We start from the raw sequence: 55,860 nt of genomic DNA on the forward strand, positions 1-55,860 counted from the left end.
CCAACGCATGGCAGGATCAAAACCTGCTGCCTTACCGCTTGGCGACGCCCCTGTATCTGTTGCTTTCAAGTGCCGGGCACTTGATTCCTTTAGAGCAGACTTTGCAGCTTGCGATGCAACATCGAAACGTTGCTTCCTTTCGCTACAAACCCTGTAAGGGTCTCTGTCAGAAGGGCCGAGACTTTATCAGCTTCAGCTTTGCTTGGGAAGCCCCCAAACACACAACTTCCAGTTCCGGTGAGCTTTGCTTCGGTAAATTTACCTAACAAATCCAATGCGTTACGTACCTCTGGATAACGCCTTGCTACCACCGGCAAGCAGTCATTTCGACTGTTTCCCTCGGGAACGGGGCGCACTTTAATGGGCGGTGTGTTACGTGTCAACAAAGGATCGGAAAAAATTTCTGCCGTACTAACAGCGACTTGCGGCACGAGCACCAGATACCACGGTTCTTCGGGGTCGACCGGGGTCAGTTTCTCGCCAACGCCCTCGGCAAATGCCGCATGGCCACGGACGAACACCGGTACGTCGGCACCGAGTGACAGGCCCAGTTCCGCCAGGCGATCTTCATCCCAGCCCAGTTGCCACAAATGGTTGAGCCCGAGCAGGGTCGTCGCCGCATTCGAACTGCCGCCACCGATGCCGCCGCCCATGGGCAGGACTTTGTCGATCCAGATGTCGATGCCGAGCGCGCAGCCGGATTGTTGCTGCAACATTTTCGCCGCGCGCACGATCAGGTTGCTGTCGTGGGGCACGCCGGCGAACTCGGTGTGCAGTTGAATCACGCCGTCATCGCGCACGGCGAAAGTGATTTCATCGCCGTAATCGAGGAACTGAAACAGCGTCTGCAATTCGTGATAACCGTCTTCACGGCGACCGAGAATGTGCAGCATCAAGTTGAGTTTGGCCGGCGAGGGCAGGGTCAGGCGTGCAGCGGTCATGCTTTATTGCCCCAACTTGCGCGGTTGCCAGGTCTTGATCACCAGCGTTACGTCAAGGTCGGTGCCGTGCAGCTTGATGCGCTCGGGCAGCCAGTAACCATTCTGTTCGGTGTAGGCGGTGTATTCGACTTTCCAGCCGTCCTGCTCAAGGCTGGCCAGACGACTGTCGGCGTCCAGGTTCAAGCGACTCTTGCTTTCCGGAGCGGGCAGGCCACGAACCCACCAGGCCAGATTCGACACCGGCAATTTCCAGCCCAGTTGCTCTTCGAGCAAGGCTTCAGGAGATTGCGATTCGTAGCGGCCCTGGTTAGCGACTTCCAGTGATACTTTGCCCGGACGCCCCGTCAGCCGTGCCGCACCACGACCCAGCGGGCCGGACAGGCGAATGTCGTAATAATCCTGACGTTGCAGCCAGAACAGCGTGCCGCTGCCGGAATCCTGCGGCGCGCGGATGCCGATCTTGCCGTCGATCTGCCAGCCATCAAGGCCGGTCAGTTGCTGTTTGTTTGCCGCCCACTGTGCCGGGCTGCCGTGGCCCTCGACCGATTCGCGAGTGCCGAAACCCGAGCAGCCGGCGAGCAGGGCGATGAAGCTGAAAACAATAACGTGGCGCAAAAGCATGGTTTAAAGATTCTCGGATCCGGTCAGGCGCTTGATGGTGCTGCGCAGAATGGTGCTGTCGGGCTGATCCTTGAGGAACTTGCCCCACACTTGTTTGGCTTCGCGTTGATTGCCCTTGGCCCAGAGGACTTCGCCAAGGTGCGCGGCGACTTCGTGGTCAGGGAAACGCTCGAGCGCCTGGCGCAGGTATTTCTCCGCGTCGTCCAGATTGCCCAGGCGATAGTTTACCCAGCCGAGGCTGTCGAGTACCGCCGGGTCTTCCGGATTGATCTGGTGCGCCTGCTCGATCAGCGTTTTCGCTTCAGCGTAGCGGGTGGTGCGATCGGACAAGGTGTAGCCCAGTGCATTGAGCGCCATGGCGTTGTCCGGGTCGCGCTTGATGATCAGGCGCAGGTCTTTCTCCATCTGCGCCAGATCATTGCGTTTCTCCGCGAGCATGGCGCGGGTGTAAAGCAGATTGAGATCGTCCGGGTATTTCTGCAGCGCTTGTTGCAGAACCTTCCAGGCCTTGTCGTCCTGTTTATTGGCCGACAGGGTTTCCGATTCGATCAGATACAGCTGGATCGCGTAGTCGGGCTGCTCGTCACGCTCGGCCGCCAGTTTGCTCTGCGCTTCGGCGGTTTTGCCGTTGCTCATCAGGATATCGGCCTGACGCAGCTGTGCCGGCAGATAGTCATTGCCCGGGCCGACCTGGGCATACTCGATGAGCGCGCCTTGCGGGTCGTTGCGCTCTTCGGCAATCCGGCCGAGATTCAGATGCGCTGAATCGACGTGGCTTTCGCGAGCGATCAGGTCTTCCAGATAACCTTTGGCCTCATCCCACGCCTTGGCTTCCAGGCACACCAGCGCCAGCGAATAACGCAGTTCATCGTCTTCCGGGTATTGCTGAACGAGGGTGGAGAATTCGGCCTTGGCGTCGTCCATGCGGTCCTGTTCGACGAGCATGCGCGCGTAAGTCAGGCGCAGGCGCTTGTCTTCCGGGTATTTTCTGATGCTTTTCTGTAACAGCGGCAGCGCTTCGTCGCCACGGTTGAGCAACTGAAGCAGGCGCGCACGCAGCAGGATCGGTGCGATTTCGCCGTCTTCCGGCGGATTGTCTTCAAGCAGAGTAAGCGCACCTTGATTGTCGCCGTCCTGCTGCAACAGCAGGGCCTTGCCGAAAATCAGCTGATTGTTGTTCGGGTGGCGCTCAAGCAAACGGTCGAAGCTTTTCATCAGACCGTTGCGGGTTTCCTGATCGGTGTCGGCCGCCGACAACGCAAGGAAATCGAAATGGGTGTCGCCCTTGCCCTGCAGGACTTTCTCCATGTAGACCATGGAGTCGTCGTAGCGCCCGGCGCGGGCCAGCTGCACGGCGGCGGCGCGTTGCGCTTCGAGATCGTCCGGGGCATTGCGGGCCCAGATCAGCGCGGTGTCGAGGGCCGGTTGATCGGCGCCCAGATATTCGGCGATGCGGAAAGCCCGCTCGGAGACACCCGGATCCTGGGTGTTGATGGCCTGGGTCACGTAATTGTCCAGGGCAATGTCGAAACGATTGCGCTGGCCGGCGAGTTCGGCGCTCAGCAGACTGAACACGGTTTCCTCGCTGAATGAGCCGTAAACCTTGGGCTTTTCAGGTGCGGGCGTGGTGTCTTCGACCGGCGGGGTGCCGTCCGGCGCAACGGGCGCCATGGCCTGGCAGCCGCTGAGGAAGACAAAAGCGAGGAGCAACGCGGAAGATCTATTCATATAGGAAGAGGACGACTAACCTGCGGTCGGATCATCATGACACAAGCCTTCGGCCAAACATAACCGAGACTCAATTGTGGCCATTATAGGGGCTGACGATTGGGACAATAGTCAGCGGTAGTTGTTCTGAATCTTTCGAAGTAGGACAATTGCCGGCTTCACGTCACCACCAGCGACCTTGAATGGCCTTCCTTGCACTCGGTATTAACCACAAGACTGCTTCAGTAGACGTCCGCGAGCGCGTGGCCTTTACCCCTGAGCAGCTGGTGGAGGCCTTGCAGCAGCTCTGCCGACTGACCGACAGCCGCGAAGCCGCGATCCTCTCCACCTGCAATCGCAGTGAGCTTTATATAGAACAGGATCAGCTGTCGGCCGATGTCGTGCTGCGCTGGCTGGCCGATTATCACCATCTGAGCCTCGACGAACTGCGCGCCAGTGCCTATGTGCATGAAGACGATGCGGCTGTTCGTCACATGATGCGCGTCGCCTCCGGGCTCGATTCGCTGGTGTTGGGCGAACCGCAGATTCTCGGTCAGATGAAATCGGCCTACGCCGTGGCCCGCGAGGCCGGCACCATCGGTCCGCTGCTGGGGCGGCTGTTTCAGGCGACGTTCAATGCCGCCAAGCAAGTGCGTACCGATACCGCGATCGGCGAGAACCCGGTGTCGGTGGCGTTTGCTGCGGTGAGCCTGGCGAAACAGATTTTCAGCGATCTGCAACGCAGCCAGGCGCTGCTGATCGGTGCCGGCGAGACGATTACGCTGGTCGCGCGCCATTTGCATGAGCTGGGGGTCAAGCGCATTGTCGTCGCCAACCGCACGCTGGAGCGCGCCAGTCAGTTGGCCGAGCAATTCGGCGCTCACGCGGTACTGCTCTCGGACATTCCGGCGGAGCTGGTGCGCAGCGATATCGTCATCAGTTCGACCGCCAGCCAGTTACCGATTCTTGGCAAGGGTGCGGTGGAAAGTGCGCTGAAGCTGCGCAAGCACAAGCCGATCTTCATGGTCGACATTGCCGTACCGCGCGATATCGAGCCGGAAGTCGGCGAGTTGGACGACGTTTATCTTTATAGCGTCGACGATCTCCACGAAGTGGTCGCCGAGAACCTCAAGAGCCGTCAGGGCGCTGCACAAGCGGCGGAGGAAATGGTCTCGGTCGGCGCCGACGATTTCATGGTGCGCCTGCGCGAACTGGCGGCAGTCGATGTGCTCAAGGCGTATCGTCAACAGAGCGAACGCCTGCGAGACGAAGAATTGCAGAAGGCCCTGCGTCTGCTGGCCAACGGCGGCAACGCCGAAGACGTGCTCGGGCAACTGGCCCGTGGCCTGACCAACAAACTCTTGCATGCGCCCAGCGTGCAGTTGAAAAAGCTGTCTGCCGAAGGCCGCCTCGATGCGCTGGCCATGGCCCAGGAACTCTTTGCCCTTGAGGGCTCACCGGATAGTTTTTCGGATAAAAAACCGCAATGAAAGCGTCACTGCTCAACAAGCTGGACATTCTCCAGGACCGTTTCGAGGAACTGACCGCGCTGCTCGGCGACGGTGAAGTCATTGCCGATCAGGCCAGGTTCCGCGCCTATTCCAAGGAGTACGCCGAACTCGAGCCGGTAGTGGCCGCCTATAAAAAGCTGCTCGGCGTCCAAAGCGATCTTGAAGGCGCGCAGGCGCTGCTCAAGGACAACGACCCGGACATGCGCGAAATGGCCGTGGAAGAAGTTCGCGAAGCCAAGGAGTTGCTGGTCACGCTGGAATCCGATCTGCAGCGCATGCTGCTGCCTAAAGATCCGAATGACGGGCGCAACGTCTTCCTCGAAATTCGCGCCGGCACCGGTGGCGACGAGGCGGCGATCTTCTCCGGCGACTTGTTCCGCATGTACTCGCGTTATGCCGAGCGGCGTGGCTGGCGCGTCGAGATCCTCTCGGAAAACGAAGGCGAACACGGTGGCTATAAAGAAGTCATTGCGCGCATTGAAGGCGACAACGTTTACGGCAAGCTGAAATTCGAGTCCGGCGCACACCGCGTCCAGCGCGTACCCGCCACCGAATCCCAGGGCCGGATCCACACGTCGGCCTGCACCGTGGCGGTATTGCCCGAGCCGGACGAGCGCGAAGCCATCGAGATCAACCCGGCGGATCTGCGCGTCGATACTTACCGTTCCTCTGGCGCCGGTGGTCAGCACGTCAACACCACCGATTCGGCGATCCGCATTACCCACATCCCGACCGGCACCGTCGTCGAGTGTCAGGAAGAGCGTTCCCAGCACAAGAACCGTGCCCGGGCGATGGCGTGGCTGTCGGCGAAACTCAACGATCAGCAGAACGCAGCGGCAGCCAACGCGATTGCCAGTGAGCGCAAGTTGCTGGTCGGTTCCGGCGATCGTTCCGAGCGCATCCGCACCTACAACTACGCCCAGGGCCGGGTCACCGACCATCGCGTCAACCTGACCCTGTATTCCCTGGATGAAATTCTCGCCGGTGGCGTTGAAGCCGTGATCGAGCCATTGCTGGCTGAATATCAGGCTGACCAACTCGCAGCGATAGGTGAATAAATGACCATCATCGCCAGCCTGTTGCGCGCTGCCGAGTTGCCGGACTCGCCGACTGCGCGTCTGGACGCTGAATTGCTCCTGGCCGCCGCATTGGGCAAGTCGCGCAGCTTCCTGCACACCTGGCCCGAGCGCATCGTGCCGAGCGAGGCTGCGCTGACCTTTGCCGAATATTTGCAACGGCGGCGTAGCGGTGAACCGGTGGCCTACATTCTCGGCCAGCAGGGCTTCTGGAAACTCGATCTGGAAGTCGCGCCGCACACGCTGATTCCGCGCCCGGACACTGAACTGCTGGTGGAGGCAGCCCTTGAGTTGCTGCCGGTAACCCCGGCCAAGGTCCTCGACTTGGGCACCGGCAGTGGCGCGATTGCTTTGGCCTTGGCCAGCGAGCGCCCGGCGTGGAAGGTCACCGCTGTGGATCGCGTGCTCGAAGCCGTGGCCCTGGCCGAACGCAATCGCCAGCGTCTGCACCTGAACAACGCTACGGTGCTGAGCAGCCATTGGTTCAGCGCCCTTGAGGGCCAGCGCTTTCAACTGATCATCAGCAACCCGCCGTACATTGCCGCCACCGATCCGCATCTGGTCGAGGGCGATGTACGCTTCGAACCGGCCAGTGCGCTGGTCGCCGGTGAAGATGGTCTCGATGATCTGCGCCTGATTGTTGCGCAGGCGCCGGATCATCTTGAAGCCGGGGGCTGGCTGATGCTCGAACACGGCTATGATCAGGCCGAAGCTGTGCGTGATCTGCTGCTCACTCGTGGCTTTGAAGAAGTCCACAGCCGCACCGATCTGGGCGGCCATCAACGCATCAGTCTGGGGCGCCTGCCGTGCTGAATGATCAGGAGTTGCTGCGCTACAGCCGGCAGATTCTGCTGCAACACATCGACATCGACGGGCAGCTGAAGCTCAAGGCCAGCCGCGTGCTGATCGTCGGCCTTGGCGGTCTCGGCGCGCCGGTGGCGTTGTATCTGGCGGCAGCGGGCGTCGGCGAGTTGCATCTGGCGGATTTCGACACGGTCGATCTGACCAACCTGCAACGGCAGATCATTCACGACACCGACAGTGTCGGCATGTCCAAGGTCGACTCGGCGCTCAAGCGCCTGGGCGCGATCAATCCCGAGATTCAACTGGTCGCCCATCGCCAGGCGCTGGACGCCGATTCCCTCGCCGCAGCGGTGGCGGCGGTGGATCTGGTCCTCGATTGCTCGGACAACTTCTCTACCCGTGAGGCAGTCAACGCCGCCTGTGTTGCCGCGCGCAAGCCCTTGGTCAGCGGTGCGGCAATTCGTCTGGAAGGGCAGTTGTCGGTGTTCGATCCACGGCGTGCCGAAAGCCCTTGCTACCACTGCCTGTACGGACACGGCAGCGAAGCCGAACTGACCTGCAGCGAGGCCGGCGTGGTCGGGCCATTGGTCGGTCTGGTCGGCAGCTTGCAGGCGCTGGAAGCGTTGAAAGTACTGGTCGGCTTTGGCGAACCCTTGGTGGGGCGGTTGTTGCTGATCGACGCTCTGGGTTCGCGCTTCCGTGAGCTGCGGGTCAAGCGCGATCCGGGCTGCAGCGTCTGTGGCGCCCGCCATGCGTGAAGCGCCGATCGGCGTGTTCGATTCCGGGGTCGGCGGCTTGTCGGTCCTCGGCGAAATCCAGCGCTTGCTGCCTAACGAGTCGCTGCTTTATGTCGCCGATTGCGGGCACATTCCTTACGGCGAGAAAACCCCGGAATTCATCCGCCGGCGTTGCAGTGCGATGGCAGGATTTTTTCGCCAGCAGGGTGCCAAGGCTTTGGTGCTGGCGTGCAATACCGCGACCGTGGCCGGTGTTGCCGACTTGCGTCGTGATTTCCCCGACTGGCCGATTGTCGGCATGGAACCGGCGGTCAAACCGGCCGCAGCGGCCACGCGAAGCGGCGTGGTTGGCGTCCTGGCCACGACCGGCACGTTGCAGAGCGCAAAGTTTGCCGCGTTGCTGGATCGTTTCGCGGCTGACATAAAAGTCATCACCCAGCCCTGTCCGGGACTGGTCGAACTGATCGAAACGGGTGATCTGCACAGCGCCGAATTACGCACTTTATTGCAAGGTTACGTCGCTCCATTGCTGGCGCAAAACTGCGACACGATCATTCTTGGCTGCACCCATTATCCCTTCCTCAAGCCGTTACTCAGGTCGATGATCGCCGACGATGTCAGCCTGATCGATACCGGAGCTGCCGTGGCCCGGCAGTTGCAGCGCTTGCTCGCCGAGCGTGATCTGCTGGCGCAACGTCCGAGCCAGCCGGTGAAGTTCTGGACCAGCGGCGATCCGCAATCCCTCAGAAAAATCCTACCGTTGCTGGGCCAAACTGCGTCGAATGTGCAAAACTTCGACTTGTAAAAAAAATGTGAAATAACTAAAAAAACGCTGAACTTCTGACCAAGCGCGGATTTCTATAGCGACAGCAGCAACTAAAAACCAAACGATCGTTCCGGAAAAGGAAGTTTCAAAGTGAAGCGACTATTCTGCTTGGCCGCGATTGCGGCCGCACTGATGGGGCAAAGCATTTCTGCACAAGCCGCTGGCGTTGAATTCGCCGTCGGCGGTACCAGCGATTCGACAATGACGTATCGCTTAGGCATGAATTTCGACTGGGACAAGAGCTGGCTGCAGAGCGACGTTGGTCGCCTGACCGGCTACTGGAGCGGTGCCTACACGTATTGGGAAGGTGACAAGACTTCCAGCAACAACAGCCTGTCGTTCTCGCCTGTATTCGTTTACGAGTTTGCCGGTCAGTCGGTCAAACCGTACGTGGAAGCGGGTATCGGCGCGGCGTTCTTCTCCAACACCGAATATGAGAGCAACAAGCTGGGCGGGTCCTTCCAGTTCGAAGACCGCATCGGTGTCGGCCTGCGCTTCAACGGCGGCCACGAAGTCGGCATCCGCGCCACGCACTACTCCAACGCCGGCCTTTCCAGCGACAACGATGGTGTAGAAAGCTACGCGCTGCATTACACAATGCCGCTGTAACACGCCGCTACGCGGAACCGACGTGGGAGCGAGCCTGCTTGCGAAAGCTGAGTGTCAGTCAATTCAAATGGTGGCTGACACACCGCCTTCGCAAGCAGGCTCGTTCCCACAGTTGTTTCTGCGTTGTCAAAGAAATCAGCGGTAGGCTGTCGCAATACCCCGGCGCTCTTCGATGCACTCCGGCGCGCCCATTTCAAACTCGCGGCAAATCAGCGGGCGTCGTTCATAGATCGTGCACATCATGCTGTCGCGATCCAGTGCCGCGCACCAGCCGTCGTCCAGACGCAGCATCACTTCACCGCCCCATTCATCGGTATCGATAAAGCGATCAGGCACGCCGGTGTCGGTGATCAACATCACTTCGAGCTGGCAGCAGCACGCGGCGCAGGTCGAGCAGGTGACCGCCGGTTCGGCGATTTGGGTGTGGGGGATGGTTTTCATCGTGGCAGTGTAAGGCAGTGATCGCCGTGGGTGTGAAAGCGCTGACGGACGCTCACGGCGCCAGACGCCGCGCCATCAAGTGCAACAACGGAAACAGCGCGGCCCAGAGCAGCCCGATCAAGATCAGCGTGGGGATATCGCCATAGGGAAATTGCACGCCGGCCAGCCGTCCGCCGCCGTAGTACGACAATGCGCCGCCCACCGCGCCAAGTCCGCTGGCCAGCCACCAGGGTCGCGCGCTCCAGGCCAGGCAGTGGCGCAACGTGGTGGCGAGCAGCGCCCAGAGCAGCATCAGCCACAGTGGAATCAGCGGTGAGGCGTCTGCAAAGCGGAACACGTCGAGGTAACGCAAGACGCTGTCCACCGCCGTGCCGACAATCACCACGCACAGAATCAAACGACCTTCCGCCGCCCAACTGCTGATCCAGCGCAGATGAATCACCAGTGCCGCCAGCGCCAGCAACAGCCATAAACTGTTGCCGCCGAGCACGCAGGCCAGCCAGCCGAGCTGAAACAGCACGGCATTGGCGATTCGCTCACGCATCGAAGCGCCCGAGCAGGGGAGCGGTCATCGCCGCCGGTTTGGCCAGCAGCAATTGCGCGGTGCCGATGGTGCGTTCGAGGAATCCGCCCTCGCAGTAGCACAGATAGAACTCCCACAGGCGCAGGAAATAATCGTCGTAGCCCAGTTCGCTCAGGCGACCATGGGCGAGACGAAAGTTCTCGTGCCACAGGCGCAGGGTCTTGGCGTAATGCAGGCCGAAATCCTCCATGTGCAGCAGGTTCATGTCGGTTTCGCGGCTGACCACATCGAGCATCTTGTGCACCGATGGCAGGGCGCCGCCGGGGAAGATGTAGCGCTGGATAAAGTCGACGCTGCGTTTGGCCTGTTCGTAGCGTTGCTCGCGAATGGTGATCGCCTGGAGCAGCATCAGGCCGTTGCTCTTGAGCAAGTGCGCGCATTGCTTGAAGTAGGTGGGCAGGAACCGATGGCCGACCGCTTCGATCATCTCGATCGACACCAGTTTGTCGTACTCGCCGCTGAGGTCGCGGTAGTCCTTGAGCAGCAGGGTGACGCGATCCTGCAAGCCCAGTTGTTCGATGCGCTTGGCAGTGAACGCGAACTGCTCTTTCGACAGCGTCGTAGTGGTCACGCGGCAACCGTAATGCTGCGCTGCGTACAGGGCCATGCTGCCCCAACCGGTGCCGATTTCCAGCAGGTGGTCGCTGGGTTTGAGCGCGAGTTTCTGGCAGATGCGCTCGAGTTTGTTCAGTTGCGCCTGTTCCAGGGTGTCGCTCGGCGAAAGGAACTGGGCGGCGGAATACATCATGGTCGGGTCGAGAAACTGTTCGAACAGTTCATTGCCGAGGTCGTAGTGCGCGGCGATGTTTTTCTGCGATCCCTTGCGCGTGTTGCGGTTGAGCCAGTGCAGCCCTTGCACGAAGGGCCGGCCCAGACGCGCCAGGCCACCTTCCATGGCGTCGAGTACATCGAGATTGCTGACGAATACGCGCACCACAGCAGTCAGGTCCGGCGAACTCCAATAGCCGTGGATGAATGCTTCGCCGGCGCCGATCGAGCCGCTGCTGGCGACCATGCCCCACAGGGCCGGGTCGAGTACATGGACTTCGCCGAGCAGAGCACTGCCCGGGGTGCCGAAAAGCATTTGTTCGCCATCCTCGACGACCATCAATTGTCCGTGTTTGAGCTGGGCCAATTGGCGCAACACGCCACGGCGCAGCAGCGAGCCGGTCAAACCGTTGGTGCTGAAGCGACCGAGCGGCAGGCTAGAGGATTTCATGGTGCGGCTCCTTCGGAGGCACAGTGGCGGTTTTAAAGCTGCCGTCGGCAGCCTGGTGAGGGAAGATCGGCGCGCGCTTGAGCAGCAGTCGCAGTGCTTGCCAATAAATCGCCAGAGCGGTTTTTGCGGTCATCCACGGAAAGCGCCGCAGATAGCGATGCAGGCTGCGACGATCGAGCGGTTCGCGGCGCAGATTCAGTGTGGCGTCGAACAGTTTCTCGCTGCCCTGCCAATCGGCCATGTGCACACCCAGGCTTTGCGCGGCCGGGCTGAAGCTCATGCGGTATTCGAGGTCGCGGGGCAGAAACGGCGAGACGTGAAACGCCTTGGCCACAGCGAAATGCTGATGGAAATCCACCAGGCTGGTCGGCGTCTGCGCCGGCAGCACATAGTGATAACGCTCGCGCCACGGCGTGTTGGTTACTTCACAAACGATCGCCGCGAGTTGCCCGTCGGCTTCATGGCAATAGAAGAAACTCACCGGATTGAACGACAGGCCCCAACTGCGCGGCTGGGTCAGCAGGCATACCGCGCCTTGCGGCTCATGACCGATGGCTGCGCCGACCTGCTGGCGCACCGCGTCGATCAGGCGCATGCCCTTGCCGGTGAAGGCTTTCAGGTAATCGGTTTCGCGAAACGAGAACGGCGCAAAGCGGCTGCGCCCGGCCAGTGGCGACAAGGCCAGCACGGCGTCCTGTTCGCTCAGGTCGAGGTAGAGCAAACCGATGCGGTAGCGGAATTCGTGGCGGCGCGGCGCAAAACGTCGGTGGCCGATGACGCCGCTGTACAGAGCGCTGTTCACAGGGTTTCACCGAACGCGGCGGCTACGCGCAGCCCGCTGACCACGCCATCTTCATGAAAGCCGTTGGCCCAGTAGGCGCCGCAATAATGTGTGTGCTGCTCGCCATCGAGTTCGCCCCAACGGTTTTGCGCGGCCGCTGCGGCGAGGGTGTATTGCGGGTGGGCGTAGGTATAGCGGGCCAGCACTTTATCCGGGCTGATGCCGGCAGTCTGGTTGAGGCTGACGCAGAACGTAGTGTCGCTTTCGATGCCCTGCAGAATGTTCATGTTGTAGGTGACCGCCGCGCGCGTATGGCCGGCGCCGCCAAGGCGATAGTTCCAGCTGGCCCAGGCCAGTTTGCGCGTTGGCAGCAGGCGCGTGTCGGTGTGCAGCACGACATCGTTATCGGCGTAGAGCAGGGCGCCGAGAATCGAGCGCTCGGCGTCGCTCGGGTTGGCCAGCAGGTTCAGCGCCTGATCGCTATGACAGGCGAACACCACTTTGTCGAAATGTTCGAGGCCGGCCGGGCTGTGGATAACTACGCCGTGCTGGTTGCGCTCGACGCGCTTGACTGGGCAGTTCAGGCGGATCCTGTCGCTGAACGAAGCGGTCAGTGGCGCCACATAAGCACTGGAACCGCCTTCAATGACCTGCCACTGCGGACGATCGCTGACTGAGAGCAGGCCATGATTCTTGAAGAAGCGCAGGAAGAATTGCAGCGGGAAATTGAGCATTTCCGCCATCGGCATCGACCAGATCGCCGCGCCCATCGGCACGATGTAGTGCAGGATGAAGCGCTCGCCGTAGCCGCCGGCCTTGAGGTAATCATCGAGGGTGGTGTCGGCGGCGATGCGCAGTTCGATCAGGTCGCGCTGGGCTTCTTTGTTGAAGCGCAGAATGTCGCGCAGCATGCCCCAGAACCCCGGCGACAACAGATTGCTGCGCTGGGCGAACAGGCTGTTGAGATTGTTGCCGTTGTACTCCACGCCAGTGTCCGGGTCGGTTACCGAAAAGCTCATTTCGGTCGGCTTGAACGCCACGCCGAGCTGGTTGAGCAAGCGAATGAAGTTCGGGTAGGTCCAGTCGTTGAACACGATGAAACCGGTATCGATGGCGAACGATTGCCCGGCCACGCTGACCGGTACGGTGTGGGTATGGCCGCCGACCCAGTCACTCGCTTCGAACACGGTGATGTCGTGGCGGCGGTTCAGCAGGTAGGCACAGGTGAGCCCGGCGATACCGCTGCCAATTACGGCGATTTTCATATCGGGTCCCGCTGCGGTGGGTTCTTGCGCACCATGCGTTTGCCGATCGCCAATTGCGCGCGGGCGGGCAGTTTCGATAGCGGCCACAGCGCGGCCATGAACAGCCCCGGGAAGGCAATTTCCAGCGGACGGTCCTTGAGTTTGGCGAAGATGTGCCGCGCCGCTTTATCCGCGGGCCAGCTCAGCGGCATCGGGAAATCGTTCCTCTCGGTCAGCGGCGTTTCGACAAAGCCCGGGCTGATGATGGTGACTTCAATGCCTTCATCCGCCAGATCGATGCGCAGCGATTCGAACAGGTAACGCAGCCCGGCCTTCGATGCGCCGTAGGCTTCGGCCCGTGGCAGCGGCAGGTAAGTCACCGAGCTGGCCATGCCGACCAGATGCGGCGCGGTGCCTTTGCGCAACAGCGGCAGGGCGGCTTCGATGCAATAGCTGCTGGCGAGCAGATTGGTGCGTACCACGTGCTCGATGATCGACGAATCGAACTGGCGCGCGTCGACATATTCACAGGTGCCGGCGTTGAGAATCACGCTGTCCAGCGAACCCCAGGCCTCGGCGATCTGCTCACCGATTTCGCGCACGGTCTGACTGTTGGTCAGATCGCCGGGCACCACCAGCACCTGGCCCGGATAACGCTGAGACAAGACTTTTAGCGGCGCGGCAGAGCGCGAGCTGACCGCCAGGTGCGCGCCGCTTTTCAGAATGTCCTCACACAATGCTGCGCCGATGCCACTGCTGGCGCCGGTCAACCAATACCGCCGTGGAGGTGTACGACTCATCCCATTCTCCTTTTCAGCCAGGCAATCGCCCGGCCCAATATTGGCAAGTGTTCATACAGCAGCGCCCCGGCATCGAAATAATCCCGATGGCGATAAACCTTGTCGCGCCAGAGCAGGTGCGAACAGCCACCGACTCTGATTTCCCGGCCCTTGGCCAGACGCGGATGGCGATAACTCATGACCCAGCGCAGGTAACCCTCACCTTCGCGGATCTGGTCAAAGCCGTGAAAATCGAAACGCAGATCGCTGACGTTGGCGTACAGCTCACTGAAGTAATCCCGCAGTTGTGCCAGGCCCTGAACTTCGTGCAGCGGATCGGTGAAATGAATGTCGTCGCTGTACAGCTCGCCGAGGCGATGCAGGTTGTCCTTGTTCAACCCGGAAAACTCGCGGGCGAAGCTGCGCAGGAATTCACTCATCGCTGCCGCCCACAGGCTGGCGCGACGGCAGGTTCTTGAACGCTGTCAGCGCACGCTCGCGTGAAGTGCTGAGGTTAACGATCGGCGCCGGATAATCGGCCACGCCGAACAGTCCTCCGGCTGCCGCCGGATTGTGCACTTCCTTCTTGTTGAGCCCGGCCAGTTCCGGCAACCAGTGCTTGATGAACACGCCTTCGGCATCGAATTTTTCCGACTGGCTCAACGGGTTGAAGATACGGAAGTACGGTGCCGAGTCGGTGCCGGTCGACGAGCTCCATTGCCAGCCACCGTTGTTGGCCGCCAGATCGCCGTCGATCAGGTGGCGCATGAAAAAGCGTTCGCCCTCGCGCCAGTCGATCAATAGGTTTTTGGTCAGGAACATCGCCACGACCATGCGCAGGCGATTGTGCATCCAGCCGGTTTCGAGCAATTGGCGCATCGCCGCGTCGATGATCGGCAGTCCAGTCCGAGCCTCCTGCCAGGCCTTGAGTTCTTCCGGCGCATCGCGCCAGGCCAGCGCCTCGGTTTCCGGGCGGAAGGCGCGATGCCGGGAGACGCGTGGATAGCCGACCAGAATGTGTTTATAGAACTCGCGCCACAGCAGCTCGTTGATCCAGGTCACTGCGCCGACCTTGCCGCTTTCGAACTCGCCCTGATTGCTTTGCAGTGCAGCGTGCAGGCACTGGCGTGGCGAGATCACGCCCGCGGCAAGATACGCCGACAATTGGCTGGTGCCGGGTTTGGCCGGGAAGTCGCGTTCGCTGCGGTAGTAGTCGATCTGTGCATCGGTGAAGGTGTCGAGGCGGCGCCGCGCCTCTTGCTCGCCGGCCGGCCACAAGGCGCGCAGGGATTCACTCGGTGTGGCGAAGCCTTTGACCGCCTCGGGAATTGCGTCACTTTCGATATCCAGCGCGGCCTGTTTGCCCGGTGCCTTTACAAGTGCAGGCATCGAGCGGTGCAGGCGTTCGTAGCAGACCTTGCGGAACTGACTGAATACCTGGAAATAGGTGCCGGTCTTGGTCAGGATCGTGCCGGGTTTGAACAGCAACTGATCCAGATAGCTGTGAAATTCGATGCCCTCGGCTCGCAACGTTTCGGCCACGGCTTCATCGCGGCGGCTTTCGTGGACGCCGTATTCCTCGTTGACGTGCACCACTTCGATCTTCAATTGCCGGCACAGCTTGAGCAGTTCTGCCGGTGCCTGATCCCAGTGCGGTGCGCTGCGAATCAACAACGGGATGTTCAGCGCGCCGAGGCTCTGGCTCAGTTCGCCCAGGTTGCGCAGCCAGAAATCCACTTTGCACGGCGCATCGTCGTGCTCCAGCCATTGCTGCGGACTCAACAGATACGCCGCCACGGTCGGGCCGCGCGCTGCGGCGGCCGCGAGGGCAGTGTTGTCATGTTGGCGCAAGTCGCTGCGCAGCCAGATCAGTTGCATGTGATTAAACCCATCATCAAATCAATCCGCGCTCGAGCAGCGCCTGGTGTGCGGCAAGCGGATCTTCAGCCAGGAACAGATCGGCAGTCTGGGCGGTGCGTGCGGACAACTCGGTGTGGTGGATATGCACCGTGGGGCCAGCAATCAAGGTCGGGCAATTGACGTTCGCCAACAGCTTGGGCAACTGCGCCAGTTGCATGGCTTTGCTCGAATACAGCAGCACGCCACGGGCTTGCAGATGCTCGACGGTCAGCGCCAGTTCACCGGCCGGCAGTGGCCAGTCGAACACTTGCACCGGGCAATCGGCACTGCTGATCAGCCATGCGCACAGCCACAGATGTGGCTCCAGCGGCAGGTCGGAATGATTGATCAACAACAGCGGCGCCGAATGCAGCTGACGGTTGTTATGGTAGATGCGCGCACCGAATTTGCTGCGCAACCAGGAAAAGAAAAACGTCCGTTCCATCTGTGCGCCGAACTGGCCCTGCCAGCGCTGTTCGAGCTCGGCCAGCAGCGGCATCAGCAATTGCTCGCACAACGTCCGTGGCGGATACAAGGCGATGGCCTGATTGACGCTGTCATCCAGCGCGCGCTCATTGAGCGAGGTGACCGCCGACAGCAACGTCTGATGCAGACGCTGCCAATCGTTTTCCACGGTTTCCGTGAAGGCCTGCGGCGCATCGAGCAGTGGCTTGACCTGGCTGACCGCAACGCCACGGTTGAGCCAGGTGAGGATGGCCATGATCCGCTGCACATGTTCAGCGCTATACAGTCGATGGCCCTTGGGCGTGCGCTGGGGCACCACCAACCCATAGCGACGTTCCCACGCGCGCAGGGTGATGGCGTTGACGCCGGTCTGCCGCGCTACTTCGCGAATCGGCAACCAGCCCTCGTCGAGGGCTTTCTTGAAGTCGGCGCCGAGGTCTTCCCGGGCGCTGCTGTCGGTTTTATCGTTCATTAGATCGCGTTTCGCAGACTGAGGTTTTCCGGGTGCGGCTGCAGGTAAACCTGCTGCGCGATGTACGGGTCCGGATGGAGTCGAAAATGGTGTTTGAGCAGCGTCAACGGCACCACCAGCGGCACGATGCCCTGGCGGTACTGGCCGATGATCTGCTGCATTTCCTGTTTGTCTTCGGCGCTCAGCGATTGTTTCAAATAACCGCTGAGGTGCAGCAGCACGTTGCAATGGGTGCCGCGAGTGGCGCATTTCTTCAGCGCGGCCATCAGCTCGCTGAAATAGCGCGGGCCGAGTTCGGCGGGATCGCTGTCGGCCATGTTGCCGAGCATCTTGCCGAGGTTTTTGTATTGCAGCGGGTTGTGCGCCATCAGCAGATACTTGTAGCGCGAATGGAATTCGGTGAGGGCGCGACGGCTCAGGCCCTCGGCGAGCACTTGCTGCCAGGCGCTGTAGGCCAGCACGCGGGTGATGAAGTTTTCCCGCAGCACCGGATCGTTGAGGCGCCCGGCTTCTTCCACCGGCAGATCCGGATGTTGGGCACAGAATGCCTGCGCATAGATGCCACGTCCGCCACCATTCACTGGCGCGCCGTTGTCGTGATAGACCTTGACCCGTTCCAGCCCGCAGGAGGGCGACTGCTGCATGAAGATGTAGCCGGACAGGTCCTGCAACTCGGCGGCCATTTTCTCGCCGTATTCGGCCAGCGGCCTGGTGACGTTGATGGTCCGGTCGACGGTGCCGACGGCCTCGGGTTGTTCAGGGTCGCCGACCAGCCGGATCGGCTCACGGGGAATGCCCATGCCGATGGCGACTTCCGGGCACAGCGGGACGAAGTCGAAATATTCGGTGAGGGTACGGCTGCACAGCCGCGATTCCTTGTGCCCACCGTTGTAGCGCACTTCTTCGCCCAACAGGCAGGCGCTGATGGCGATCTTCGGCTTGGACAGGGAAGCAGTAGACATGAGCACCTCGAATCTATACCTGTACAGAGAGTTATCGCTGTACAACTTTTCCTCAGCATAGATCGATGGATGTACAAGTCAAATGATTTGTATAAGATTTTTGTACGGAGCTGAATCTGTGGGAGCGAGCCGGCTCGCGAAAGCGGTGGGTCAGTAAAGAAATTCGCATCTGATACAGCGCTATCGCGAGCAGGCTCGCTCCCACAAGGGAAATCTATTTCCAACCGAGTAACCAGAGCTTGCTGTCTTTGAGCACCTGCCAATCCAGCCGCTCGCTACGCTGGGTCAGCACCGCCTGCAATTCAACTTCCAGCACCGTACCTTCCTCGTCGCGGATCAGTTCGGTGACCAGAAAATGTTTTTCGCGATTTTGCGGATGGGCTGCTGTCCACTTCGACAGCAGCAATTTGCGCGGATTGATGCGATTCATTGCAGGTGTTCGTGCAAGCGACGTGCAGCCTCCTGACCACTGAGCCAGGCGCCTTCAACGCGGCCCGACAGGCACCAGTCGCCACAGGCGTACAGGCCCAGATCGACATCAGCCAGTGTGGTCCATTCATGGCCGGTAGCGGGGCGGGCGTAGAGCCAGCGGTGGGCGAGGCTGAAGGTCGGCGCAGGCATGGCGCTGTGCAGCAGTTCGGCGAACGCACCGTGCAGATGCTCGATCACGGCTTCCTTGGACAGATCGATATGTTGCCGGCTCCAGGCGCTGGTTGCATGCAGCACCCACGTGTCGAGAGTGCTGTCGCGCCCGGGTTTGCTGCGGTTGCGCGCCAGCCAGTCGAGTGGGCTGTCCTGTACGAAGCAGCCTTCGATCGGCGTATCGAGTGGGGTTTCGAAGGCAAGGGCGACCGCCCAGGTCGGTTCCATTTTCACCCCGGCCGCGACGCCGGCAAGTTTCGGTGCGGCGGCCAGCAACGCGGTGGCTTGCGGTGCCGGTGTGGCGATCACCACATGGCTGAAGGGGCCGTGGGTGCAGCCATCGGCGTCCTGCAGATGCCAGTGTTCTTCACCGCGATAGACCTCGGTGATGCGGCAGGCAAACTGCACGTCCAGGCCATCGAGCAGGCCGCGGGTGATGGCGCTCATGCGCGGCGTGCCGACCCAGCGGGTCTGCTCGTCCGGCGACATGTTCAGTTGGCCGCCCTGGAAGGTGTACAGCTGCGGCGTCCACTCGGCGGCCCAGCCCCGGCTCTGCCAGCGCTGCACTTCGGTGACGAAGCGCCGGTCGCGCGCGGTGAAGTATTGAGCGCCCAAGTCCAGCGAGCCGGCGTCGCTGCGCTTGCTCGACATGCGCCCCCCGCTGCCGCGGCTTTTATCGAACAGTTGAACGGTATGCCCGGTCTCTGTCAGAGCCTGAGCGGCGGAGAGCCCGGCGATGCCGGTGCCGATGATTGCGATAGGTACAGTCATAGGGGCCTCGTTTACCTTTCTGTACAGACTACGCCGTCGATGAAACCTGTACAATTATGTTTTTTGGTATAACTTCTAGCGTTCTCGTTCTGACAGCTTGGCCTATTGTTAAACCATAGAGCCTGCCCGATCGAAAAGATCCCTGCCTATAAAAATAGACTAGTGATCCGGGTTAAACGCCACGCGAGGAAGATGTCATGCACATATTGCTGACCGGCGGTACTGGTTTGATCGGACGTCAGCTCTGCCGGCACTGGCTGGAGCAGGGTCATCGGCTGACGGTGTGGAGTCGCCGCGCGGAAAAAGTCGCGCAGATCTGCGGCTCGCAGGTGCGCGGGATTGCCCGTCTGGAGGACCTCGGCGAAGAGCCGCTGGACGCGATCGTCAATCTCGCCGGCGCGCCGATTGCCGACCGCCCCTGGACCCATCGTCGCAAGGCGTTGCTGTGGAGCAGCCGCATCACCCTGACGGAAACGCTGCTGGCGTGGCTGGAAACTCGCGCGCAGAAACCGTCGCTGCTGATTTCCGGCTCGGCGATCGGCTGGTACGGCGACGGTGGCGAACGCGAGTTAACTGAAGAATCACCGCCCGGCATCGACGATTTCGCCAGTCAGTTGTGCATCGCCTGGGAAGAAACCGCGCTGCGTGCCGAGAATCTCGGCATCCGCGTGGTACTGGTGCGAACCGGTCTGGTGCTGTCGGCTGAGGGCGGCTTTTTGTCGCGGCTGTTGCTGCCGTTCAAGCTCGGGCTGGGCGGGCCTTTGGGCAATGGTCGGCAGTGGATGCCGTGGATTCACATCGACGATCAAATCGCCCTGATTGATTTTCTTCTGCACCGGAATCAGGCCAGCGGTCCTTATAATGCCTGCGCGCCGAAACCTGTGCGCAACCGCGAATTTGCCAAGACCCTGGGCAGTGTATTGCACCGCCCGGCGTTCATGCCGATGCCGACCCTGGCGCTGAAAGTCATGCTCGGCGAGCTGTCTCTGTTATTGCTTGGCGGCCAGCGCGCGACGCCGGCACGCTTGCTCGAAGCGGGGTTCGCTTTCCGCTTTACGGATTTACGCGCGGCTCTGGATGATCTCTCCAGCCGCCTCTGAAATAGGACGTTGCATGACCGATCACGCTTTGCTTCTGGTCAACCTGGGCTCTCCGGCCTCCACCTCGGTGGCCGATGTGCGCAGCTACCTCAATCAATTTCTGATGGACCCCTACGTGATCGACCTGCCATGGCCGCTGCGGCGGTTGCTGGTGTCGCTGATCCTGATCAAGCGTCCCGAACAATCGGCACACGCCTATGCCTCGATCTGGTGGGAAGAGGGCTCGCCGCTGGTGGTGCTCAGCCGCCGCTTGCAGGAGCAGATGACCCGGACGTGGAAACACGGCCCGGTGGATCTGGCGATGCGTTATGGCGAGCCGTCGATCGAAACCTGTCTGCTGCGTCTGGTCAAAGCGGGACATAAGAAGATCACGCTGGCGCCGCTGTACCCACAGTTCGCCGACAGCACCACGACCACCGTGATCGAAGAAGCCCGGCGCGTGCTGCGTGAGAAGAAACTCGACGTGCAGTTGTCGATCCTGCAACCGTTCTATGATCAGCCGGAATACATCGAAGCACTGGCCGCCAGCGCGCGTCCGCATCTGCAGCAGGACTACGATCATCTGCTGCTGAGCTTTCACGGCTTGCCTGAGCGCCATCTGAGCAAACTCGACCCGACGGGCAATCACTGCCTCAAGGGCGCCGATTGCTGCCAGACCGCCTCGCCGGAGGTATTGGCGACCTGTTATCGCGCGCAGTGTTTCCGTACCGCCGCCGCCTTCGCCAAAACCATGGGGCTGGCGGACGGCAAATGGTCGGTGTCGTTTCAGTCACGCCTGGGCCGGGCGAAATGGATCGAGCCGTATACCGAAGCGCGGCTGGATGAACTGGCCAAAAGCGGGGTGAAAAAGATTCTGGTGATGTGCCCGGCGTTCGTCGCCGATTGCATCGAGACGCTGGAAGAGATCGGCGATCGCGGCAAGGAACAGTTCCGCGAAGCGGGGGGCGATGAGTTGGTGCTGGTGCCGTGCCTGAACGACGACCCGCAATGGGCCAAGGCGCTGGCGACCCTCTGCGAAAGAGCGCCGCTGGCCCTCTGAGCAAGCCCGCTCACACAGTGATCATTCCCACGCTCTGCGTGGGAATGCAGCCCGTGACGCTCCGCGTCACTGGACGCGGAGCGTCCCTTGAGGCATCCCCACGCGGAGCGTGGGAACGATCATTGCGGGGGGTTAAATCAGCGGCTCATCCGCCTTCTTCTGCTTCCAGCCATCATTGCCCGGCAGGATCAGGTTCAGCGCAATCGCCACCACCGCGCACAGCGCGATGCCTTTGAGGCCGAAGTCATCAGGACCGGTGCCGGTGCCGACCAGCACACCGCCAATGCCGAACACCAGCGTCACCGAAACAATCACCAGGTTGCGCGCTTCGCCCAGGTCGATCTTGTGGCGGATCAGGGTGTTCATGCCCACTGCCGCGATCGAACCGAACAGCAAGCACAGAATCCCGCCCATTACCGGCACCGGAATGCTTTGCAGCAGTGCGCCGAACTTGCCGATGAACGCCAGGGTGATGGCGAAGATCGCCGCCCAGGTCATGATTTTCGGGTTGTAGTTCTTGGTCAGCATCACCGCGCCGGTCACTTCGGCGTACGTGGTGTTGGGCGGGCCGCCGAACAGGCCGGCAGCAGTGGTGGCGATGCCGTCACCGAGCAGGGTGCGATGCAGGCCTGGCTTCTTCAGGTAATCGCGACCGGTCACGCTACCCACGGCAATCACGCCGCCAATGTGCTCGATCGCCGGGGCCAGTGCCACTGGAACGATGAACAGAATCGCCTGCCAGTTGAACTCCGGCGCGGTGAAGTGCGGCAGAGCGAACCATGGCGCTGCAGCAATTTTCGCTGTGTCGACCACGCCGAAATAGAACGACATGGCAAAACCCACCAGCACGCCGGAAATGATCGGCACCAGACGGAAGATGCCTTTGCCGAAGACCGCCACGATCAACGTGGTCAGCAGCGCCGGCATGGAAATCATCATCGCCGTCTGATAGTGGATCAGTTCAGTGCCGTCACCGGCCTTGCCCATCGCCATGTTCGCGGCAATCGGCGCCATGGCCAGACCGATGGAGATGATCACCGGACCAATCACCACCGGTGGCAGCAAACGGTCAATGAAGCCGGTGCCTTTGATCTTCACGGCCAGGCCGAGGAAGGTGTAGACGAAACCGGCCGCCATCACGCCGCCCATGGTCGCGGCGAGGCCGAACTGGCCCTTGGCGAGAATGATCGGCGTGATGAAAGCGAAGCTCGACGCGAGGAACACCGGCACCTGACGGCCGGTGACGATCTGGAACAGGATCGTCCCCAGACCTGCGGTGAACAGTGCCACGTTCGGGTCCAGGCCGGTGATCAGCGGCATCAGCACCAAGGCGCCGAAGGCCACGAACAGCATCTGCGCGCCGGACAGCACCGTGCGCCAGAGCGGATCGTTGAACTCTTGCTGCATGGTCACGCGTCCTTCTGCTTGGTGCCGAAGATCTTGTCACCGGCGTCGCCAAGCCCAGGAATGATGTAGCCGTGCTCGTTCAAACGTTCATCGATGGACGCGGTGTAGATGGTCACGTCCGGGTGCGCCTGTTCGACGGCAGCAATGCCTTCCGGCGCGGCGACCAGGACCATGGCGCGGATGTCGCGGCAACCGGCCTTTTTCAGCAGGTCGATGGTGGCAACCATGGAGCTGCCGGTGGCGAGCATCGGGTCGATGATCATCGCCAGGCGCTCGTCGATTTCCGGTACCAGTTTTTCCAGATAGGTGTGCGCTTGCAGGGTTTCTTCGTTGCGGGCAACGCCCACAGCGGAGACCTTGGCGCCCGGGATCAGGCTCAGCACGCCTTCGAGCATGCCGATGCCGGCACGCAGGATCGGCACGACGGTGATCTTCTTGCCGGCGATCTTCTCCACCGACACGGTGCCGCACCAGCCGGCAATGTCGTAGGATTCGAGCGGCAGATCTTTTGTAGCTTCATAGGTCAACAGGGCGCCGACTTCCTGAGCGAGCTCGCGGAAATTCTTGGTGCTGATGTCAGCGCGGCGCATCAGGCCGAGTTTATGACGGATCAGCGGATGGCGGATCTCGAGGATGGGCATGGGAAAGGCTCCGGCGGCGGGCAAAAAAACCGGCCTAGATTAATCTATCCGAGGGTGATGTCCTATAGGACATTCTGTACGTTAGTCCATAAGAGCTTGATTCGACCTCGCGGGATGCGTACCTTTGCCCGCTTTTCCAATTCCGCCAACCCCTGGAGAGCGCCATGTCCGCTGATCTCGAGCATATCCGTCAAATCATGCGAGAGGCTGACTGCCTGTACACCGAATCTGAAGTCGAGGCGGCCATCGCCCGCGTCGGTGCACAAATCAACGAACAACTGGCTGACAGCAATCCGGTGGTGTTCTGCGTGATGAACGGCGGCCTGATCTTCTCCGGCAAACTGCTGACGCATCTGCAATTCCCGCTGGAAGCGTCCTACCTGCACGCGACCCGTTATCGCAACGAAACCAGCGGCGGCGACCTGTTCTGGAAAGCCAAGCCGGAAGTCTCGTTCATCGACCGCGACGTGCTGATCATCGACGACATCCTCGATGAAGGTCATACCCTGGGCGCGATCATCGACTTCTGCAAACACGCCGGCGCACGCAAAGTGCACACCGCCGTGCTGATCGACAAGGACCACGACCGCAAGGCACGTCCTGACCTGAAAGCCGATTTCGTCGGCCTGCCGTGCATCGACCGCTACATCTTCGGTTATGGCATGGACTACAAAGGCTACTGGCGCAACGCCAACGGGATTTACGCCGTTAAAGGCATGTAAGAACCTGCATTGCCCCCTGTGGGAGCGAGCCTGCTCGCGAAGGCGTCGTGTCAGTCAGCATCATTGAAAACTGACACACCGCTTTCGCGAGCAGGCTCGCTCCCACAGTTGTTTTTGTGTGTGCTGATCCTTGCGCGACAGCCATGCTAGAGTGCTCGGCCCCGCCCCCCGGAGCCTGTCATGCGCCTCTTGATCCGCAGTCTCGCCGCCCTGTTGCTGTCTCTCAGCCTGCCGCTGTCCGCCGCGCCGATGCACAGCCAGTTCCTGCCGCCGGACGATCTGACCCTGCGCGACGCTGAACCCGAGCAGCAGCAACTGCTGCAAGTCAGCGAGTATTCGGTGGTGGTCGGTGCGCAGCGCCAGTCCAATCAGCAGCCGATTCCGGTCACCTCATCCTTGTTGATCCGCCTCAAAGGCAAATCGCTGAACAAGGGCGCGAGCATTTCTCAGGTGTTGGTGAGTTTCGACGGCGAAAGCAAAAGCCTGAAAAAACCGGCCTACGACGACAAAAGCAAAACCCTGACGCTGTTCTATCCGCTCGCTCAGTACCGCGTGGTGATGGATCTGCTGCGCAACGACACGGTGTATGTGCAGTTCCTCAGTTATGCCAACGGCCATATCTGGGCCGATTTGCACACCGGGGCGATTCGTCCGCGTTGAGCCGGGCGGTCGGGCAGGGGTAAACTGCCCGCCCCGTGTCATGTCTGCGAGCTGGAGTCGGCAATGCGTAAAGATAAGAAACAAGTGATTGGTGACGAGATCGGCGATGAGCAGATCAAGCTGTTCCTCGATTTTGAGCCGGTCGACGCCACTTCGCCGTCGCTGCACAAACTGATCAAGGCCTACCGCGGTTTGCGCATCGATGACTTCGAGCGCTTTCTGGGCTTCTTTGTTGCGGCGGGTTATGACGTCGATGGCAAGGACGCGCAGGGCAAGACTTTTGTCGAGCTGATCAAGGATCAGCGTAACGCCGCTGAGTACATCGAATTGATCGACAAGGCTCGCAGCTGAGGCCATCTCACTACAAAGGTCTGTAAGCCAGGATTATTGGTTCTTGCCTGGCCATAAAAAAACGCCCCGCACTCAACGAGTACGGGGCGTTTTTTATGCCGCAAGATCAAGCGAAGCTTGGTGTCTCGCTGCTTTCTTCAACCAGTTCCAGGGCGATGTTGTTCTGCGTGTTGATCTTGCGATACAGCGCAGCATCGGTTTCCAGAACCTTTTCACGGGCCGGGAAGATTTCCGCCAGTTTGGTGGCCCACTCGCCGGACGCCTTGGCCGGGAAGCACTTCTCGATCAGCTCGAGCATGATCGAAACGGTCACCGACGCACCTGGCGATGCGCCGAGCAGGGCAGCGAGGGAGCCGTCCTTCGCCGCGACCAGTTCGGTACCGAACTGCAGGATGCCGCCCTTTTTCGGGTCCTTCTTGATGATCTGCACCCGTTGGCCGGCCACTTCCAGGCGCCAGTCTTCGGCTTTCGCCTGCGGGTAGAAACGGCGCAGGGATTCCAGACGCTGTTCCATTGACTGCATCACTTCGCTGACCAGGTACTTGGTCAGGTCCATGTTGTTTTTCGCCACCGCCAGCATCGGCCCGATGTTGCCGGCGCGCACCGACATCGGCAGGTCCATGAAGGAGCCATGCTTGAGGAACTTGGTGGTGAAACCGGCGTATGGCCCGAACAGCAGGGATTTCTTGCCGTCGACGACGCGAGTGTCGAGGTGCGGCACCGACATCGGTGGCGAACCCACGGCTGCCTGGCTGTAGACCTTGGCCTGGTGGTGTTTGACCACTTCCGGGTTATCGCAACGCAGCCACTGGCCACTGATCGGGAAGCCGCCGAAGCCTTTGCTTTCTTCGATGCCCGAAGCCTGCAGCAACGGCAGGGCCGCGCCACCGGCACCGAGGAAGACAAACTTTGCGTCGACTTCGCGGGTGTTGCCGTTGTTGACGTCCTTGATGCTGACGGTCCAGCCGGCGCCGTTACGCTTGAGGCCGGTCACGCGCTTGCAGTATTTGACCTGGGTGTCCGGAGCACTGCTCAGGTGCTTGAGCAACTGATTGGTCAGGGCGCCGAAGTTGACGTCGGTGCCGTTCATTACGCGGGTGGCGGCGAGGACTTCGTCGGGCGAGCGCCCCGGCATCATCAGCGGCATCCACTCGGCCATCTTGCCTTTGTCTTCGGTGTACTCCATGTCGGCAAACGCGTGGTGCTTGCTCAGGACATTGAAGCGCTCCTTGAGGAACGACACACCGCTTTCGCCCTGAACGAAACTCAGGTGCGGAACCGGGCTGATGAAGGATTTGCACGAGCCGAACGTGCCCTTTTTGGTCAGGTACGACCAGAACTGCTTCGACACCTCGAACTGGGTGTTGATGTGCACGGCTTTCTTGATGTCGACACTGCCATCGGCAGCCTGCGGGGTGTAGTTCAGCTCGCACAGGCCGGCGTGACCGGTACCGGCGTTGTTCCACGGATTGGAACTCTCGGCGGCGCCGGAATCCATCAGCTCGACGACTTCCAGCTTGATCGCGGGGTCGAGCTCTTTGAGCAGTACGGCCAGGGTGGCACTCATGATGCCGGCCCCTACCAGAACTACGTCGACTGCTTCGTTATGCGCCATTTAACGCGTCTCCCAAATCTGCAGCACCAAATTGTCGGCATGGCTGCCAGGCGTTCCAGGGCAGGTCAGTGGGCCCGGGCTATCCGTGGTCAGGTGGGCCATGTCCGAATCTTCGCAATTTTTCGCAACTTCGACGGATGCGTGCGGCCTGGTTTCAAGCGTTCCATGAACGCATTTTCACGCAGGGCTGGCAATTCGACTTATGGTCGAGTCATCCGTTTTCGTGCAACCAAATCCGTAGCGGACAGGCTTCAGGCTCCGATGTTCGAGGTATACCCGGTCCTGTGTCGTTGGGCTGTTTCAGACGCTAATGGTGCATGTTCAGACGCAAAACTATTCATTTGCTCGCCACACTCTTGTGAAGTTGTGAAAACCCGTTTTTTTCACGCTCTTTTGAAGACGTGAACCTCAAAAAAGGGCTGCCTTGGCCTGGCACCTGCCCGCTAGGGCAAAACAACGCGGTGGCCGAGCGAATGACAGCTCTGCAGATTCGCGAAAAGCGGGTTTTTGCCGGAAGAACAGGCAAGCGCGCCAACTTCACTCGATCTGTGTGGGCGGCTCTCTGTGGGCGATTTTGATGTCGATGCATGCGCATTGACGCTGTTGCGGGGCCCGATCAGGAGACGTCCTTATAATCGGGGGGAGATTGTAGCGAAGAAATGCGCGCAGTTGCTCGTGTTTAATGACTTTTATTAGGCATCCGGTCAGATGCTCAACTGCACCTGACCCCGTGCGCGCATTTGTCGCGGTACCACCCGGGCGCTGGCGGGCAGCGGCTGGTTCAGCCAGGTCAGGCGGATTTCTTCGATTTCCACCCAGCCGTCGCCCATCGGTTGCAGGCTGCACTGCTTGAAAGCCTGGCAACGGCCGTTGCGGTCGAGCAGGGCGAAGCTGCGATGCAGCGGGCGTGGGGCGAACAGCGAGATCAGATAACGCATGGCAGAGTTCCTTGAAGGAGGACTGCTTTGAAGCTTGTAGGCAAGCCATGACGCCAGGGTGTATGGACGGTGAAGAATGTGTGACAGGAACCGCTTTCGGCGGGGTTTGTCTGACATTGCAGTATTCACTGTGCGACGCTGGTTACGTGCAGTGGCCCACCGCTATACTGCCGGCCTGTTTGTGCCTGATTCTGGAGAGAAGAGCATGTTGCAACGCCTGTTGTTCGGTTTGATCACTGTCGCCGGTTTGACCCTCGCCGGCTGCGCCCACAGCCCGCAACAACTGAATCCGGAGCCGAAGCTGACCACGCAACTGCCAGCGGTCGGTCGCGGCCAGCCTGTCATCGTGCGTGTGGTCGACGGTCGTCCGTCGCCAACCCTCGGTACCCGTGGCGGTCTGTACCCTGAAACCAGCGCCATCACCGTGCAGCGTGAGCAGATCCTGCCCAAGCTGCAGGCCCAGGCCGAAGCCGCCGTACGCCTGCTCGGCTTCACCCCGACCACCAACGCACCCAACGCGCCACAGCTGACCGTGACCCTGGCCGAGCTGAAATACCAGTCGCCGAAAGAAGGCATGTACGTGACCGAAGCGACCATCGGCGCGACCTTCCGCTCCGACGTGCAGAACGCCAACCGCCGCTACAGCGGCCGTTACGGTGCGTCGCTGGACCAGCGCTTCGGCATGGCGCCGAATCAGGAAACCAACACCAAACTGGTCAGCGATGTATTGAGCGATGCACTGACGCGTCTGTTCAAGGACCCGACCGTGGGTCAGGTGCTCGCTGAGTAAGTTTGCAGCGAATGTGAAAAAGCCCGGGGCCAGTGATGGTTCCGGGCTTTTTTGTGGATCTGAGATTTGTGTCGTATGGGAAATCGATTCCCCTCACCCCGGCCCTCTCCCGAGGGAGAGGGAGCCGATCGCGTGTGCTTCAAAACCTGAGTTCGGCGCGGTATCTCATGTCGGCGTATCTACCGCAAACACCTCGGTCAGTCCCCTCTCCCTCTGGGAGAGGGCTAGGGTGAGGGTGCTTTTGACGTTCAGGCAGCCTGAGAATAGAAATCAAGCACGCTCACGCCAGTCAGCAAATCGGTCTCGGGCAAGTCCGCATGCTGATGCCCGCCCAGCGCGCAATACACCAGCCAGTGCCGGTCCTGCACGTTGAAGGCGAGGCTGCCGACCAGGCTTTGCTGGTCGTCGTAAGGGGTGATGAGGTACAGACGATCCTGGTTTTCCGCGTGCAGCATGTCGCATTCCATTCGGGTTTCGAGGCGCGCAGGGTGAAGCATCCACGTGACGATGCCATGACACAGGGCAGCCATCGGTCGATTGTCAGGTTATTTGTCGCAAAGGCTGGGGCAGGGCGGCAGGGTTTGGGTAGAATTCGCGCCGCGGTCGTCGGTCTGGCGTCTGCCACACCGGTTAAGTTCGAGGTCTGTGATGTCGCTGCACTTGATGACGCTGTTTACCGCCCATCCCGCCAAGTTGATCAACCTGCTGGCCTTGCTGCTGGCCTTTCCGGGCAGCTGGCTGCTGCACGCGACCCGCCGCCGTGAGCAACGCGCCCAGGCCAGTCTCGCCGCCCAGCGCCAGGCGCAGCCGAATGCCGAGCCGATGCTCGATTGGGCGACGTTGCGCATGAACCGGTTTTTCTATCGTTTTGGTTTTGCTTGCCTGGGGCTTGCTTTGATCGTCTCCTGGATCAGCACCCGCTTCTGAAGCAATAGCAAACCGGTGTTGAGGGGATAAATCCCCTCGCCACTACAGCGGCAATCCAGCCTTGACCCGATACTGATTGCGCACCGGCGTTGCATATTGCAGCACCAGATACGGACGATGCTCAGCGGGGCACGCATCCAGTCGGCTTTGCCATTCATCCTGCGCCTTGGCCAGTTCGTCAGCCGGGAACACCTCGGCCGCCGTCGGGACATTCAGTTGCGGGTCGGCATCCGCCCACTGCGCGTACGCCAGGTAATGCACCGGGAACAACCGGTAGCCGCCGAGAATCTGCTTGTCCATTTCGATCGCCAATTGCTTGGTGTCTTCGAACACCTCGGTGATCGGCGCGGCGAAGTTCACGTGCACCCGGCCCTTGTAGCCGGTGATGCCCTTGGCGATGCTCACGTCATCCTCGCCCGGCGCCTTGGCGTAGGTGCCGGTGGTGGCGCGGATGTAGAGTTCGCGGGCCTTGGCCTGATCGCACGGGTCGTACTCATAGCTGATCGACACCGGCGTCACGTTGAGCGAGCGGATCACTTCGCCGAACGGCTCGTCCTTGCGGCTCATGTGGAACATCTTGAGGATCGCCGACTCGGTACGGTCGTCGCCGTCCTTCGCCCGACCTTCCGCCTGAGCAATCCAGATCGACGCGCAATCGTTGCGGATCGAGTGGTTGATGTACGCCGACAGCAATTGATACGCAGCCATTTTCTCGCGACGGCCGGTGATCGAACGGTGGACGATGAAGCTCTTGTTCAAGCGCATCAGGTCACTGACAAACGGCTTTTGCAGCAGGTTGTCGCCAATCGCGATGCGCGGCGTCGGCAGGCCGGCGTGGTACACGGCATAGTTGACGAAGGCCGGGTCCATGACGATATCGCGGTGGTTGGCGATGAACAGGTAGGCGCTGCCGGACTTGAACTGCTCGACACCGGTATACGTCACGCCGTCGGTGGCGCGCTCGATGGTGTGGTCGACGTAGAACTCGACTTTGTCCTGTAAGGTAGCCACGGAATTCACGTCGGCAAACTCACGACGCAGCCGATGGGCTATAAGAGGTTTGAGCATCCAGCCGAAGGCACCGGCAAAACGCGGGAAGCGGAAGTGGGTGAGGATATCTAGAAACGCCTTGTCGCCGAGCAGCCTTGCCAGTACCGCAGGTACTTCGCTGTCGTCGTAAGGTCGGATGGCATCGAATTCGCCCATCATGCTCTCTTGTTGGAAACGGCTAGGGTAAGTAAAGGGTTAGATCGAAAACCCGCGGGGCACGGTCTGAAAATTAGCCAGACAAAAATAGCCCTGCAAATAGACCGGCGATTATACGCACAAGTCACTGGGGAGACCGCGATGCTGGAAAATGCACTGTATGAATGTCCGTATTGCGGTGAGGAAGTGGAGACCACTCTGGATTTGTCTGCTGGGGATCAGACGTATATCGAAGACTGCCAGGTGTGCTGTCGTCCGATCACCTTTGTCCTGCAGGTACATGAAGAAGAGTGGCATCTGGAAGTCTTCAGCGAAAACGAGTGAGGGCCGCGTATGCAGCGCATCTACGAACCGGCGAACCTGATGGAGGGCGAAATGCTCAAGGGCATGCTTGCCACTGAGGGGATCGAGGCGCATCTGATCGGTCGTGATCTGGTGGGCGGTGCGGGTGAATTGCCGATCTTCGGCCTGCTCTGGCTGTCGGTGGATAACGATCAGGCCGAATACGCCCGCGAGTTGATCACCGCGTACAATGCCGCGCTGCCGCTGCCCGGCGACGAACCGGAAAGCTTTCCCGGCACGCTGGTCTGTTAGGCTGGCCTTCGTTTTATTCAGAGTCGTGTTGCCCCATGTGTGGACGTTATGCCCTGTTTCGCTGGAACCGCGAGTTCGCGGCCCTGCCAGGTTTTCCCGCCGATCAGCAGGCGCAGTGGAACATTTCCCCGAATGATTCGGTGTTGATGCTACGTGCCGAAGAAGACGGCCAGCGCACCTTGGCCCGTGCACGCTGGGGCCTGACGCCGCCGTGGCTGACCGATCTGTCGAAGACCCCGGCCCATGCCCGCGCCGAAACTGTCGCAGAACAGCCGATGTTTCGTGAGGCCTTGCGCTTGCGTCGCTGCCTGCTGCCGGCCAACGGCTTTTACGAATGGCGCGGCACCCAGCGCAAGCGGCCTTACTGGTTGACGCCGGGGGAGGGCTCGTCGTTGTTTTTCGCGGCGATCTGGGAAGCGTATCCGGTGCAGGAACAGGTCTGGCTGAGTACGGCGGTGATTACTCAGTCGGCGGCGAGTCAGCGCCGGCCGTTGATTCTTGATGAAGCGGGGCAGGCTGCCTGGCTTGATCCCGAAACGCCGATGCATGTCTTGCAGGGTTTGCTCGCCAGTGAACCGGCGGCGCTGCGCGAGCGGGTGCTGGCGAATCTGGTGAATGATCCGAAGTTGAACGGGCCGGAGTGTTTGACCCCGGCTTGATTTGCGTGGATCAAAAGCCCCTCACCCCAGCCCTCTCCCGGAGGGAGAGGGCGCCGAATGGGGGATGCTTGAGAGGTACACCGACCTGAACGATCTGTTGTGAATCCATAATCGACTGTTTTTTTCAGGTCGATGTATAGCGCAAGACATCGCGGTCGGTCCCCTCTCCCTCCGGGAGAGGGCTAGGGTGAGGGGCTCTTGATCTTTCAGACCTTGAACTGATTGATCAACCGCCGCTGCTGTTCCGCCAGTTTGGTCAACCCGGCGCTCGCCGAACTCGACTCATCCGCACCGCCCGCCACTTCATTCGCCACCTGACCGATATTGATCACATTGCGGTTGATGTCGTCGGCCACTGCACTTTGCTCTTCCGCCGCACTGGCGATTTGCGTGTTCATGTCATTGATCACCGACACGGCCTGGGTGATCGTCTCCAGCGCTTCGGCCGCTTTCGCCGCGTGTTGCACGCTTTCGTCGGTGCGGTTCTGGCTGTCTTCCATCACGCGCACCACATCGCGGGTGCCCTGTTGCAACTGCTGGATCATGCTCTGGATTTCTTCAGTGGCCTTTTGGGTTTTCTGCGCCAGATTGCGCACTTCATCCGCGACCACGGCAAAACCGCGACCCTGCTCGCCGGCCCGGGCGGCCTCGATTGCCGCGTTCAGTGCCAGCAGATTGGTTTGCTCAGCGATGCCGCGAATGGCGGTGAGGATGGCGTTGATGTTTTCGCTGTCCTTGGCCAGCGTCTGCACCACCTCGACAGCCTTGCCGATTTCCACCGCCAGTACGCCAATCGAATTCGAGGTGTCGCGCACGATCTGCATGCCCTGGCTGGCGGCCTGGTCGGCGTGGCTTGCCGCTTGTGCTGCCTGGGTGGCGTTGCGCGCGACGTCTTGGGCGGTGGCGGTCATTTCCTGCACCGCTGTCGCCACTTGATCGATTTCGGCCATTTGTTTCTGCACGCCGATGTTGGTGCGGATGGCGATGTCGGCGGTGTGTTCCGAGGAATCGCTGACGCTCTGCACCGAGGTCACCACTTGGGTGATCATCGCCTGCAACTTGGCGAGGAAAGTGTTGAAGCCTTTGGCAATCGAGCCCAATTCGTCGCTGCGGTCGCTGCTCAAACGCCGGGTCAGATCACCTTCGCCCTGAGCGATGTCATCGAGCATGGCGACCATTTGTTTGAGTGGCCGCGCGATGCCGTGACCCACCAGCCAGATCACCAGCAGGCCGATGCCGGCGATGATCAGGCCGACCATGGCCATGCCGAAGGTGTCGGATTTGCGCTGGGCATCAAGGTCGGCCTGGAGGTTTTGCAGATCGGCCATGACTGCGTTGAGCGGCAATTGCAGCATCAGTGTCCAGCGTGCGTCGGTCTGGCCGATGCCGAACGGCAGGTACAGCTCGATACGACCCTTGGCCTGATTCACCGAATAGGTGACCTCGTCGCGCTTGAGGTTGGCGAGATTGCTGGCCTGTTCGGCGTCGAGGATGTCGCTGACTTTTTCACCGAATTTGCTCGAGTCCTTGGTGTAGGCAACGATCCGCCCGTTGCCGCCGACCAGAGCCATTTCACCGGCGCCGCTGTAAAGCTTCTGGTTGGCGGCGAGCAGCATGTCCTGAATGAAGTTCACCGAGAGGTCGGCGCCGACGATGCCCTGGAACGCGCCGTTGACCATGATCGGTTCGATGAACGAGGCGAGCATGACGATCTTGTCACCGACCTTGTACGGTGCCGGGTCGATCACGCAGGGTTTCTTCGTCTCTTTCGAGCACAGGTAGTACTCGCTGGCGCGTATGCCGGTGGACAAGGTTTTCTGGTCGTCGACATCGGCCAGTTTGTCCACGCCCAGGCTGCCGTCGGTATTGCGGAACCACCACGGCAAAAAGCGCCCGGTGGCCGGGTCGATACCGACCACGGCGCTGCCGATGTAGGCCGCGTCATTGTGGTCCAGTGCGTTTTTTTCCCAGCCGATGTAGGTGCCGAGAATCTTCGGGTTCTTTTCGACGTTTTCCTTGATCAGGCTGATCAGTTGCTCGCGGCTGACGCTCAGGCGTGGCTGGCCGTCGGCGGCGGTTGTGCCGAGCAGCGCGTTGACCCGTACCAGACCGCCGGCAATCAGCAGCGGCGCTTCGAGTTCGCGCTGGATCTGGCTGACCTGGGTCTGCGCCAGCGAGGTCAGGCGCTGTTCGATGACTTGCTCGAATTGCGCCTGGGTGCGCTGTTGCACCATTTCTTGCGTGCGAGCGCCGGAGAACAGCGCGTACAGCACCAGCGCCGCGACCACGCTGAGAACGATGGCGCCGGCCAGAGCGGCGACGGAAAACTGGATCGACTTGAACTTCATGGGAGCTCCGCACGCAAGAGGACAATCTGCGAGGGATTTATCGGCGGGGTGTGCAGGGCCATGAGAGACGTTGGTCGGAATCGGCCCGCGATGTCGCTGATGGATCGGTGCACGGCGGATTCAATGCGCGTTGAGGAATTTCCAGCCAGTCTTGCGGCCTTAGGTGGATGTACGCGCAATGCGTCCGTTGTATCTGGCGCCGATACAATTAGCCGCCTAGGATACGCCTCAGGTTTTCAGGGAGCTTTTGAATGAACAAGACATTAGTGGTAAGTGCTTTGAGCGCAGCGCTGTTGCTGGCCGGTTGTCAGTCGGTCAACACTACCAGCGGCGGTGCCGTGGGCGTGGAGCGCAAGCAGTACATGTTCAGCATGCTGTCCTCGCAAGAGGTCGATCAGATGTACGCGCAGTCGTATCAGAAGACTGTCGGCGAGGCGTCGAGCAAAGGTGTGCTGGACAAGACCAGCCCGGAAGCCAAGCGCGTGCAGACCATCGCCAACCGCTTGATCGCCCAGGCGCCAACCTTCCGCCCGGACGCGGCGCAGTGGCAATGGGAAGTCAATCTGATCAAGAGCGATGAGCTCAACGCCAACTGCGGTCCCGGCGGCAAGATCATCTTCTACACCGGGCTGATCGACAGCCTGAAACTCACCGACGATGAAATCGCTGCGGTCATGGGCCATGAAATTGCCCACGCCCTGCGCGAGCACGGTCGTGAAGCGATGTCCAAAGCCTATGGCATGGAAATGGCCAAGCAGGGCGCCGGCGCTTTGTTCGGTCTGGGCCAGGACAGCCTGGCGCTGGCCGACACCGTGGCCAACTACGGCATGACCTTGCCCAACAGCCGCGCCAACGAAAACGAAGCCGACCTGATCGGCCTGGAACTGGCCGCCCGCGCCGGTTACAACCCGAACGCGGCGATCACCCTGTGGGACAAGATGAGCAAGGCTTCCGAAGGCGCGCCACCGGAATTCATGAGCACCCACCCGGCATCCAGCAGCCGCATTGCTGCGTTGCAGGCAGCGATTCCGAAGGTGATGCCGCTGTACGAAAAAGCCCCGAAGTCCTGAGATTGACGGGGTCATGATCGTTCCCACGCTCTGCGTGGGAATGCCGCAAGGGACGCTCCGCGTTCCAAGCGGGACGCAGAGCGTCCCCGGCTGCATTCCCACGCGGAGCGTGGGAACGATCCTTCTCTCAGGGTTAAACCCAGCCGCTGCTCTGCATCGCTTTATAAACCGCAACAATCGCCAGAATCATGAACGCCGAAGCCGCGAGGCGGCGGATCAGGGTCAGCGGCAGTTTCTCTGCGGCAAAGTTACCCGCCAGTACTACCGGCACGTTGGCAATCAGCATGCCCACGGTGGTGCCGATAATCACCAGCCACAGTTCCGGATATTGCGCGGCGAGCATCACCGTGGCGATCTGCGTCTTGTCGCCAATTTCCGCGAGGAAGAACGCGATCAGCGTGGTCAGGAACGGGCCGAACTTGCGCGCCGTGCTGGCTTCGTCGTCATCCATTTTGTCCGGGACCAGCGTCCACAGTGCCGTGGCGGCGAAGCTGGCGGCGAGGATCCAGTGCAGGACGGCGTCGGAGAAGAAACTGCCGACCCAGGCACCTACCGCACCGGCTGCTGCGTGGTTGGCCAAAGTCGCGGCGACAATCCCGGCAATGATCGGCCAGGGTTTGCGAAAGCGAGCGGCAAGAATCAACGCGAGCAGTTGCGTCTTGTCGCCGATTTCGGCCAAGGCAACGATAGCGGTGGGAACGAGTAGCGAGTCCAGCATCAGGGATTTCCTAAGGGGCGGGTCGACACGGCTATGACACGTACAGCCTTCCCGCCCCGGGTAAGGTGTGCGTGTCATAGGTCTTGTCAAACCCTGCGATCCGTCTGTTGCGGACGCTTGGGTCGCATACGCCATGATCTGAGGATCAAGTATGTTGACGTATGCCGGACGAGCTTGGCGCTCGTGGGAGACTACTCCCCTAGGACGGAGCGGATTCTGCCTAGGCAAATCCGATTGGGCAAGAACAAATTTTCAACCGCGCTTGGCCCGGTAAATCCGGAAACCATTGCCTTCAGCCTTGATCGCACACACGCCCAAGTGCTCCTCGATCAACGGCTGATACTTGAGAAAGCTGTTCGCCACAAGGCGCAGTTCGCCACCGTTTTTCAGATGTTTCGCTGCTTTTCGCAGCAGGTTCTCCGTAGCGAAATAATCGGTGTGCACGCCGACATGGAACGGCGGATTGCTCAGGATCGCGCTCAAACCCATCGGCGCGGCGTCGATGCCGTCGCCGGTCAGCACTTCCGCTTCCAGGCCATTGGCAGCCAGGGTCAGACGGCTGCTGGCGGCGGCGAACGCGTCGACATCCAGCAACGTCACCTGATTGTGCGGATAGCGACGTTTCACCGCAGCCCCGAGCACGCCGGCACCACAACCGAAATCGAGCAGATGGCCGCTCGGCAGTTTGTCCAGATGCTCCAGCAGCAGGGCGCTGCCGCGATCCAGGCGACCGTGGCTGAACACGCCCGGCAGACTGATGACTTTCAACGGCCCTTCGGCCAGCGGCAGTTCGTAGGTCTGCGCCAGGCTTTCCAGCGGTTTCGCTTCAGGCGCATTGGCCACGGTGACTTGCCAGAGCTGGCAGTGACGGGCGCTGTCGAGTTTGCGTGGCTTGCCGAACGGGTTGAGCTGTTTGGACGCGCCTTCGATGCCGCTGCGTTTTTCCCCGACCAGAAACACTTCACGCCCGGCCAGACGCGACGCCACGGCGTTGAGGATGTAATCGGTCAGGTCCTTGGACTTGGGCAGGAACACCACAGCGCTGTCGAACTCGCGCTCCGGGACATTCACGCCGAACTGGCTGCGGCCCTCGAAACGTGCGTCCAGTGCGGCTTGGTCGCCAGCGTGCCAGCACCAGCCGAACGCATTCGGCAGACGCCCGAGCAAATCATCGGCGGGCAGGCCGGCCAACAGCAGCGAACCCTGGAATAACTCGGCCTGACGAAGCAGTACTTCACTGCGCGGATCCATAACTGCTCCTTGAAAAAAAGTGCCGCAGTTTATCAACTGACGACCCGCAGCGCCTCACCGCTGAAGAACGCCTGGGCGTTTTCGCTCAGTTGCCCGACGATACGCTGGCGTGCCTCGCGGCTGCCCCAGGCGTTGTGCGGGGTGACGATCAGGCGCGGGATATCGGCGGCGAGCAGCGGATTGCCCTGGGTCGGTGGCTCGACACTCAACACGTCGGTGGCCGCACCGCCGAGGTGACCGCTGCGCAAAGCGTCGGCCAGCGCCTGCTCATCAATCAGGCCGCCGCGGGCGGTATTGACCACAAATGCGCCGGGCTTCATCGCGGCCAGTTCGCCGGCGCCGATGAAGTTCCGGGTGTGCTCGTTGAGCGGGCAGTGCAGGGTCAGGGCGTCGATTTGCGGCAGCAGTTCTTCCAGCGGCAGGCGATCCGGCCGAGCCGGGCGCCCCGGAATCTGCCCGAGCAACACGCGCATGCCGAACGCTTCGGCCAGTCGCGCCACGGCGCCACCGAGTTCGCCATGACCGAGCAGGCCGAGGGTTTTGCCTTGCAGTTCGACGATCGGGTAGTCGAGCAGACAGAACTGTTTCGCCTGTTGCCAGCGGCCTGCGCCCACAGCCTTTTGATAGTCGGCCAGGCGCGTGGCGAGGTTGAGCAACAGCATGATCGTGTGTTGCGCCACCGACGGCGTGCCGTAAGCCTGGCAATTGCACACGGTGATGCCGTGGGCGCGGGCGGCAGCGAGGTCGACATTGTTGGTGCCGGTGGCGCTGATCAGGATCAGTTTCAGTTGCGGGTTGGCAGCCATTGCAGCGGCGTCGATCACGACTTTGTTGGTGATCGCCACACTGGCGCCGTGCAGGCGTTCGCTGACCTGTTCCGGCAGAGTCTGGGCGAACAGCTGCAAGTCGCTGAAGCATTCGCGCAACGGACCGAGGTCCAGATCGCCGAGATCCAGCGAAGGGTGATCAAGGAATACCGCGCGGCGCGTGTTCGTCATCAACTGTACCTTTTGTGCTGTGAGCGGAGGGCGTACTCTGCCGAGCCTACCAGATGAAACAAATCGTTACGCTGTCCCCGCAGCGGACACATAACCCTATGGCGAGGGGATTTAGCGAAACGTCGCACCGCCCCGATCGGCTGCGCAGCAGTCGCAAAATCATTGCCTGCGGGCCAGACAGAAGTTTTTGGGGCTGCTTCGCAACCCAACGGGGATAAATCCCCTCGCCACAGGACTGTGTTCTTTACAGATGTTTTATTGACCAAGCTGCCCCAAAGGAGCCCCCATGTACTGGACCGAGTTCTTGACCGTTGCCCTGATCCACTTGCTGGCCGTGGCCAGCCCCGGCCCGGACTTTGCCGTGGTCGTGCGCGAGAGCGTGACCCATGGTCGCCGCGCCGGCACCTGGACCGCGCTGGGCGTGGGCTCGGCGATTTTCCTGCATGTCGGCTATTCGTTGCTCGGCATCGGTCTGATCGTGTCGCAATCGATCGTGCTGTTCAACGCGCTGAAGTGGGCCGCCGCCGCGTATCTGCTTTACATCGGCTTCAAGGCGTTGCGCGCACAACCGGCGAAAACCGTCACCGATGACTTGCACCGGGAAACCGGCGTACGCACCGCGCGGGGCGCCTTTACCTCAGGCTTCGTCACCAACGGCCTGAACCCGAAAGCCACGCTGTTTTTCCTCTCGCTGTTCACCGTGGTGATCAACCCGCACACACCGCTGGCGGTGCAGGCCGGTTACGGCGTTTACCTGGCGGTGGCGACGGCGATCTGGTTCTGCCTGGTGGCGATGCTGTTCAGCCAACAACGGGTGCGCGCCGGCTTCGCCCGCATGGGCCATTGGTTCGACCGCACTATGGGTGCCGTGCTGATTGCTCTCGGCGTGAAAATCGCATTCACCGAAATGCATTGAGAACTGGAATACATCAATCCCTGTGGGAGCGAGCCTGCTCGCGAAAGCGCCAGTCCAGTCACCAAAAGTGTCGACTGACCCGACGCCTTCGCGAGCAGGCTCGCTCCCACCGGTCGTATTTTCTTCAATTTCGGCCCGAAATGCTGGCGAAAAGCTAGCATTTGTACAGCTCTGCAAATCATTCCTTTGGCTGATTTGACTGTCATGCAGGCGCACTAGAGTACGAATCTCTCCGCCAACACCGTGCAGTCAGAAAAGGGATTCTTATGTTGCAGACTCGGGTCATTCCGCCGGCCGATGGGGCCTACCAGTATCCATTGCTGATCAAACGGCTGCTGATGTCCGGCGCCCGTTACGAGAAAACCCGCGAAATCATCTACCGCGACCAGTTGCGCTACAGCTATCCGACCCTGATCGAGCGGGTTGCGCGGCTGGCCAACGTGCTGACGGCTGCTGGCGTGAAGGCCGGTGACACCGTGGCGGTGATGGACTGGGACAGCCACCGTTACCTGGAATGCATGTTCGCCATTCCGATGATCGGCGCGGTGATCCACACCATCAATGTGCGCCTGTCACCCGAGCAGATCCTCTACACCATGAACCACGCCGAGGACCGCTTCGTGCTGGTCAACAGTGAGTTCGTCGGGCTGTATCAGGCCATCGCGCCGCAGCTGACCACGGTGGAGAAAACCCTGCTGCTGACCGATCTCCCGGAGAAAACCGCAGAGCTGCCGAACCTCGTCGGCGAATACGAGCAACTGCTGGCCGCTGCCAGCGCGCAATACGATTTCCAGGACTTCGACGAAAACTCGGTCGCCACCACGTTCTACACCACCGGCACTACGGGCAATCCGAAAGGCGTGTATTTCACCCATCGGCAACTGGTGCTGCACACCATCGGCGTGGCGACGATCATGGGTTCGATCGACAGCGTACGCCTGCTCGGCACCAACGATGTGTACATGCCGATCACGCCGATGTTCCACGTCCACGCCTGGGGTTTGCCTTACGTGGCGACCATGCTCGGGCTCAAGCAGGTTTATCCGGGGCGCTACGATCCGGAGTATCTGGTGGAGTTGTGGCGCAAGGAGAAGGTCACCTTTTCCCATTGCGTGCCGACCATCCTGCAGATGCTGCTCAACGCCAAAGCCGCGCAGGGTGCCGACTTCGGCGGCTGGAAAATCGTCATCGGCGGCAGCGCACTCAATCGCAGCCTTTATGAAAACGCCAAGGCCCGTGGCATTCAGCTGACAGCCGCTTACGGCATGTCGGAGACCGGGCCGCTGGTGTCCTGCGCGCACCTCAACGACGAATTGATGGCCGGCAGCGAGGACGAACGCACCACCTACCGGATCAAGGCCGGTGTGCCGGGGCCATTGGTCGAGGCGGCGATTGTCGACGGCGACGGCAACTTCCTTCCGGCCGACGGCGAAACCCAGGGCGAACTGGTACTGCGCGCGCCGTGGCTGACCGAAGGCTATTTCAACGAACCGCAGAAGGGCGCCGAGCTCTGGGCCGGCGGCTGGCTGCACACCGGCGACGTCGCTACGCTCGACAGCATGGGCGTGATCGATATTCGTGATCGCATCAAGGACGTAATCAAGACCGGCGGCGAGTGGATCTCCTCCCTCGACCTCGAAGACCTCATCAGCCGCCATGCGGCGGTACGCGAAGTAGCAGTGGTGGGCATTGCCGATCCACAGTGGGGCGAGCGCCCGTTTGCCTTGCTGGTGGTCCGCGAAGGGCAGGTGATCGGTGCACGGGAACTGAAGGAGCACCTCAAGCCGTTCGTCGAACTGGGGCACCTGAGCAAGTGGGCGATCCCCAGTCAGATCGCCCTTGTTACCGAAATTCCCAAGACCAGTGTCGGCAAGCTCGACAAGAAGCGCATCCGCCTCGACATCACCGAATGGCAGGCCAACAACAGCACCTTCCTTTCGACTCTTTGAGTGTCTGCTGGCGCGCCGAAACCGGCGCGCCAGACCCACCAAGCAAGCGCTTGGCTTGTGAAATCGAAAAAATCAGCCATCCTTGCCGTGCCGACGTGTGTCGGACTGGCGAAAGGACTGTTCCAGAGTGGTTGGCGGCTGCAAATCACACTTTAGAGGGATCAAGCACTACCACCCGCTGGCTATAGTCCGCTCAAGGACTTTTTGAAAACGGAGCACACGCACTGAACGGGGCGAGCAACTCTGGAGCGATTTCGGGCAGCCCTGGCGCCCGGTCCTCCACAGCGTTTTTAAAAGTACTCACTGCCATAACAATAATGCACATGGAGTAGCGTCGATGACCTCAGTAAACCAGTTCTGGCGCCGGGCGAAACTGCCTCTGGCGGTCAGTCTTGCCTCCTCGCTCGCCGGGCCTGCATTCGGCGTCAGTTTCAACGTCGGTGAAATCGAAGGCCAGTTCGACTCGTCCCTGTCGATCGGTGCCAGTTGGTCTACTCAGAGCCCGAACAAGAACCTTATCGGCGTCAACAACGGCGGCCGTGGCCTGTCGCAGACTTCCGATGACGGGCACGCCAACTTCAAGAGCGGCGAAACCTTTTCGAAGATCTTCAAGGGTATCCATGACCTTGAATTGAAATACGGCGACACCGGCGTGTTCGTCCGTGGCAAGTACTGGTACGACTTCGAACTGAAGGACGAGAGCCGCCAGTTCAAGGACATCAGCGACAGCAACCGCAAAGAGGGCGCCAAGTCCTCCGGCGGGCAGATCCTCGACGCCTTCGTCTACCACAACTACGCGATTGCCGATCAGCCGGGTTCCGTGCGTCTGGGCAAGCAGGTAGTGAGCTGGGGTGAAAGTACCTTCATCGGCGGCGGCATCAACTCGATCAACCCGATCGACGTCTCCGCGTTCCGTCGTCCGGGCGCCGAGATCAAGGAAGGCCTGATTCCGGTCAACATGTTCTACGTGTCGCAGAGCCTCACCGATAACCTCTCGGCCGAAGCGTTCTACCAACTGGAATGGGACCAGACCGTCGTCGACAACTGCGGCACCTTCTTCTCCCAGCCGGACATCGTTGCTGACGGTTGCGACAGCAATCTGCGCGTACTGAACAAGCGTTCGCAGATTCCGGCGATCGCTTTGGGGCCGTTGGCCGCCAACGGTGTGAACGTCGACCAAGAAGGCGTGCTGGTGCGCCGTGGGCCGGACCGTGACGCGCGCGACAGCGGTCAGTGGGGCGCGTCCCTCAAATACATGTTCGAGCCACTCGATACCGAGTTCGGCGCGTACTTCATGAACTACCACAGCCGTGCGCCGATCTTCAGTGCAACCGGCGCACCGCAGTCGGTCTACAACACTGCCGCCGCGCTGCCGGGGCCGTTCGCTGCACTCGCACCGCTGCTGGTCGCGGGCAATTCGAATTACTTCATCGAATACCCGGAAGACATTCGTCTCTACGGCCTGAGTTTCTCCACCACCCTGCCTACCGGTACGGCGTGGAGCGGTGAGATCAGCTACCGTCCGAACGCGCCGGTACAACTGAACTCCACCGACATCCTGTTTGCCGGTGTGCGTCCATTGGGCGGTGCACTGACCAACGCTTCGCTGCTGACCGGCGTGCCGGGTCAGGATCTGCATGGCTATGAGCGCAAGGAAATCACCCAGATCCAGACGACGTTCACGCACTTCTTCGATCAGGTCATGGGCGCCAGCCGTCTGACCCTCGTCGGTGAAGTCGGTGCGACCTACGTCGGTGGCCTGGAAAGCCGTTCCGACAAGCGTTATGGCCGCGATCCGGTCTACGGTCCGGGTGAGTTGCCGGCCACTGGCGGTATCGATACCTGCGCCAACATCCTCAACAACAGCACGATCAACGGCGCCGGTCCTGGTTCGCCGCAGAACAACCGCAGCCGCAATTGCGAAAACGACGGTTTCACCACGTCGATGTCGTGGGGCTACCGTGGTCGGGCGATCTGGGAATACAACGACGTGTTTGCCGGTGTGAACCTGAAACCGAACGTGGCCTGGTCCCACGACGTCAGCGGTTACTCGCCAGGCCCTGGCGGCAACTTCGAGGAAGGTCGCAAAGCGGTCAGCCTGGGCGTCGATGCCGAGTACCAGAACACCTACACCGCGAGCCTGGCTTACACCAATTTCTTCGACGGCAAGTACACCACCGTGGATGACCGCGACTTCGTGGCGCTCAGCTTCGGCGTGAACTTCTAAGCACTGCATTTCAGGACGAACGAATTTATGAAAATAACAAAGAGTCTGTTCCACGCCGGTGTTCTGGGCCTGTCGCTGCTGGCGACCAGTGTCATGGCGGCGGTGCCTGCTGCCGAAGCGGATAAACTGGGCAAGAGCCTGACGCCGATGGGCGCGGAAATGGCCGGTAATGCCGACGGTTCGATCCCGGCCTGGAAACCGCTGCCGAAGAATGCCGGCAGCGTCGACAGCAAAGGCTTCCTGTCCAACCCTTACGCCAGTGAGCAACCGCTGTTCACCATCACTGCCAAGGATGTCGACAAGTACAAGGACAAGCTTGCCCCGGGCCAGTACGCGATGTTCAAGCGCTATCCGGAAACCTTCAAGATGCCGGTCTATCCGTCCCATCGCGGCGCCACCGTGCCGGATGACGTGTTCGCCGCGATCAAGAAGAACGCCACCAGCACCAACCTGGTGTCCGGCGGCAACGGTCTGGAAAACTTCGATACCGCCGTGCCGTTCCCGATCCCGAAAACCGGTGTGGAAGTGATCTGGAACCACATCACCCGCTATCGCGGCGGCAGCGTGACCCGTCTGGTGACCCAGGCCGCGCCGCAACCGAACGGCTCGTACAGCCTGGTGTACTTCCAGGATCAGTTCGTATTCCGCGACAAGATGAAGGACTACGATCCGGCGAACCCGGGCAACATCCTGTTCTACTTCAAGCAGAAAGTGACCGCGCCGGCGCGTCTGGCCGGTGGCGTACTGCTGGTGCACGAGACCCTCGATCAGGTCAAGGAGCCGCGTTCGGCGTGGGTCTACAACGCCGGTCAGCGTCGTGTGCGCCGTGCACCGCAAGTGTCGTATGACGGCCCGGGTACCGCCGCCGACGGCCTGCGTACCTCGGACAACCTCGACATGTACAACGGTGCGCCGGATCGTTACGACTGGAAGCTCGAAGGCAAGAAAGAGATGTACATCGCCTCCGACAGCTACAAGCTCGACGATCCGAAACTGAAGTACTCGGACATCATCAAGGCCGGCCACATCAACCAGGACCTGGCACGCTACGAGCTGCGCCGCGTCTGGCACGTGGTCGCGACCCTGAAGGAAGGACAGCGCCACATCTACGCCAAGCGTGACTTCTACATCGACGAGGACACCTGGCAGGCAGCGGTCATCGACCACTATGACGGTCGCGGCCAACTGTGGCGTGTAGCCGAGGCACATGCCGAGAACTACTACGACAAGCAAGTGCCGTGGTACGCCCTCGAAACCCTCTACGACCTGCAGTCCGGCCGTTATCTGGCACTGGGCATGAAGAACGAAGAGAAGCAGGCGTATGACTTCGGCTTCACCGCCACCACCAGCGACTTCACCCCGGCCGCTCTGCGTCAGGATGGTGTTCGCTAAACCTGCGTAAACCCGAGGCCGCATCCTCGTGACAACGCCCCGACCGGTTCGGGGCGTTTTTGTGTCTGTAGCCTTTTTGTAGCCATTTGTAGCAGTGACCTTCATTACCTCTTCGTTTAAGGCTAGGCTGCGGACATCTGCAACGCCGCCAATCGCCTTCGAACAAGAGCCGGCCATGACTGATCTGTCCCCACTTCCGGGTCCCGCAAGCATCACCGTCGCAGCACTGGACGGGCGTTTTTTTCGCCCACCGCTGCCTGACGGCTATGTCTTGCGGCCGCGCCTTTGCCAGCGTCTGCAGGCCGGGCTCGGAGGTCGGTTGCTGCTGGTCAGCGCCCCGGCCGGGTTCGGCAAAAGCTCGCTGGCGGTGGAGTTCTGTCAGAGCCTGCCGGCGCACTGGCAAAGTCTCTGGCTGGGCTTGAGTCCACGAGACAGTGATCCCGGACGTTTTCTCGAGCGCTTGCTTGAAGGGCTACAGGACTATTTTCCGGCCTTGGGCGCTGGTGCCCTCGGTCTGTTGAAAATGCGTCAGCGCCATCAGCCGTTTGCTTTCGAAGAGTGGCTCGACGGTCTGCTCGATGAGCTGGCGCTGCATCTCGATCCTGCCGCGCCGTTGCTGCTGGTCCTCGACGACTACCACCTTGCCCAGGGGCCGGTGCTGGACCGTTGCCTGCAATTTTTCCTCAATCATCTGCCCGATGGCTTGCTGGTGATGGTCACCAGCCGTCAGCGCCCGGACTGGCATCTGGCGCGTCTGCGCCTGTCGCGGCAGTTGCTCGAGCTGCACGAACAGGACTTGCGCCTGACCCACGACGAAGCCCTGACCTTGCTCGATCGCCACAGCAGCTCACTGCGCGGCGAAGCACTGGAAAGCCTGATCCAGCGCAGCGAAGGCTGGGTCGCCGGTCTGCGCTTCTGGCTGCTGGCGGTGGCCGAGGCGGGCAACGATGCCGCGCTGCCGCAAGCATTGAACGGCGGCGAAGGGTTGATCCGCGATTATCTGCTCGAAGAAGTCATCGATTGCCTGCCAGCCGAAGTGCAATCGTTTCTCTACGAAACTGCTCCGCAGGAGCGCTTTTGCAGCGAGCTGTGCGACGCCGTCCGCGAAGCCCATGACAGCGCCGAGATCCTGCGCTTTCTCCTCGCTCACCAAGTGTTTCTGGTGCCGCTGGACGAGCACGGTCATTGGTATCGCTATCACCATCTGTTCTCCGACTTGTTGCGCAGCCGGCCAATCGCCCAGGCGATGGTGCCCAACGCCACCCTGCATTTGCGCGCCTGCCGCTGGTTCAACGCACAGGGCCTGCTCGACGAAGCGGTGGAGCAGGCCTTGCGTGCCGGGCATCTCGATGTCGCGGCGAACCTGGTACAGAACCTGTCCGAAGAACAGCTGCTCGCCGAGCAGAACGTCGGCATGCTGCTGCGCTGGAAAATGGACTTGCCCGACAGCCTGCTGATCAGCACGCCACGGCTGATCGTGCTCTACAGCTGGGCACTGGGGCTGGCCTGTCAGCTCGACGCCGCTGAGGAGCTGGCCAGCCATTTGAGCCGCTTTCTGCCGGCGCCTTCGGCCACTGCGCAGAAATCCATGCTGGCGCAATGGCTGGCGCTGAGCGGGATCATCGCTCGCGGACGCGGCCATCGCGAACTGACCCTGCGCTATTGCAGTGAAGCGCTGGAGAGCCTGCCGGCCAAGCGTTATGGCCAGCGGCTGATGTGCCTGTCGACCTTGTCCAATCTGGCGATCGCGGACGGCGATCTGTGGCGCGCCCGTGGCCTGAACCGTGAATCCCTCGAGCTGGCGCAACGGGTCGGCAATCCATTATTCGAAGCACTGGCGCATTACGACAGGGCGCGGGTTCTGCAATCGCGGGGCGAGATCCTGCGCGCGCTGGATGAAGTGCATCAGGGCCTGGAACGCTTGCGCGGTCTGTCGCCGCAACGCCTGTACGCCGTGCGCGCGCGGCTGACGTTGTACGAAGGTTTCCTGCTGGCGATGCGTTTGCAGCCGCAGGCTGCACGCGTACGCCTGCTCGCCGGGATTGGCGAGGCGCGCGCCTGTCGCGACATCAGCGTGCTGATCGGCCACTGCGTGATTGCCCGCCTCGACGGCGCCAGCGGCGAGTTCGCCAAGGCCTTCGCCGAACTCGCCGAGGCCGAACGCCTGATGCACATCTGGGACGTACCGCCGATCTACTACCTGGCGATGATCACCCTGGTCAAATGCGAACTGTGGCTGGCCCAGGGTCGCATCGATCTCGCCGAGGCGTGGCTTGCACGATTGGGCCAGACCTACACCGGCGAAAACGCTGCGGCACCGCCGGAATTCCATCCGCAACTGCCGTTGCATGTGGAGCTGCAACAGGCGCTGCTCGATGTGATTCAGGGGCAGCCGATGCTCGCCGAAGGGCGGTTGAACGTGTTGCATGAAAACGGCCAGCGGACCGGACGCCAGTTGCTCAGTGTGATGGCGTTGACGCAGAAGGTGGCGCTGTTGCTGTCCAGTGGACGCGAGCCCGATGCGCGCAAAACCTTGAATCTGGCGCTGGAAGCTGCCGCCGGCGGCGTCTTTCAACCCTTCGATGCGCTGCTGAAAAACCAAACCGACTGGATGCGCGGACAACTGCAGACGCTCACTTGCAACGCGGTGAGCCAGCAATTGCTCACGCATTTTCCAACAGCTGCGCCGCGACCGAGCGTAGAAAACTCAACTACCGAACAACTCAGCAGCCGCGAACTGGCGGTGCTGCGCCTGATCGCTCAAGGCTGTTCCAATCAGGAAATCAGCGAGCAGTTGTTCATTTCCCTGCACACGGTGAAAACCCATGCCAGCCATATCAACAGCAAGCTCGGGGTTGAGCGGCGTACGCAGGCAGTGGCGCGGGCGAAGGCGTTGGGGTTATTGCTCTAGCGACGGTAAAATTCGCCATCGGCCGTTGCCAACGGCGTTGACCCTGTCCAGGATTTTTCCATGACCACGCCCAGCCCTGCACTTATCCGCGAAACCTTCCCCGTCGGCCCATTGCAGTGCAACTGCACCATCATCGGCGACCCGCTCACAAAAAAAGCCATCGTCGTCGATCCCGGCGGCAACCCTGATCTGATCATGGCGCGCCTCGACGCCCATGGCCTGAAAGTCGTCAGCATCATCCATACCCACGCGCATCTCGATCACTTTCTCGCTTCAGGGCAGATGAAGGAGAAAACCGGTGCGACCCTGCATCTGCACAAGGAAGACCAGTTCCTCTGGGACAACCTTGAAATGCAATGCCAGATGTTCGGCGTGCCTTACACCCCGGTGCCGTCGCCGGATCGTTGGCTGAGCGATGACGAAGAACTCGCCTGCGGTTGCGGCGTGGCCCTGCACACGCCGGGACATACACCCGGTTCCATGAGCTTCTGGTTTTCCGAGGCTAAGCTGTTGATAGCCGGCGACACGCTGTTTCGTCGCGGGGTAGGGCGCACGGATTTGTGGGGTGGCGATCAGGCGACCATCGTGCGTTCGATCAAACAGCGGCTGTATACGCTGGACGAGGACGCAACGGTTGTCACCGGGCACGGCCCGGACACGCGTCTGGGTGATGAGATGCGCGAGAACCCGTTTGTGCGTGCCTGAATTTTTTGTCACGGGTGTGCGGCGGAATTTTTGCGCATTGTCATGATCCAACGCCCGCGCAGGTCCATTGATTGATCAGTGGCCGCTGCACCACAGAATGCAAAAAGACCAGGAGCTCTCCATGTTCACCACGCGTCGTTTGATTATTGTCGCTACTGCCGTGGCCGTGCTGTCCGGCTGCGCCTCGCCCAATCCGTATGACAATCAGGGTCAGGCCGACGGTGGCTCGCAAGGCATGAGCAAAACCGCCAAATACGGTGGCCTCGGTGCGCTGGCCGGTGCACTCGCCGGTGCCGCCATCGGCCACGACAACCGTGGCAAGGGCGCCTTGATCGGCGCTGCCGTGGTCGGTGCTTCCGCAGCAGGCTACGGCTACTACGCCGACCAGCAGGAAAAGAAACTGCGCGCGAGCATGGCCAACACTGGCGTTGAAGTGCAGCGTCAGGGCGATCAGATCAAGCTGATCATGCCGGGCAACATCACCTTCGCCACCGATTCGGCGAACATCGCTTCCAGCTTCTATCAACCGCTGAACAACCTGGCCAACTCGCTAAAAGAGTTCAACCAGAACCAGATCGAAATCGTCGGCTACACCGACAGCACCGGCAGCCGCCAGCACAACATGGACCTGTCCCAACGTCGTGCGCAGAGCGTGGCGACCTACCTGACCTCGCAAGGTGTCAGCGGTGCCAACCTGTCGGCCCGTGGCGCCGGCCCGGATAACCCGATTGCCAGCAATGGTGACGCCAATGGCCGCGCACAGAACCGCCGGGTCGAAGTCAATCTGAAGGCTATTCCGGGTCAGCAGTACGGTGGTCAGCAGCAACAGCCGGGTACGGTGCAGCAGTATCCGTAAGCGATTGCCTGAATGAAGAAATGCCCGATCCTGTGATCGGGCATTTTTTTGTTTCATCGGTGCGGACCCTTTCGCGAGCAGGCTCGCTCCCACATTTGAAATGCATTCCCCCTGTGGGAGCGAGCCTGCTCGCGAAGAGGCCGGCGAGGGCAGCGAAGATTGCAGATACAAAAAAGCCCCCGGACACATCACTGTCCGGGGGCTTTTTGTTCGCAGCGAAGACTGCTTACTTCTTCAAACCATAATGCTCATCGAGCATGCCCGGCGAATTCGGGCTCTTCGGCGCGTAATCACGCGGTGGTTCCTGATCGCGCGGTGGCGTCAGGCGTTCACGTGGTGCCTGCGCTGCGTCGGCGTGCAGGGCGGCGATCAGGCGCTGGCGGGTCTGCTCGTCCAGGGCCAGACGATTGGCGCCCTCGGCGAGGTGGTCCTGCACTTCCTGATAGCTCTGGGTCAGCTTCTTGACCAGCATCGCGGTGCTGTTGAAGTGGGTGACCACTTCGTTCTGATAACTGTCGAAACGCTCCTGGATATCATCCAGTTGACGCTGCGTGCGGCTCGGTGCGGCGTTCGGCGCAACGCGCGCGATCAGGAATCCAATGGCGACACCCACAACCAGGGCAAGAGTCGGTAACAACCAAACTAAGAGCGAGTGTTCCACGAGTCCTTCCTCTATAAACGGCTTTGCTTTACGTTAACGGCTCGAACCTGCGCTGTATACCGCGATTCACTCGCAATAGATTGGCACAGACAATTTGCTAGACGAGTCGACCCGATTCGAGGTCACGGAGTTCCTCCCTTGCTGATGCGTGAAACCCCTGTAGTGATTGACGGCCCTGTCGGCCAAATTGAGGCTTTGTATCTGGATAACGAGCAGCCGCGCGGCATCGCGCTGATCTGCCATCCGAACCCGGTACAGGGCGGCACCATGCTCAACAAGGTCGTCTCGACCCTGCAGCGCACCGCGCGCGACGCAGGCCTGATCACCTTGCGTTTCAACTATCGCGGCGTCGGCGCCAGCCAGGGCACGCACGACATGGGCACCGGCGAAGTCGACGACGCTCAGGCCGCAGCTACATGGCTGCGGGAAAAACACCCAGATCTGCCGCTGACCCTGTTCGGTTTCTCCTTCGGCGGATTTGTTGCAGCAAGTCTCGGCGGCCGTCTCGAAGCCGAAGGCGTGCAGCTTGAGCACCTGTTCATGGTTGCCCCGGCGGTGATGCGTCTGGGCGAGCAGGATCAACTGCCGCAGCACGGCGGGTTGACCGTGATCCAGCCGGAAACCGATGAAGTCATCGATCCGCAACTGGTCTACCAATGGTCAGAAAAACTCCAGCGCCCCCATGAGCTGCTGAAAGTGGCAGAATGCGGACACTTTTTTCACGGCAAGCTGACCGATCTCAAGGATCTGCTGCTGCCGCGTCTCTCGAATTGATTGCAGTCTGACAAGCGATTACCCATGACCAACCGTACCCGCATTCTCACCGGCATCACCACCACTGGCACGCCGCACCTGGGCAACTACGCCGGCGCGATTCGCCCGGCAATCCTCGCCAGCCGCGACAGCCAGGCCGATTCGTTCTATTTCCTGGCCGACTACCACGCCCTGATCAAATGCGATGACCCGCTGCGCATCCAGCGCTCGCGTCTGGAAATCGCCGCGACCTGGCTGGCCGGTGGTCTGGACGTTGATCGCGTGACCTTCTACCGCCAGTCCGACATCCCGGAAATCCCCGAGCTGACCTGGCTGCTGACTTGCGTCGCCGCCAAGGGCCTGCTCAACCGTGCGCACGCGTACAAGGCCTCGGTGGACAAGAACGTTGAAACCGGTGAAGACCCGGATGCCGGCATCACCATGGGCCTGTACAGCTATCCGGTGCTGATGGCCGCGGACATTCTGATGTTCAACGCGCACAAGGTGCCGGTCGGTCGCGATCAGATTCAGCACGTGGAAATGGCCCGTGATATCGGTCAGCGTTTCAACCATCTGTTCGGCCAGGGCAGAGAGTTCTTCACCATGCCCGAAGCGCTGATCGAAGAAAGTGTGGCCACCTTGCCGGGCCTCGACGGTCGCAAGATGTCGAAGAGCTACGACAACACCATTCCGCTGTTCTCCAGCGCCAAGGAAATGAAGGACGCGATCTCGCGGATCGTCACCGACTCCAAGGCGCCGGGCGAAGCGAAAGATCCCGATAATTCGCACCTGTTCACTCTGTTCCAGGCCTTCGCCACACCGGCGCAGGCCGATGAATTCCGCGGTGAGCTGCTCGGTGGTCTGGGCTGGGGTGAGGCGAAGAATCGCCTGTTCCAGTTGCTCGACAACGATCTCGGCGAAGCGCGCGAGAAGTATCACCAGTTGATCGAGCGTCCTGCGGACCTGGAAGACATCCTGCAGATCGGTGCGAAGAAGGCCCGCGCCGTGGCCACGCCGTTCCTCAACGAATTGCGCGAAGCCGTTGGCCTGCGTTCCTTCGTCAATCAGGTTCAGGTCGCCGCGACTATCAAGAAAAAAGCCGCGAAAACCGCGCGTTTCGTCAGCTTCCGCGAGGACGACGGCAGCTTCCGATTCCGTCTGCTGGCGGCCGATGGCGAGCAATTGCTGCTGTCGCGCAACTTCGCCGACGGCAAAACTGCCGGCCAGGTGACCAAACAGTTGCAGTCCGGCGAGCCGCTGGACGTGCGTACTGAAGAATTGAGCTTCAACGTCTGGCTGGCCGGTGAGTGCGTGGGCGACAGCCCGGCCTTCGCCGACGCTGCCGCGCGAGACGCCGCCATCGAGGCGTTGCGTGTCGCGCTGACTCCAGCTCAAGACTGATCGGCGGCACGACCCGACCAAGGGCCGATTGCCATTCCCACAGGCCGTCGCTACAGTGACGGCCCGTTTTTGTTGCCTTGCTAACGAATTATGACGCCCCTAGAACGATATCAAGCTGATCTGAAACGCCCGGACTTCTTCCATGACGCCGCGCAGGAAACTGCTGTGCGTCACTTGCAGCGTCTGTACGACGACTTGATCGCCGCTGACCAGAACAAGCCGGGCTTGCTCGGCAAGCTGTTTGGCAAAAAGGATCAGGCACCGGTCAAGGGCCTGTATTTCTGGGGCGGCGTCGGTCGCGGCAAGACTTACCTGGTCGACACCTTCTTCGAAGCGTTGCCGTTCAAGGAAAAGACCCGCACACACTTCCACCGCTTCATGAAGCGCGTGCACGAAGAAATGAAGACCCTGGGCGGCGAGAAGAACCCGCTGACCATTATCGCCAAGCGCTTCGCGGCCGAGTCGCGGGTGATCTGCTTCGATGAATTCTTCGTCTCCGACATCACCGACGCGATGATCCTCGGCACGCTGATGGAAGAGCTGTTCAAGAACGGCGTGACCCTCGTCGCGACGTCGAACATCGTTCCGGACGGCCTGTACAAGGATGGCCTGCAACGCGCGCGCTTCCTTCCCGCCATCGCGCTGATCAAGCAGAACACCGAGATCGTCAACGTCGACAGCGGTGTTGACTATCGTCTGCGTCACCTCGAGCAAGCCGAGCTGTTCCACTATCCGCTCGACGAAGCCGCCCACGAAAGCCTGCGCAAGAGCTTCAAGGCACTGACGCCGGAGTGCACGGCGGCGGTGGAAAACGATGTGCTGATCATCGAGAACCGCGAAATCCGCGCTCTGCGCACCTGCGACGACGTGGCCTGGTTCGACTTCCGCGAACTGTGCGACGGCCCGCGCAGCCAGAACGACTACATCGAGCTGGGCAAGATCTTCCACGCCGTGCTGCTTAGCGGCGTCGAGCAGATGAGCGTCACCACCGACGACATCGCCCGGCGCTTCATCAACATGGTCGACGAATTCTACGACCGCAACGTCAAGCTGATCATTTCTGCCGAAGTCGAGTTGAAGGATCTGTACACCGGCGGACGCCTGACCTTCGAGTTCCAGCGCACGCTGAGCCGACTGCTGGAGATGCAATCTCACGAATTCCTGTCGCGGGCGCACAAGCCTTAAACGGAGTTTCGGCAACGAACAAGGCCTGCGATTGCAGGCCTTTTTATGCGCTGAAGTTTTTCCCTGTGGGAGCGAGCCTGCTCGCGAAGGCGCAGTAACTGATCGTTCCCACGCTCCGCGTGGGAATGCATCCCGTGACGCTCCGCGTCACTTGCGAGCCGGACGCAGAGCGTCCAGTGGCGGCATTCCCACGCAGAGCGTGGGAGCGATCATCAGGCCGGGTTACGCAGCCTGCTGAAACTGCTGCCGATACTGATTCGGCGACAGCTCGGTGTGCTGGCGGAACAGTCGCGCGAAGAAGCTCGCATCGTCGTAACCGACCTCATAACTGATGGTCTTGATGCTCTTGCGCGTGCCCGAAAGCAGGCCCTTGGCCGTCTCGATGCGCAGGCGCTGCAAGTAGTGCAGCGGTTTGTCGCCGGTGGCGGTCTGGAAGCGGCGCATGAAGTTGCGGATGCTCATGCCGTGCTCGCGGGCGACGTCTTCGAAGCGGAACTTGTCGGCGAAATGTTCTTCGAGCCACTGCTGGATCTGCAGGATGATCACGTCCTGATGCAGCTTCTGCCCGCCGAAACCGATACGTCCCGGCGAATAGCTGCGCTGCACTTCGTAGAGAATGTCGCGGGCCACGGCTTGTGCCACGTTCGCGCCGCAGAAGCGTTCGATCAGATAAATGTAGAGATCGCAGGCCGAGGTCGTGCCGCCGGCGCAATAGAGATTGTCGGCGTCGGTCAGGTGCTTGTCCTGATTGAGGTAGACCTTGGGAAAGCGCTCGGCGAAGGCATTGAAGAAGCGCCAGTAAGTGGTCGCTTCCTTGCCGTTGAGCAGCCCGGCTTCGGCGAGCCAGAACACTCCGGTGGCTTCGCCGCATAACACCGCGCCGCGCGCATGCTGTTCGCGCAGCCACGGCAGGATTTGCGGGTAACGGCTGCACAGCGTGTCGAAATCGTCCCAGAACGCCGGGAGGATGATTACGTCGGCGTTTTCCAGGCCGCCGTCGACCGGCATCACTACGTCGCTGAAGCTTTTTACCGGTTTGCCATCCGGGCTGACCAAGCGAGTTTCGAACGCCGGTGTCAGGCCGTGGCCCAGTTGTTTGCCGTAACGCAGGCTGGCCACATGGAAAAAATCCTTGGCCTGCATGAGGGTGTAAGCGAAAACCCGGTCGATGGCCAGGATGCTGACGCGCCGCAAGGGCGGGGAGACGTGCTTAGACATAATTCAACTTTTATTTTGTTTTTATAAGGGAAAGTGGTCACCAGACGGCTGGATCGTCTTATTTTTTGTCGGATGTGTCCAGTGTCCCGTAGCAGGAGTCGGGCTTAGTCTCTGAGAGCCGTATCCCTCCAACAACAAAGAAAGGTGCCGCATGATCCCCAGAACCCTGTTCAGCCCCGAACACGAATTGTTCCGCGACAGTGTGCGAACTTTCCTCGAGAAAGAGGCCGTGCCGTATCACGCGCAGTGGGAGAAGCAGGGGCACATCGATCGCGCACTGTGGAACAAGGCAGGGGAGGCGGGGATGCTCTGTTCGCATCTGCCGGAAGAGTACGGCGGGCTCGGCGCGGATTTCCTCTACAGCACCGTGGTCATCGAGGAAGTCGGGCGTCTGGGTCTGACAGGTATCGGTTTCTCGCTGCACTCGGACATCGTCGCACCGTACATCCTGCATTACGGCAGCGAGGCGCTGAAACACAAATACCTGCCGAAACTGGTCTCGGGGGAAATGGTTACGGCGATTGCCATGACCGAGCCTGGCGCCGGTTCCGACCTGCAAGGGGTGAAAACCACGGCGGTGCTCGACGGTGACGAATATGTGATCAACGGTTCGAAAACCTTTATCACCAACGGCTTTCTGGCTGATCTGGTGATCGTGGTGGCCAAGACCGATCCCAAGGCTGGCGCCAAGGGCACCAGTCTGTTTCTGGTGGAGGCGAATACGCCGGGCTTCGAGAAGGGCAAGCGCTTGGAGAAGGTCGGCATGAAGGCGCAGGACACTTCGGAACTGTTCTTCCAGGACGTGCGCGTGCCGAAGGAAAACCTTCTCGGCCAGGCGGGTGCCGGGTTTGCCTATCTGATGCAGGAGTTGCCGCAGGAGCGCCTGACCGTGGCGATTGGCGGTCTGGCCTCGGCTGAAGCAGCGTTGCAATGGACGCTGGATTACACCCGTGATCGCAAGGCGTTCGGCAAGTCGATTGCCGATTTCCAGAACACCCGCTTCAAACTGGCCGAAATGGCTACAGAGATCCAGATCGGCCGGGTTTTTGTCGACCGCTGCCTGGAGCTGCATCTGCAAGGCACACTCGATGTGCCGACGGCGGCAATGGCCAAATACTGGGGCACCGACCTGCAATGCAAAGTGCTCGACGAGTGCGTGCAACTGCATGGCGGCTACGGCTTCATGTGGGAATACCCGGTGGCCCGGGCGTGGGCGGATGCGCGGGTGCAGCGGATTTATGCCGGCACCAATGAAATCATGAAGGAGATTATTGCGCGGTCGCTTTGATGATCGTTCCCACGCTCTGCGTGGGAATGCCGCCGGGGACGCTCCGCGTTCCGCTGTTGAGGTAATCCGACTGGCCTCTTCGCGAGCAGGCTCGCTCCCACAGGTACAGTGTTCCACTGTGGGAGCGAGCCTGCTCGCGAAGCTTTTGGCGGTCAGTTACGGCGCGGGATTCGGATGATCCTTGTGAATCGCCTCAATCCCGGCCAGCACTTCATCGGACAGTTTCAGATCAAAACTGGCAATGTTGCTGTCCAGTTGCTCAAGCGTCGTCGCG

General features: G+C 60.8%; 56 protein-coding genes, 1 pseudogene and 1 riboswitch (1 of these 58 only partly in view). Of the genes and pseudogenes, 29 read left to right on the forward strand and 28 right to left on the reverse strand.

Annotated elements, in window-relative coordinates; translation table 11 throughout:
* Positions 1–89 precede the first annotated feature (89 nt).
* Genes ispE through D8U70_RS08170 form a run of 3 tightly spaced genes read right to left on the reverse strand, consistent with a single transcriptional unit; the run spans position 90 to position 3,290 of the window.
* Complete coding sequence (gene ispE / locus D8U70_RS08160) at positions 90–941, reverse strand: 4-(cytidine 5'-diphospho)-2-C-methyl-D-erythritol kinase (RefSeq protein ID WP_041480006.1); 852 nt, start codon at positions 939–941, stop codon at positions 90–92.
* A gap of 3 nt (positions 942–944) precedes the next feature.
* Positions 945–1,562: a lipoprotein insertase outer membrane protein LolB gene (gene lolB / locus D8U70_RS08165; protein WP_130928617.1), complete on the reverse strand. Its 618-nt coding sequence runs from the start codon at positions 1,560–1,562 to the stop codon at positions 945–947.
* Positions 1,563–1,565: 3 nt separating this feature from the next.
* Positions 1,566–3,290: a tetratricopeptide repeat protein gene (locus D8U70_RS08170; protein WP_130928618.1), complete on the reverse strand. Its 1,725-nt coding sequence runs from the start codon at positions 3,288–3,290 to the stop codon at positions 1,566–1,568.
* A 182-nt stretch (positions 3,291–3,472) separates the two neighbouring features.
* On the opposite strand from D8U70_RS08170, the gene hemA reads away from it, so the two are divergent.
* The 6 genes from hemA (at position 3,473) to D8U70_RS08200 (ending at position 8,832) form a co-directional block, all read left to right on the forward strand.
* Complete coding sequence (hemA, locus tag D8U70_RS08175; protein WP_016773209.1) at positions 3,473–4,759, forward strand: glutamyl-tRNA reductase; 1,287 nt, start codon at positions 3,473–3,475, stop codon at positions 4,757–4,759.
* On the forward strand, positions 4,756–5,838 hold the full coding sequence (gene prfA / locus D8U70_RS08180) for a peptide chain release factor 1 (protein ID WP_130928619.1): 1,083 nt from the start codon (positions 4,756–4,758) through the stop codon (positions 5,836–5,838). Before hemA ends, prfA begins: the two co-directional genes overlap by 4 nt.
* A complete protein-coding gene (gene prmC / locus D8U70_RS08185) occupies positions 5,839–6,669 on the forward strand; it encodes a peptide chain release factor N(5)-glutamine methyltransferase (protein ID WP_130928620.1) in 831 nt (276 codons plus the stop codon).
* Positions 6,663–7,418 (forward strand): molybdopterin-synthase adenylyltransferase MoeB, encoded by a 756-nt coding sequence (locus tag D8U70_RS08190; RefSeq protein WP_130900220.1) that lies wholly within the window; start codon positions 6,663–6,665, stop codon positions 7,416–7,418. The genes prmC and D8U70_RS08190 overlap by 7 nt, the downstream gene beginning before the upstream one ends.
* The gene (murI, locus tag D8U70_RS08195) at positions 7,411–8,202 is read left to right on the forward strand and encodes a glutamate racemase (RefSeq protein WP_130928621.1); all 792 of its coding nucleotides are present in this window, start codon (positions 7,411–7,413) and stop codon (positions 8,200–8,202) included. Before D8U70_RS08190 ends, murI begins: the two co-directional genes overlap by 8 nt.
* Positions 8,203–8,313: 111 nt before the next feature.
* On the forward strand, positions 8,314–8,832 hold the full coding sequence (locus D8U70_RS08200; protein ID WP_122507863.1) for an acyloxyacyl hydrolase: 519 nt from the start codon (positions 8,314–8,316) through the stop codon (positions 8,830–8,832).
* A 135-nt stretch (positions 8,833–8,967) separates the two neighbouring features.
* Here D8U70_RS08200 and D8U70_RS08205 read toward each other — a convergent pair whose 3' ends face one another.
* The 12 genes from D8U70_RS08205 to D8U70_RS08260 all read right to left on the reverse strand — a co-directional run bounded on the left by D8U70_RS08205 (position 8,968) and on the right by D8U70_RS08260 (position 19,090).
* A complete protein-coding gene (locus D8U70_RS08205) occupies positions 8,968–9,273 on the reverse strand; it encodes a YkgJ family cysteine cluster protein (RefSeq protein WP_024014290.1) in 306 nt (101 codons plus the stop codon).
* Between the two features lie 52 nt (positions 9,274–9,325).
* Positions 9,326–9,817 (reverse strand): DUF2878 domain-containing protein, encoded by a 492-nt coding sequence (locus D8U70_RS08210; RefSeq protein WP_130928622.1) that lies wholly within the window; start codon positions 9,815–9,817, stop codon positions 9,326–9,328.
* Positions 9,810–11,075 carry a cyclopropane-fatty-acyl-phospholipid synthase family protein gene (locus tag D8U70_RS08215; protein WP_024014288.1) on the reverse strand — a complete coding sequence of 422 codons (1,266 nt, stop codon included), beginning with the start codon at positions 11,073–11,075 and terminating at the stop codon, positions 9,810–9,812. Before D8U70_RS08215 ends, D8U70_RS08210 begins: the two co-directional genes overlap by 8 nt.
* On the reverse strand, positions 11,062–11,877 hold the full coding sequence (locus tag D8U70_RS08220; protein ID WP_130928623.1) for a DUF1365 domain-containing protein: 816 nt from the start codon (positions 11,875–11,877) through the stop codon (positions 11,062–11,064). Before D8U70_RS08220 ends, D8U70_RS08215 begins: the two co-directional genes overlap by 14 nt.
* Positions 11,874–13,121, reverse strand: a complete 1,248-nt coding sequence (locus tag D8U70_RS08225; protein WP_016773218.1) for an FAD-dependent oxidoreductase — start codon at positions 13,119–13,121, stop codon at positions 11,874–11,876. The genes D8U70_RS08220 and D8U70_RS08225 overlap by 4 nt, the downstream gene beginning before the upstream one ends.
* Complete coding sequence (locus D8U70_RS08230) at positions 13,118–13,900, reverse strand: SDR family NAD(P)-dependent oxidoreductase (protein WP_016773219.1); 783 nt, start codon at positions 13,898–13,900, stop codon at positions 13,118–13,120. Before D8U70_RS08230 ends, D8U70_RS08225 begins: the two co-directional genes overlap by 4 nt.
* Positions 13,897–14,319, reverse strand: a complete 423-nt coding sequence (locus D8U70_RS08235) for a nuclear transport factor 2 family protein (protein WP_122747838.1) — start codon at positions 14,317–14,319, stop codon at positions 13,897–13,899. Before D8U70_RS08235 ends, D8U70_RS08230 begins: the two co-directional genes overlap by 4 nt.
* Positions 14,312–15,757, reverse strand: coding sequence for a deoxyribodipyrimidine photo-lyase (gene phrB, locus D8U70_RS08240; protein WP_130928624.1), 1,446 nt, complete (start codon positions 15,755–15,757; stop codon positions 14,312–14,314). The genes D8U70_RS08235 and phrB overlap by 8 nt, the downstream gene beginning before the upstream one ends.
* A gap of 16 nt (positions 15,758–15,773) precedes the next feature.
* On the reverse strand, positions 15,774–16,715 hold the full coding sequence (locus D8U70_RS08245; protein WP_016773222.1) for a MerR family transcriptional regulator: 942 nt from the start codon (positions 16,713–16,715) through the stop codon (positions 15,774–15,776).
* A complete protein-coding gene (locus D8U70_RS08250) occupies positions 16,715–17,677 on the reverse strand; it encodes a DUF523 and DUF1722 domain-containing protein (RefSeq protein ID WP_041479992.1) in 963 nt (320 codons plus the stop codon). The genes D8U70_RS08245 and D8U70_RS08250 overlap by 1 nt, the downstream gene beginning before the upstream one ends.
* A gap of 214 nt (positions 17,678–17,891) precedes the next feature.
* The gene (locus tag D8U70_RS08255; protein ID WP_016773224.1) at positions 17,892–18,107 is read right to left on the reverse strand and encodes a TIGR02450 family Trp-rich protein; all 216 of its coding nucleotides are present in this window, start codon (positions 18,105–18,107) and stop codon (positions 17,892–17,894) included.
* A complete protein-coding gene (locus tag D8U70_RS08260) occupies positions 18,104–19,090 on the reverse strand; it encodes an NAD(P)/FAD-dependent oxidoreductase (protein WP_071173571.1) in 987 nt (328 codons plus the stop codon). The genes D8U70_RS08255 and D8U70_RS08260 overlap by 4 nt, the downstream gene beginning before the upstream one ends.
* A gap of 197 nt (positions 19,091–19,287) precedes the next feature.
* Here D8U70_RS08260 and D8U70_RS08265 point away from each other — a divergent pair, with 197 nt between their 5' ends.
* On the forward strand, positions 19,288–20,190 hold the full coding sequence (locus tag D8U70_RS08265) for a TIGR01777 family oxidoreductase (RefSeq protein WP_130928625.1): 903 nt from the start codon (positions 19,288–19,290) through the stop codon (positions 20,188–20,190).
* A gap of 13 nt (positions 20,191–20,203) precedes the next feature.
* Positions 20,204–21,229, forward strand: a complete 1,026-nt coding sequence (hemH, locus tag D8U70_RS08270; protein ID WP_130928626.1) for a ferrochelatase — start codon at positions 20,204–20,206, stop codon at positions 21,227–21,229.
* A 132-nt stretch (positions 21,230–21,361) separates the two neighbouring features.
* Here hemH and D8U70_RS08275 read toward each other — a convergent pair whose 3' ends face one another.
* Positions 21,362–22,636, reverse strand: coding sequence for a uracil-xanthine permease family protein (locus tag D8U70_RS08275; RefSeq protein ID WP_016773229.1), 1,275 nt, complete (start codon positions 22,634–22,636; stop codon positions 21,362–21,364).
* A 2-nt stretch (positions 22,637–22,638) separates the two neighbouring features.
* Entirely contained in the window at positions 22,639–23,277 is a 639-nt protein-coding gene (upp, locus tag D8U70_RS08280) for a uracil phosphoribosyltransferase (protein ID WP_024014279.1), read from the reverse strand.
* 164 nt (positions 23,278–23,441) lie between these two features.
* Here upp and D8U70_RS08285 point away from each other — a divergent pair, with 164 nt between their 5' ends.
* The 4 genes and pseudogenes from D8U70_RS08285 (at position 23,442) to D8U70_RS08300 (ending at position 25,010) form a co-directional block, all read left to right on the forward strand.
* Entirely contained in the window at positions 23,442–23,999 is a 558-nt protein-coding gene (locus tag D8U70_RS08285; protein ID WP_016773231.1) for a hypoxanthine-guanine phosphoribosyltransferase, read from the forward strand.
* 9 nt (positions 24,000–24,008) lie between these two features.
* A pseudogene (locus tag D8U70_RS27950) lies at positions 24,009–24,110 on the forward strand (metal ABC transporter ATP-binding protein); the annotation flags it as partial.
* A 69-nt stretch (positions 24,111–24,179) separates the two neighbouring features.
* Positions 24,180–24,659 (forward strand): hypothetical protein, encoded by a 480-nt coding sequence (locus D8U70_RS08295; RefSeq protein ID WP_071173567.1) that lies wholly within the window; start codon positions 24,180–24,182, stop codon positions 24,657–24,659.
* Between the two features lie 63 nt (positions 24,660–24,722).
* Positions 24,723–25,010, forward strand: coding sequence for a PA4642 family protein (locus tag D8U70_RS08300; protein WP_122706673.1), 288 nt, complete (start codon positions 24,723–24,725; stop codon positions 25,008–25,010).
* A gap of 106 nt (positions 25,011–25,116) precedes the next feature.
* Here D8U70_RS08300 and mqo read toward each other — a convergent pair whose 3' ends face one another.
* Both mqo and D8U70_RS08310 read right to left on the reverse strand, forming a co-directional pair.
* Positions 25,117–26,625 carry a malate dehydrogenase (quinone) gene (gene mqo / locus D8U70_RS08305; protein WP_056790254.1) on the reverse strand — a complete coding sequence of 503 codons (1,509 nt, stop codon included), beginning with the start codon at positions 26,623–26,625 and terminating at the stop codon, positions 25,117–25,119.
* A 704-nt stretch (positions 26,626–27,329) separates the two neighbouring features.
* Complete coding sequence (locus D8U70_RS08310) at positions 27,330–27,563, reverse strand: hypothetical protein (protein WP_016773235.1); 234 nt, start codon at positions 27,561–27,563, stop codon at positions 27,330–27,332.
* Between the two features lie 205 nt (positions 27,564–27,768).
* Between D8U70_RS08310 and D8U70_RS08315 the strand changes: the two genes are divergently transcribed.
* Positions 27,769–28,353 (forward strand): YajG family lipoprotein, encoded by a 585-nt coding sequence (locus D8U70_RS08315; protein WP_024014276.1) that lies wholly within the window; start codon positions 27,769–27,771, stop codon positions 28,351–28,353.
* Positions 28,354–28,601: 248 nt separating this feature from the next.
* Here the strand turns inward: D8U70_RS08315 and D8U70_RS08320 are convergent, their stop codons facing one another.
* Positions 28,602–28,808 (reverse strand): hypothetical protein, encoded by a 207-nt coding sequence (locus D8U70_RS08320; RefSeq protein WP_016770662.1) that lies wholly within the window; start codon positions 28,806–28,808, stop codon positions 28,602–28,604.
* 193 nt (positions 28,809–29,001) lie between these two features.
* Here D8U70_RS08320 and D8U70_RS08325 point away from each other — a divergent pair, with 193 nt between their 5' ends.
* Positions 29,002–29,280 (forward strand): hypothetical protein, encoded by a 279-nt coding sequence (locus D8U70_RS08325; RefSeq protein ID WP_016770663.1) that lies wholly within the window; start codon positions 29,002–29,004, stop codon positions 29,278–29,280.
* A gap of 42 nt (positions 29,281–29,322) precedes the next feature.
* Here D8U70_RS08325 and D8U70_RS08330 read toward each other — a convergent pair whose 3' ends face one another.
* Positions 29,323–30,489 carry a 1-acyl-sn-glycerol-3-phosphate acyltransferase gene (locus D8U70_RS08330; RefSeq protein WP_041479984.1) on the reverse strand — a complete coding sequence of 389 codons (1,167 nt, stop codon included), beginning with the start codon at positions 30,487–30,489 and terminating at the stop codon, positions 29,323–29,325.
* Positions 30,490–30,627: 138 nt separating this feature from the next.
* Here D8U70_RS08330 and D8U70_RS08335 point away from each other — a divergent pair, with 138 nt between their 5' ends.
* The 3 genes from D8U70_RS08335 to D8U70_RS08345 are packed head-to-tail and all read left to right on the forward strand — an operon-like array spanning position 30,628 to position 31,739.
* Positions 30,628–30,810, forward strand: a complete 183-nt coding sequence (locus tag D8U70_RS08335; protein ID WP_016773238.1) for a CPXCG motif-containing cysteine-rich protein — start codon at positions 30,628–30,630, stop codon at positions 30,808–30,810.
* A gap of 9 nt (positions 30,811–30,819) precedes the next feature.
* Positions 30,820–31,080 (forward strand): DUF2007 domain-containing protein, encoded by a 261-nt coding sequence (locus tag D8U70_RS08340; RefSeq protein ID WP_016773239.1) that lies wholly within the window; start codon positions 30,820–30,822, stop codon positions 31,078–31,080.
* Between the two features lie 35 nt (positions 31,081–31,115).
* Entirely contained in the window at positions 31,116–31,739 is a 624-nt protein-coding gene (locus tag D8U70_RS08345; RefSeq protein ID WP_071173563.1) for an SOS response-associated peptidase, read from the forward strand.
* A 206-nt stretch (positions 31,740–31,945) separates the two neighbouring features.
* On the opposite strand, the gene D8U70_RS08350 is transcribed toward D8U70_RS08345, so the two are convergent.
* A complete protein-coding gene (locus D8U70_RS08350) occupies positions 31,946–34,087 on the reverse strand; it encodes a methyl-accepting chemotaxis protein (RefSeq protein ID WP_073473484.1) in 2,142 nt (713 codons plus the stop codon).
* Positions 34,088–34,338: 251 nt separating this feature from the next.
* On the opposite strand from D8U70_RS08350, the gene D8U70_RS08355 reads away from it, so the two are divergent.
* On the forward strand, positions 34,339–35,157 hold the full coding sequence (locus tag D8U70_RS08355; protein WP_016773242.1) for a M48 family metallopeptidase: 819 nt from the start codon (positions 34,339–34,341) through the stop codon (positions 35,155–35,157).
* Positions 35,158–35,290: 133 nt separating this feature from the next.
* On the opposite strand, the gene D8U70_RS08360 is transcribed toward D8U70_RS08355, so the two are convergent.
* The 3 genes from D8U70_RS08360 to D8U70_RS08370 form a co-directional block, all read right to left on the reverse strand.
* Entirely contained in the window at positions 35,291–35,875 is a 585-nt protein-coding gene (locus D8U70_RS08360) for a TMEM165/GDT1 family protein (RefSeq protein WP_041479980.1), read from the reverse strand.
* Between the two features lie 89 nt (positions 35,876–35,964).
* Positions 35,965–36,087, reverse strand: a riboswitch (yybP-ykoY riboswitch).
* A 40-nt stretch (positions 36,088–36,127) separates the two neighbouring features.
* Entirely contained in the window at positions 36,128–37,126 is a 999-nt protein-coding gene (locus D8U70_RS08365) for a class I SAM-dependent methyltransferase (protein WP_016773244.1), read from the reverse strand.
* A gap of 32 nt (positions 37,127–37,158) precedes the next feature.
* Positions 37,159–38,124: a 2-hydroxyacid dehydrogenase gene (locus tag D8U70_RS08370; RefSeq protein WP_122611808.1), complete on the reverse strand. Its 966-nt coding sequence runs from the start codon at positions 38,122–38,124 to the stop codon at positions 37,159–37,161.
* A gap of 286 nt (positions 38,125–38,410) precedes the next feature.
* Between D8U70_RS08370 and D8U70_RS08375 the strand changes: the two genes are divergently transcribed.
* The 7 genes from D8U70_RS08375 to D8U70_RS08410 all read left to right on the forward strand — a co-directional run bounded on the left by D8U70_RS08375 (position 38,411) and on the right by D8U70_RS08410 (position 49,080).
* A complete protein-coding gene (locus D8U70_RS08375; protein WP_016773245.1) occupies positions 38,411–39,040 on the forward strand; it encodes a LysE family transporter in 630 nt (209 codons plus the stop codon).
* Positions 39,041–39,306: 266 nt separating this feature from the next.
* On the forward strand, positions 39,307–40,989 hold the full coding sequence (locus tag D8U70_RS08385) for a fatty acid--CoA ligase (RefSeq protein ID WP_039761335.1): 1,683 nt from the start codon (positions 39,307–39,309) through the stop codon (positions 40,987–40,989).
* A gap of 337 nt (positions 40,990–41,326) precedes the next feature.
* Complete coding sequence (locus D8U70_RS08390; RefSeq protein ID WP_130928627.1) at positions 41,327–43,216, forward strand: DUF1302 domain-containing protein; 1,890 nt, start codon at positions 41,327–41,329, stop codon at positions 43,214–43,216.
* 27 nt (positions 43,217–43,243) lie between these two features.
* A complete protein-coding gene (locus tag D8U70_RS08395; protein ID WP_130928628.1) occupies positions 43,244–44,608 on the forward strand; it encodes a DUF1329 domain-containing protein in 1,365 nt (454 codons plus the stop codon).
* Positions 44,609–44,783: 175 nt separating this feature from the next.
* Positions 44,784–47,519, forward strand: a complete 2,736-nt coding sequence (locus D8U70_RS08400) for a LuxR C-terminal-related transcriptional regulator (protein ID WP_110646164.1) — start codon at positions 44,784–44,786, stop codon at positions 47,517–47,519.
* A 60-nt stretch (positions 47,520–47,579) separates the two neighbouring features.
* Entirely contained in the window at positions 47,580–48,224 is a 645-nt protein-coding gene (locus D8U70_RS08405) for an MBL fold metallo-hydrolase (protein ID WP_041479973.1), read from the forward strand.
* Positions 48,225–48,345: 121 nt separating this feature from the next.
* Positions 48,346–49,080 (forward strand): OmpA family protein, encoded by a 735-nt coding sequence (locus D8U70_RS08410; RefSeq protein ID WP_071173556.1) that lies wholly within the window; start codon positions 48,346–48,348, stop codon positions 49,078–49,080.
* 226 nt (positions 49,081–49,306) lie between these two features.
* Here the strand turns inward: D8U70_RS08410 and D8U70_RS08415 are convergent, their stop codons facing one another.
* Positions 49,307–49,741 (reverse strand): DUF1043 family protein, encoded by a 435-nt coding sequence (locus D8U70_RS08415; RefSeq protein WP_016773251.1) that lies wholly within the window; start codon positions 49,739–49,741, stop codon positions 49,307–49,309.
* A 144-nt stretch (positions 49,742–49,885) separates the two neighbouring features.
* On the opposite strand from D8U70_RS08415, the gene D8U70_RS08420 reads away from it, so the two are divergent.
* From D8U70_RS08420 to zapE, 3 genes are all read left to right on the forward strand, one after another.
* On the forward strand, positions 49,886–50,515 hold the full coding sequence (locus D8U70_RS08420; RefSeq protein ID WP_130928631.1) for an alpha/beta fold hydrolase: 630 nt from the start codon (positions 49,886–49,888) through the stop codon (positions 50,513–50,515).
* 24 nt (positions 50,516–50,539) lie between these two features.
* Complete coding sequence (locus D8U70_RS08425; protein ID WP_130928629.1) at positions 50,540–51,895, forward strand: tryptophan--tRNA ligase; 1,356 nt, start codon at positions 50,540–50,542, stop codon at positions 51,893–51,895.
* 90 nt (positions 51,896–51,985) lie between these two features.
* Positions 51,986–53,080, forward strand: a complete 1,095-nt coding sequence (gene zapE, locus D8U70_RS08430; RefSeq protein ID WP_016773254.1) for a cell division protein ZapE — start codon at positions 51,986–51,988, stop codon at positions 53,078–53,080.
* A 222-nt stretch (positions 53,081–53,302) separates the two neighbouring features.
* On the opposite strand, the gene D8U70_RS08435 is transcribed toward zapE, so the two are convergent.
* Complete coding sequence (locus D8U70_RS08435) at positions 53,303–54,199, reverse strand: GlxA family transcriptional regulator (protein WP_162999820.1); 897 nt, start codon at positions 54,197–54,199, stop codon at positions 53,303–53,305.
* 250 nt (positions 54,200–54,449) lie between these two features.
* Between D8U70_RS08435 and D8U70_RS08440 the strand changes: the two genes are divergently transcribed.
* On the forward strand, positions 54,450–55,586 hold the full coding sequence (locus tag D8U70_RS08440) for an acyl-CoA dehydrogenase family protein (protein WP_130928630.1): 1,137 nt from the start codon (positions 54,450–54,452) through the stop codon (positions 55,584–55,586).
* Between the two features lie 156 nt (positions 55,587–55,742).
* On the opposite strand, the gene D8U70_RS08445 is transcribed toward D8U70_RS08440, so the two are convergent.
* Positions 55,743–55,860: the 3' portion of an NADP(H)-dependent aldo-keto reductase gene (locus D8U70_RS08445; protein ID WP_039761359.1), read on the reverse strand. It continues 923 nt past the right edge of the window; 118 of the gene's 1,041 nt are visible here — the last part of the coding sequence; its start codon lies off the right edge, out of view; the stop codon is at positions 55,743–55,745.

Source organism: Pseudomonas sp. Sample_20 (genome assembly GCF_004307585.1).
In the GTDB taxonomy this organism is placed as follows: Bacteria; Pseudomonadota; Gammaproteobacteria; order Pseudomonadales; family Pseudomonadaceae; genus Aquipseudomonas; species Aquipseudomonas atacamensis.

Bases quoted from the DNA above. Each gene is read 5' to 3' on its own strand.
- ispE (WP_041480006.1), bottom strand. From the start codon at position 941: ATGACCGCTGCACGCCTGACCCTGCCCTCGCCGGCCAAACTCAACTTG.
- lolB (WP_130928617.1), bottom strand. From the start codon at position 1,562: ATGCTTTTGCGCCACGTTATTGTTTTCAGCTTCATCGCCCTGCTCGCC.
- D8U70_RS08170 (WP_130928618.1), bottom strand. From the start codon at position 3,290: ATGAATAGATCTTCCGCGTTGCTCCTCGCTTTTGTCTTCCTCAGCGGC.
- hemA (WP_016773209.1), top strand. From the start codon at position 3,473: ATGGCCTTCCTTGCACTCGGTATTAACCACAAGACTGCTTCAGTAGAC.
- prfA (WP_130928619.1), top strand. From the start codon at position 4,756: ATGAAAGCGTCACTGCTCAACAAGCTGGACATTCTCCAGGACCGTTTC.
- prmC (WP_130928620.1), top strand. From the start codon at position 5,839: ATGACCATCATCGCCAGCCTGTTGCGCGCTGCCGAGTTGCCGGACTCG.
- murI (WP_130928621.1), top strand. From the start codon at position 7,411: ATGCGTGAAGCGCCGATCGGCGTGTTCGATTCCGGGGTCGGCGGCTTG.
- D8U70_RS08205 (WP_024014290.1), bottom strand. From the start codon at position 9,273: ATGAAAACCATCCCCCACACCCAAATCGCCGAACCGGCGGTCACCTGC.
- D8U70_RS08210 (WP_130928622.1), bottom strand. From the start codon at position 9,817: ATGCGTGAGCGAATCGCCAATGCCGTGCTGTTTCAGCTCGGCTGGCTG.
- D8U70_RS08215 (WP_024014288.1), bottom strand. From the start codon at position 11,075: ATGAAATCCTCTAGCCTGCCGCTCGGTCGCTTCAGCACCAACGGTTTG.
- D8U70_RS08225 (WP_016773218.1), bottom strand. From the start codon at position 13,121: ATGAAAATCGCCGTAATTGGCAGCGGTATCGCCGGGCTCACCTGTGCC.
- D8U70_RS08230 (WP_016773219.1), bottom strand. From the start codon at position 13,900: ATGAGTCGTACACCTCCACGGCGGTATTGGTTGACCGGCGCCAGCAGT.
- D8U70_RS08235 (WP_122747838.1), bottom strand. From the start codon at position 14,319: ATGAGTGAATTCCTGCGCAGCTTCGCCCGCGAGTTTTCCGGGTTGAAC.
- phrB (WP_130928624.1), bottom strand. From the start codon at position 15,757: ATGCAACTGATCTGGCTGCGCAGCGACTTGCGCCAACATGACAACACT.
- D8U70_RS08245 (WP_016773222.1), bottom strand. From the start codon at position 16,715: ATGAACGATAAAACCGACAGCAGCGCCCGGGAAGACCTCGGCGCCGAC.
- D8U70_RS08250 (WP_041479992.1), bottom strand. From the start codon at position 17,677: ATGTCTACTGCTTCCCTGTCCAAGCCGAAGATCGCCATCAGCGCCTGC.
- D8U70_RS08255 (WP_016773224.1), bottom strand. From the start codon at position 18,107: ATGAATCGCATCAATCCGCGCAAATTGCTGCTGTCGAAGTGGACAGCA.
- D8U70_RS08260 (WP_071173571.1), bottom strand. From the start codon at position 19,090: ATGACTGTACCTATCGCAATCATCGGCACCGGCATCGCCGGGCTCTCC.
- D8U70_RS08265 (WP_130928625.1), top strand. From the start codon at position 19,288: ATGCACATATTGCTGACCGGCGGTACTGGTTTGATCGGACGTCAGCTC.
- hemH (WP_130928626.1), top strand. From the start codon at position 20,204: ATGACCGATCACGCTTTGCTTCTGGTCAACCTGGGCTCTCCGGCCTCC.
- D8U70_RS08275 (WP_016773229.1), bottom strand. From the start codon at position 22,636: ATGCAGCAAGAGTTCAACGATCCGCTCTGGCGCACGGTGCTGTCCGGC.
- upp (WP_024014279.1), bottom strand. From the start codon at position 23,277: ATGCCCATCCTCGAGATCCGCCATCCGCTGATCCGTCATAAACTCGGC.
- D8U70_RS08285 (WP_016773231.1), top strand. From the start codon at position 23,442: ATGTCCGCTGATCTCGAGCATATCCGTCAAATCATGCGAGAGGCTGAC.
- D8U70_RS08295 (WP_071173567.1), top strand. From the start codon at position 24,180: ATGCGCCTCTTGATCCGCAGTCTCGCCGCCCTGTTGCTGTCTCTCAGC.
- D8U70_RS08300 (WP_122706673.1), top strand. From the start codon at position 24,723: ATGCGTAAAGATAAGAAACAAGTGATTGGTGACGAGATCGGCGATGAG.
- mqo (WP_056790254.1), bottom strand. From the start codon at position 26,625: ATGGCGCATAACGAAGCAGTCGACGTAGTTCTGGTAGGGGCCGGCATC.
- D8U70_RS08310 (WP_016773235.1), bottom strand. From the start codon at position 27,563: ATGCGTTATCTGATCTCGCTGTTCGCCCCACGCCCGCTGCATCGCAGC.
- D8U70_RS08315 (WP_024014276.1), top strand. From the start codon at position 27,769: ATGTTGCAACGCCTGTTGTTCGGTTTGATCACTGTCGCCGGTTTGACC.
- D8U70_RS08320 (WP_016770662.1), bottom strand. From the start codon at position 28,808: ATGCTGCACGCGGAAAACCAGGATCGTCTGTACCTCATCACCCCTTAC.
- D8U70_RS08325 (WP_016770663.1), top strand. From the start codon at position 29,002: ATGTCGCTGCACTTGATGACGCTGTTTACCGCCCATCCCGCCAAGTTG.
- D8U70_RS08330 (WP_041479984.1), bottom strand. From the start codon at position 30,489: ATGATGGGCGAATTCGATGCCATCCGACCTTACGACGACAGCGAAGTA.
- D8U70_RS08335 (WP_016773238.1), top strand. From the start codon at position 30,628: ATGCTGGAAAATGCACTGTATGAATGTCCGTATTGCGGTGAGGAAGTG.
- D8U70_RS08340 (WP_016773239.1), top strand. From the start codon at position 30,820: ATGCAGCGCATCTACGAACCGGCGAACCTGATGGAGGGCGAAATGCTC.
- D8U70_RS08345 (WP_071173563.1), top strand. From the start codon at position 31,116: ATGTGTGGACGTTATGCCCTGTTTCGCTGGAACCGCGAGTTCGCGGCC.
- D8U70_RS08350 (WP_073473484.1), bottom strand. From the start codon at position 34,087: ATGAAGTTCAAGTCGATCCAGTTTTCCGTCGCCGCTCTGGCCGGCGCC.
- D8U70_RS08355 (WP_016773242.1), top strand. From the start codon at position 34,339: ATGAACAAGACATTAGTGGTAAGTGCTTTGAGCGCAGCGCTGTTGCTG.
- D8U70_RS08360 (WP_041479980.1), bottom strand. From the start codon at position 35,875: ATGCTGGACTCGCTACTCGTTCCCACCGCTATCGTTGCCTTGGCCGAA.
- D8U70_RS08365 (WP_016773244.1), bottom strand. From the start codon at position 37,126: ATGGATCCGCGCAGTGAAGTACTGCTTCGTCAGGCCGAGTTATTCCAG.
- D8U70_RS08370 (WP_122611808.1), bottom strand. From the start codon at position 38,124: ATGACGAACACGCGCCGCGCGGTATTCCTTGATCACCCTTCGCTGGAT.
- D8U70_RS08375 (WP_016773245.1), top strand. From the start codon at position 38,411: ATGTACTGGACCGAGTTCTTGACCGTTGCCCTGATCCACTTGCTGGCC.
- D8U70_RS08385 (WP_039761335.1), top strand. From the start codon at position 39,307: ATGTTGCAGACTCGGGTCATTCCGCCGGCCGATGGGGCCTACCAGTAT.
- D8U70_RS08390 (WP_130928627.1), top strand. From the start codon at position 41,327: ATGACCTCAGTAAACCAGTTCTGGCGCCGGGCGAAACTGCCTCTGGCG.
- D8U70_RS08395 (WP_130928628.1), top strand. From the start codon at position 43,244: ATGAAAATAACAAAGAGTCTGTTCCACGCCGGTGTTCTGGGCCTGTCG.
- D8U70_RS08400 (WP_110646164.1), top strand. From the start codon at position 44,784: ATGACTGATCTGTCCCCACTTCCGGGTCCCGCAAGCATCACCGTCGCA.
- D8U70_RS08405 (WP_041479973.1), top strand. From the start codon at position 47,580: ATGACCACGCCCAGCCCTGCACTTATCCGCGAAACCTTCCCCGTCGGC.
- D8U70_RS08410 (WP_071173556.1), top strand. From the start codon at position 48,346: ATGTTCACCACGCGTCGTTTGATTATTGTCGCTACTGCCGTGGCCGTG.
- D8U70_RS08420 (WP_130928631.1), top strand. From the start codon at position 49,886: ATGCGTGAAACCCCTGTAGTGATTGACGGCCCTGTCGGCCAAATTGAG.
- D8U70_RS08425 (WP_130928629.1), top strand. From the start codon at position 50,540: ATGACCAACCGTACCCGCATTCTCACCGGCATCACCACCACTGGCACG.
- zapE (WP_016773254.1), top strand. From the start codon at position 51,986: ATGACGCCCCTAGAACGATATCAAGCTGATCTGAAACGCCCGGACTTC.
- D8U70_RS08440 (WP_130928630.1), top strand. From the start codon at position 54,450: ATGATCCCCAGAACCCTGTTCAGCCCCGAACACGAATTGTTCCGCGAC.